The organism is Sphingomonas sp. 22176 (assembly GCF_052045505.1).
In the GTDB taxonomy this organism is placed as follows: Bacteria; Pseudomonadota; Alphaproteobacteria; order Sphingomonadales; family Sphingomonadaceae; genus Sphingomonas.
On sequence record NZ_JBQEPL010000005.1, the window covers coordinates 169,788 to 226,299 of the forward strand.

Genomic DNA, 56,512 nt, shown 5'->3' on the forward strand with positions numbered 1-56,512 from the left:
TTGGGCGCTGCCTATGCCGCGATCCTGCTGGTCGGCATGCTCCACCACGCTGCGGGGGCCTGAGCAATGAACGAGCATAGCCCCAAGCGCTTCACCGGCTCGTTGATCCAGCGCGCGATCGCGATGATGCCAGCGCTTCCGGCGGAGGCGGCGTCTGCCCGAGTGCAGGCGGCGGCCCCCGTACAGGATCGTCCGATCGTGCCGGTCGATCGCGCCCGGCTTGCCGCCGCCGGCATGCTGGTGCCCGGAGGCCCGATCACCCCGCTCGCCGAGGAGTTCCGCATGGTGAAGCGGCAGCTGCTGCTCACCGCGCGCGGCGTCGCCGGCGTCAATGCCGATCGCGCCCGGATGATCCTGGTCTGTTCGGCCCAGCCCGACGAGGGCAAGACCTTCTGCGCGATCAACCTCGCGCTTTCGATGTCGGCCGAGAAGGATGTCGAGATCCTGCTGGTCGACGCCGATTTCGCCAAGCCCGACGTCTCCAAGCGGCTCGGCATGGGCGAGGGGCCTGGGCTGCTCGACGCGCTGGCCGGCCAGATCGATGTCGAGGCCTGCATCGTCGATACCGATGTGCCGCAGCTAGCGATCCTGCCCGCCGGCACCCGCAGCGTCAGCGACACCGAGCTGCTGGCGAGCGACGGCGCGCGGGCGATGCTCGATCGACTGGCGGCCGCCAATCCGCGCCGCATCGTGATCTTCGATTCGCCGCCCGCCCTGGCTGCATCGCCCGCCTCGGTGCTGGCGCTGCATGTCGGCCAGACGATGATGGTGGTTCGCGCCGATCGCACCAGCGAGGAGGACCTGCGCGCCGCCGTCGCCGCGCTCGACGGGTGCGAGCATATCCAGCTCGTCCTCAATGCGGTGTCGTTCCAGCCTTCGGGCCGGCGCTTCGGCAGCTATTACGCGCAGGCCGGGCGGTGATCCGCGGCGCGATCGTGCTGGCCGTCTGCGCCGCCGCGATTGTGCCCGCGGCCGCCCAGCGCCGCGCCACCGTCACGCCCTATCTCGAGGTGAGCCAGGTCGCCACCGCCGAGCTCAACGGCGGCGAGACGCTGACCTATTCGCAGCTCGGCGCCGGGCTCGACGGCAGCATCCGCACCCGCCGCGTGCAGGTGCAGGTGAGCTACCAATATCAGCACCGTTTCACCGAAAAGGGCAGCCTGCAGTCGGGCGACAGTCATAACGGTCTCGCCCAGGCGCGGATCGCGGTCGCCCGCGGGCTGACGCTGGAGGCCGGCGCCGTCGCCACGCGGACCCGCACCGATGCACGCGGCGATGCACTGACCGGCAATACCGCCACTGCCCGCAACCTCAGCCAGCTCTATTCGGGCTATCTCGGCCCCAAGCTCGATACCCATGCCGGGCCGCTGTTCGTGCAGGGCGCCTATCGCTTCGGCTTCACCAAGGTGGATGACGGCGGCGCGACCGGCGTGGCATCGACGCTGCCGCAGGTCGATCGGTTCGATCAGTCTACGTCGCACGCGGTGAATGCCAGCATCGGCGCCAAGCCCGGCGCGGTGCTGCCGATCGGGCTGAGCGTCACCGGCGGGCTGGTGCGCGAGAATGCCAGCCAGCTCGACCAGCGCTTTGCCAGCAGTTCGGGGCGCGGCGACGCGATTGCGCCGATCAGCCGCACGGTCGCGCTGGTCGGCGGGGCGGGGTATGAGCAGATCACCGTGCGCCAGCGCGATCCGCTGCTTGGTGCCGGCGGCCAGCCGGTGGTGGATGGCGCCGGGCGCTATGTCACCGATCCTGCATCGCCCGTGCGGATCGCTTATGATTTCGAGGGCATGTTCTGGGACGGCGGCGTGCTCTGGCGGCCGAGCCAGCGGACCATGCTGGAGGTGCGGATCGGCCGACGCTACGGGGCGATGCGCTATACCGGCAGCTTCACCTTCCAGCGCAACAACGGCAGCGGCATCCAGGTCGCGGTCTACGATACCGTCGAGACCTATGGCCAGCAGGTCGGCGGAAGCCTTGCCGCGCTGCCGGTGGGTTTCGTCACCACCGCCGATCCGTTCGGCAATCAGGCCGGTGCCTGCATCTACGGGACCAGCGGCGCTACGGCAGGCGGGTGCATCGCCGGCGCCTTCTCCTCCGCGGCGACGGCGGCCTATCGCGGCCGCGGGATGACCGCCAATGCGGTGTGGAGCCGCGGCACCACTCGGCTCGGCGTCGGCGGCGGCTTCGCCCGACGCGACTTCCTCACCCCCGTCGCCGCGACCGCCGGTGGCGGCAGCTGGGACGAAAGCTTCTACGCCCAGGCCTTCGCCGCGCTCGCTGCCGGACGCGACAGGACGATCGGGCTCAACTTGCTCGCCAGCTATTATGACGGGGACACCCCCGGCAGCACCGCCGTGTTCGGTTGGGGCGCCAACACTGCCTATACCCGCCGCCTCGGGCGCCTCAGCGTCACGGCAACGGCGGGCCTCTACGGCTCGATGCGCGACGGGCCCGACCAGGCATCGGCACAGGCGCTGATCGGAGCGCGCTATGGTTTTTGAGAGACTGCACGCATGATGGACGATCATTACGGGCTGCGCGGCCGGCCGTTCCAGCTGACGCCCGATCCGCGCTTCTGGTTCGATACCGCGACCCATGGCAAGGCGATGGCCTATCTCGGCTATGGTCTCAGCCAGGGCGAGGGCTTCGTCGTCATCACCGGCGATCCGGGGGCGGGCAAGACCACCTTGCTCGGCCATCTGCTCGCCGAGCTCGACGGCGAACGGCTCAACGTGATCAAGATCGTCTCCACCCATCTGCGCGCCGACGACATGCTGCGGCTGGTGGCGCAGGGGCTCGGGCTGCCGGGGGACGACCTCTCCAAGGCGGCGCTGCTGCTGGCGATCGAGCGCGGGCTGCACGAGGTCGCCCGGGTCGGGCGCCGCACGCTGCTGGTGGTGGACGAGGCGCAGGCGCTGCCGGGCGAGAGCCTGGACGAGCTTCGCATGCTCTCCAACTTCCAGGCCGGCGGCTATCCGCTGCTCCAGATCTTCCTGCTCGGCCAGCCTGAGTTCCGCCTCGTGCTCCAGCAGCCCGCCTTCGAGCAGCTGCGCCAGCGGGTGATCGCCATGCACCATCTCGCGCCGATGGAGGTGGAGGAGGTCGAGGCCTATCTGATGCACCGGCTGATGCTGGTCGGCTGGAGCGGCCGTCCGCGCTTCACCGCCGATGCCCTGGCCGCGATGCACCGCTGGTCGGGTGGCATCCCCCGCCGGCTCAACCAGCTGGCGAGCCGGGTGCTGCTGTACGGCGCGGTCGAGCAGATCGAGAATTTCGGCGCGCCCGATGTCGCGGCGGTGATCGAAGATATCGAGCAAGAGGACGTGATCGAACCGGCGCCCGAGCCGGCACCGGAGCCCGCGCCGGTGCGCCCGGGTCGCGTCGCCGAACTGCGCGCGGTGCCGGAAGGCTCGGCCGAGACCCGCGCCCTCGAACGCCGCGTCGCCGAGCTGGAGGCGCAGGTCGCCTCGCAGTCCGACGCGCTGCGCCGCGTGCTCTCGCTGCTGGTCGACTGGGTGGAGAAGGACGAGGGCCGCAGCGGCATCGATCTCGACGCCCTGCGCGGCAGTGCTGCCTGAGCCATGGACGTGCGCAACGGGCTGTCGGTCGACGTCGAGGACTGGTTCCAGGTCGGTGCCTTCGAGACCACGATCGCGCGTGGCGACTGGGACCGGCTCGAGCGGCGCGTCGAGGCCAATACCGATCGCGTGCTGGCGCTGTTCGAAGCTGCGGGGGTGCAGGGTACCTTCTTCACGCTCGGCTGGGTGGCGGAGCGGCACCCGAAGCTGATCCGCCGCATCGCCGAGGCCGGGCACGAAGTCGCCAGCCATGGCTGGGACCATGCCCGCGTCTTCACGCTGACCCCCGACCAGTTCCGCGCCGACCTTTCCCGCGCCCGTGCCGTGCTGGAGGATGCCGCCGGCGTCGCGGTCAACGGCTATCGTGCGCCGAGCTTCTCGATCGACCGCCGCACCCCCTGGGCGCATGCGGTGCTGGCCGAGGCGGGCTATTGCTACTCGTCGAGCATCGCGCCGATCGCGCACGACCATTATGGCTGGCCGGACGCGCCACGAACGCCGTACCGGCCGCTGCCCGATGCGCGGCTGATCGAGCTGCCGATCACGATCGCGCGGGTGCTGGGGCGCGAGGTGACCGCGGGTGGCGGCTTCTTCCGGCTGCTGCCGCAGCGGGTGACCGACCGCGCCATCCGCGCCGCCAACGCGTGCGGCGAGGCGGCGATGTTCTACTTCCACCCGTGGGAGATCGATCCGCGCCAGCCGCGGGTTCGTGCTGCACCGCTCAAGTCGCGCCTGCGCCATTATGCCCGGCTGGGCGCGATGGAGGGCAAGCTCCGGACGCTGCTCGGGGCGCACGACTGGGGCCGGGTAGATGCGATCGCCGCACAGGCGGCGGAGCGGCTGGCGTGACCCTGTCCGTCCGCACCGCCGATCTGCACGATGGCACCGAGCGCAGGCGGCTGGCGGCCTGGGTGGATGCGCAGGCGGGCGGCACGCCGTTCCACCTCCCCGAATGGAGCATGGCCGTGGCGAAGGGCTGCCGCCAGCGCAGCCACTATCTGGTGGCGGAAGGGGCGGGTGGCCGGATTGCCGGCGTGCTGCCGCTCACCGCGATCGCCTCCCCGCTGTTCGGCCGGGCGCTGGTGTCCACCGGCTTCGGCGTGGGGGGCGGCATTCTTGCCGAGCCTGGTCCTGTGGTCATGGCGCTTGGCCAGGCGGCATGGCAACTCGCCGATCGTCTGCGGTGCCCCAGCGTCGATCTGCGCGGCGGGCCCTGTCCGGGGGAGGACTGGGTGCGCGACGACACGACCTATCTTGGCTTCGTCCGCAGGCTCGCGGCCGATGACGAGGCCGAACTGCTCGCGGTGCCGCGCAAGCAGCGCGCCGAACTGCGCAAGGCGCTCGCCGCGGAGCTGACGGTGGAGACGGGCGCGGATCGGGCCGCGCGGCGCGCCCATTACGCCGTCTATGCGGAAAGCGTCCGCAATCTCGGCACGCCGGTCTTCCCGGCGGCGCTGTTCGCGGCGGTGCTGGAAGCGTTTGGAGCGGAGGCGGATATCCTCACCATCCGACACGAGCGCCGCGCGGTGGCCAGCGTGCTCAGCCTCTATTGGCGCGGCACCGTCTATCCCTATTGGGGCGGCGGGACCGAGGCGGCGCGGGGGCTGCGCGCCAACGACCGGATGTATTTCGCGCTGATGGCGCATGCCCGCGCGCGCGGGTGCTCACGCTTCGATTTCGGACGCTCCAAGGTCGGCACCGGCGCCGCGGCGTTCAAGAAGAACTGGGGCTTCACGCCCGAGCCCTTGATCTATTTCTCCCGCCACGCCGAGGGCATGGCGCCGCGCAGCATCAACCCGCTCGACCCGAAGTACCGCCTGCAGATCGCCGCGTGGAAGCGGCTGCCACTCTGGGCGGCCAACCGCATCGGCCCGCTGCTGTCGCGCGGGCTCGGCTGATGGGCGACATCCTGTTCCTCGCGCATCGCATCCCCTTTCCGCCCGATCGCGGCGACAAGATCCGCGCCTATCACCTGCTGCGCCATCTCGCGCGGAACCACCGCGTCCACCTCGTCGCCTTCGCCGACGACCCTGAGGACCTGCGGCATCAGGACGGCCTGACGCCCTACACTGCAACGCGCACGATCGTCTGGCGGGACGCGCCGACCGTGTGGACAGGCGCACGCGCGCTGCTGCAGCACCGGCCGGTGTCGCTCGTCGCCTTCGCCGATCCCGCGGTGCGCCGCGCGGTGGATGCGTTGCTGGCGGCGGAGCCGATCGACACGATCTTCCTCTTCTCCAGCCAGATGGCGCAATATCTGCCGCCGCAGCCAAAGCAGCAAGTGATCATGGACTTTGTCGACATGGATTCGGCCAAGTTCGCCGCCTATGCCAAGGACGCGCGGGGGCCGATGGCCTTGGTGCACAAGCGCGAGGCGTCGCTGCTGCTTGCCCATGAGCGCCGCGTCGCCGGTGCGGCCGATGCCAGCCTGTTCGTCAGCGAGGCCGAAGCGGCGCTGTTCCGCACGCATACGAACGCCGACCGCGTGCACGCGATCGAGAACGGCATCGACACGGTCTTCTACGATCCCTCCGGCTGGTTCGAGACGATCGGCGGGAAGGGTCCGCTGCTCGTCTTCACCGGCCAGATGGATTACCGCCCGAACATCGAGGCGGTTACCTGGTTCGCCGACAAGGTGTTCCCCCGCATTCGGCGTGCGCACCCCGAGGCGCGTTTTGCGATCGTCGGCCGCGCGCCGACGCCCGCCGTGTACGCGCTCGCCGAGCGGCCGGGCGTCCTCGTCACCGGCACGGTGCCCGATGTGCGCGACTGGCTTGCCGCGGGGGCACTGGTGGTGGCGCCGCTGCAGCTGGCGCGCGGCATCCAGAACAAGGTGCTCGAAGGCATGGCGATGGCGCGGGCGGTAGTCGCCTCGCCGGCGGCCGCCGAGGGGATCGACCATGCCGGTACGCTCTGCGTCGCCGAGGGCGCGGATGCGTTCGGCGATGCGGTGCTGCGCCTCCTCGACGATCCTGATACCGCGACGGCCCTGGGTGCGTCCGCCCGCGCGCGGGTGATCGCCCGCTACAGCTGGGATGCGCGGCTGGCGCCGCTCGACGCGCTGCTCGCCGGATCGGCATGAGCGGGCGCACCGCCGGGGTGGCGCGGCGGCGTTCGGCTTGGTACCGCCCCGCCACGATGCGAAGGATGGACAGCAACAATCGGGTAGGGATCGGCAGCCGCGAGGGCCTGCGCTGATGTGCGGCATCGCCGGCCTCTTCTATCCCGGCCTTCCCAAGCCGATCGACCCCGCCCGCATCGTCGCGATGAGCGACGCGCAGGCGCATCGCGGTCCCGATGGCTCAGGCGTGTGGTGCGTGGCGGGGGTGGGGCTCGGCCATCGCCGGCTGGCGATCATCGACCTGGAAGGGGGCGTGCAGCCGATGGCGCTGCCCGACCAGAGCCTGGCCGTCACCTTCAACGGCGAGATCTATAATTTCCGCGAGGTCCGCGCCGAGCTGGAGGCGCTGGGCGCGCGCTTCATGACCGACAGCGACACCGAGGTGCTGCTCCACGGCTGGCGCGCCTGGGGGCCGGACCTGCTCGCCCGGCTGAACGGGATGTTCGCCTTCGCGCTCTACGACGCGGCCAGCCAGAGCCTGTTCCTCGCCCGCGACCGGTTCGGGGTGAAGCCGCTCCATTATGCCGAGCTGGCAGACGGCGCGATCGCCTTCGCCTCCGAGCTGAAGGGCCTGCTCGCGCATCCGCTGCTCCGCCGCGCTGCGGATTTCCGCGCGGTCGAGGATTATCTGGCGCTCGGCTATGTGCCGGATGACGCCAGCATCGTCGCGGGTGTGCAGAAGCTGCCCGCCGGGCATTTCCTGCTGCTCCAGCGCGGCCGCCCGGTGCCGCAGCCGGTGCGCTGGTGGGATATCGACTTCACCCGCCGCGCCACCGGCCGCCCCCGCGACCTCAAGGCCGAGCTGATCGAGCGGATGCGCACCGCCGTCCGCTCGCGGATGATCGCCGACGTGCCGCTGGGCGCGTTCTTGTCTGGCGGCGTCGACAGCTCGGCGGTGGTCGCGCTGATGGCCGAGCGCAGCAAGGCGGCGGTGAAGACGTGCACGATCGGCTTCGATGAGGCGGGCCTGGACGAAACCGCCCATGCGGCAAAGGTCTCGGCACGCTTCGCCACCAGCCACCGCACCCGCACTGTCGGTGCGGAAGATTACGGCCTGATCGACACGCTGGTCGCCGCCTTCGACGAGCCCTTCGCCGATGCCTCGGCGCTGCCGACCTACCGCGTCTGCCAGCTCGCCCGCGAGAGCGTGACCGTCGCCCTCTCCGGCGACGGGGCCGACGAGGCGCTGGCCGGATACCGCCGCCACCGCTTCTTCGCCGGCGAGGAGCGTGTCCGTGGCCTTCTGCCGCCGGACATGCGGGCGCGGGTGTTCGGGCGGCTGGGGGCGCTCTATCCCAAGGCCGATTGGGCACCGCGCCCGTTCCGCGCCAAGACGACCCTGCTCGCGCTCGCCGAGGACGGGGCCGAGGCCTATGCCAAGGCGGTCGGCGTCACCACGCCGGCCCTGCGCAACCAGCTCTACAGCGATACGGCACGGGCCGCGCTCGACGGCTATCGGGCCGAGATACGCTATGTCGAGACAATGCGGAACGCCCCTGCGCGCGACGCGCTCGACCGCGCCCAATATGCCGATATCCGCCACTGGCTGCCCGGCGACATCCTCACCAAGGTCGACCGCACCAGCATGGCGGTGGGGCTGGAGGCGCGCGAGCCGCTGCTCGATCACCGGCTGGTCGAGTTCGAGGCGAGCCTGCCGCCCTCGCTCCGCATCCGGGGCGGGCAGGGCAAGTGGCTGATGAAGAAGGCGCTGGAGCCTTGGCTGCCGCGCGAGATTCTCTACCGGCCCAAGATGGGCTTCGTCACCCCGATCAGCGCCTGGTTCCGGCACGCGCTGGCCGACGAGGCGGCGGCGCTAGCCCGCTCGCCGCTGCTGCTCCAGAGCGGCTGGTTCGAGCCGCGCACGATCACCCGGCTCGCCGAAGACCACCGCGCCGGCCGCGCCGAGCATGGCCGCACGCTATGGCAGCTGGTCATGCTGGAGCGCAGCCTCGCGCGGCTGTTCGGCTGAATTACTCGACCGCCGCCAGCGCCGCTTCCACCGCGCCGATATAGCTGCTGCCGAACAGCCGCAGATGCACGAGCAGCGGCCATAGCCGATAGATCGGCTGCCGCTCCTGCCATCCGGCCGCCAGCGCGAGCGCGTCGTAGAAGCGAGTGGGCGGCGCGTCGAACAGCGTGAGCATGGCGGCATCGACTTCGCGGTCGCCATGATAGCAGGCGGGATCGATCAGCGCGGTCACCCGGCCGCCGGAGGTCAGCACATTGCCGCCCCACAGGTCGCCGTGCAGCAGCGACGGCGCGGGGTGCATCGGCAGCAGGTTCGGGAGGCGATCCGCCAGCCGGTCCAGCCGGCGCGCGAGCGGCGCGGGGACGTGCGGCAGGTGGGTACGAAGCCGTCGCTCGGCCCAGAAGCTCGGCCAGTCATCGGTAGTACCGTTCGGGATGGCGACGCGGCCGAAGGCGTAATCGGCGGGCCAGCCATAGGCGCGGCCGGATGCCGCATGCAGGGTTTGCAGCACCGTGGCGAGACTGTCCCAGCTGGTGCCGAGATGCCCGTCATTCGGCATTTCCGCGATGAGCAGCAGGTCTTCGCCCACCGCGAGTACCGCCGGTGCCGGCGCACCTCTCGCGGCAATCGCGATCAGCATCTCGGCTTCTTCCGAAACCAGCGGCCCCTGCTTGGCGATCGCGCTACCGCCATTGGCGAGCCGCAACCGGTGGACCGCGGAAAGATCCCCGCCGGAGAGCGCCGCCGCACCCAGGACTGGCACTCCGAGCAGCGCGGCGGCACGATCGGCGAGGCTGGTCTGCATGCGGTGCTCCGATCAGGTGAGATAGCGGTGGACGATCGCGACCAGTTCCTCGGCCGCCTGTACCTTGGGATCGTCCGCGGCGGCGCCGGGTTCCAGCATGTGCTCGCGGATATGATCCTCGATCACTTCGGCGATGAAGCCGTCCAGCGCGCCGCGGCACGCGGTCGCCTGCTGCAGGACGCGCGCGCATTCGGTGTCCGCCTCGACCGCGCGCTCGATCGCCTCGACCTGCCCGCGCAATCTTTTCAGTCGGTTGAGCAGCTTCTGCTTCTCGCGCGCGACATGGCCCATTCTGCGTCGTTCCGTTCTACTTGCCTGATACCCCCCTAGGGTATACGGGCGCCCCCGTCGAGTCGGCGATCTCCGCCGGATTTCGGGGTGCACGTCCATGATCCACGCCTTCCCCAAGTCGGCCGCCGCCGCGGCCGCGCTGTTCTTCCTGCTGCCGGTTGCAGCCCAGGCGCAGGACACGGGCGACCCGCAGACCTTCGCGGTGCATGGCCAGGCGACGATGGTGGTGCAGGGCGTGGGCGGCTTCACCGATCCCTATCGCGGGCCCAACAGCCTGACGCCCAAGCAGGTGCGCGAGACGATCGACGTCACGCTCTATGCCGGGGTGCGGCCCTGGGAAGGCGGCGAGCTGTGGGTGAATCCGGAGATCGACCAGGGTTTCGGCCTGTCGAACACGCTCGGCGTGGCGGGCTTTCCCAGCGCCGAGGCGTACAAGGTCGGCAAGGACGAGCCCTATCTGCGGCTCCAGCGGCTGTTCTTCCGCCAGACGATCGGGTTGGGCGGGGAGACGAGCGCGGTGGCACCGGCGATGAACGTGCTGGGCGGCACCCAGACCGCCAATCGGCTGGTGCTGACGCTGGGCAAGTTCGGCGTCGGCGACGTGTTCGACACCAACCGCTACGCGCATGATCCGCGCGGCGACTTCCTCAACTGGTCGGCGGTCGATACCGGCAGCTTCGATTATGCCGCCGATGCCTGGGGCTATTCCACCGGCGTGGCTGCGGAGTGGTATCAAGGGGCGTGGACGCTGCGCGCCGGGCTGTTCAACCTCTCGAAGGTGCCCAATGGCGAGACGCTGGAGCGCGACTTCCGCCAGTATCAGGTCGATGTCGAGGTCGAGCATCGCCACATGCTCGGCGGCCAGCCCGGCGCGATCCGCGTGACTGCTTTCCGCAATCGCGGGCAGTTCGGGCGGTTCGACGACGCCCTGGCGCTCGGCGCGGCGCAGGGGCAGCCGGCGGACACCGCGCTGGTCCGCCAGCGCACCACGCGCATGGGTCTGGGGGTGAATGCGGAGCAGGCTGTAACGTCGACGCTGGGGCTGTTCGCCCGAGCGGGCTTCGCCGACGGATCGATCGAGCCCTATGACTTTACCGATATCGATCGCACCGCCCAACTCGGCGCGTCGCTGAACGGCGCCGGATGGGGGCGGGCGAACGACCGCGTCGGGCTGGTCGGCATCGTCAACGGCATCTCGCGCGAGCACCAGCGTTATCTCGATGCCGGAGGCGTGGGCGTGCTGGTCGGCGACGGCACGCTGCCCCACCCGGGCAGCGAGGCGGTCGCCGAGGCCTATTATGACTGGCAGCCGCGGAAGGGCTTCGACGTGACGCTCGATTATCAGTTCATCGCGAACCCGGGATATAATCGTGATCGGGGGCCGGCCAATATATTCGCCGTGCGGTTCCACGGCGGGTTCTGAGGCGGCGTCAGAATACCGGCTGGTTGGCGTCGTCGTCGCTCGTGGGCGTGTGGATGCCGCACTCGGTCTTGTCCCAGCCGCGCCAGCGCCCGGCGCGGGGGTCTTCGCCGGGCTTGACCCTGCTGGTGCAAGGTGCGCAGCCGATCGAGGGATAGCCCTGTGCGACCAGCGGGTGCACCGGCAGGTCGTGCGCGGCGAAATAGGTGTCGAGATCGGCCTTGGTCCAATCCGCCAGCGGATTGATCTTGAGCCGGTCGCCGTCGAGCTCGAACCGGGGCAGGGCGGCGCGGGTACTCGCCTGGAACGCCTTGCGCCCGGTGATCGTCGCGTCGATGCCGGCCAGGCCCGCCTCCAGCGGCAGCACCTTGCGGATTTCGCAGCAGCCGTCCGGATCGTAGGACCAGCGCAGCTCGGTGCCGTCGCGCTTGGCGAGCAGCTCGGGATCGGGCTGGAGGTTGCGGAAATCAGTGAGGCCTAGCCGCTCGACCAGCAGGTCGCGATAGGCGAGCGTCTCCGGGAAATGCTTGCCGGTATCGAGGAACAGCACCGGCACCGAACGGTCGACGCTGGCGACCAGATGCAGCAGCGCCGCCGATTCCGCACCGAAGGACGAGACGATCGCCGTCTCGCCGGTCAGCTTCTCGGCCAGCACCGTGCGCAGCATCTCCAGCGTCGGCACGCCGAGGAACCGGGTGTTGAGCCGCGTCGCATCCGCCTCGGTGAAGCGGGGCGTCACGTCGATCCGGTCGATCTGGCGCGCGGGTTCAGCCATGGCGCAGTTTCCAGACGGGCACGATCGTGTCGGCCGCCGGCTGGTAGCGGAAGTCGTAGCGGTTGAGCGCGGCTTCCAGCGTCGCCGCGTCGATCGGCGCATTGGGAGCGAAGCTGTCGAAGCCGCAGCGGCGCATCAGCGGGATCTGGTCGACCAGCACGTCGCCCTGCGCGCGCAGCTCGCCCTTGTACCCGGCCTCGCGCAGGATGCGGGCCGAGGAATAGCCGCGGCCGTCGCGGAAGCTGGGGAAGCTCACCTCGACCAGCGCGATGCGATCCAGATGCGGGAGGAGCGCCCGGGCATCCTCGCCGGCTTCGATCCGCACCGCAGTCGCGTTCGACTGGCCGAAGAAGCTGTCGAGGGTGACGGCCGGTTCGTCATGCGCCTCGTCGTCGCGGTAGCGCAGGAACTCAACCATAAATGGCCTCCTTGAACGGTGCCATGCCGATGCGGCGATAGGTGTCGACGAAGCGCTCGCCGGGTGTGCGCTCGCGGACATAGAGGTCGGTCGCGCGCTCGATCGCGTCGACTACGCCGTCCTCGCTGAAGCCGGGGCCGGTGATGTCGGCGAGGCTCACATCCTCTGCGCCCGAGCCGCCGAGCAGCAGCTGGTAATTCTCGGTACCTTTCCGGTCGACGCCGAGGATGCCGATATGGCCCGCATGGTGGTGGCCGCAGGCATTGATGCAGCCCGAGATCTTGAGCTTGAGCTCGCCCAGGTCGCGCTGGCGGGCGGGATCGGCGAAGCGTTCGCTGATCTTCTGCGCGAGCGGGATCGAGCGGGCATTGGCAAGGCTGCAATAATCCAGGCCCGGGCAAGCGATGATGTCGCTGATCAGGTCGAGATTGGCCTCGGCCAGCCCCGCCTCGCGCAGCGCGGTCCACATCGCGTAGAGATCGGCCTTGCGGACGTGCGGCAGCACGATGTTCTGGGCATGGGTGACGCGCAGCTCGTCGAAGCTGTAGCGTTCGGCGAGATCGGCCATCACGTCGATCTGGTCGGCCGAGGCGTCGCCCGGGATGCCGCCGATCGGCTTGAGGCTGATCGTGACCACGGCATAGCCCGGCGCCTGGTGGGCGTGGACATTCTGGTCGAGCCAGACGGTAAAATCGGGATCGCTGCGGTCGACCGTGTCGGGCGCGTCGGCCTCGAACGCCGGCGGCGCGAAATAGGCGGCGATGCGATCGAACTCGGCCTGGGGCGGATCGATGCCCAGTGCCTTTACCGCCTGGAACTCTTCCTCGACCTGACGAGCATATTCCTCGGCGCCCAGGGCATGGATGAGGATCTTGATCCGCGCCTTGTAGATATTGTCGCGCCGGCCGTGGCGATTGTAGACGCGCAGGCACGCTTCCAGATAGCTGACGAAGTCCGCGAAGGGCACGAACTCCTTGATGAGCGAGGCGATCATCGGCGTGCGGCCCATGCCGCCGCCGGCATAGATGCGCGCGCCGAGCGCGCCCGCGTCGTTCCGCACGATCTGTATGCCGATGTCGTGCAGCCGCATCGCCGCGCGATCGGTGTCGCTGGCGATCACCGCAATCTTGAACTTGCGCGGCAGGTAGCTGAATTCGGGGTGGAAGGTGCTCCACTGGCGGAGCAGCTCGGCCCAGGGGCGGGGATCGGTGATCTCGTCGGCGGCGGCACCGGCAAACTGGTCCGAGCTGATATTGCGGATGCAGTTACCGCTGGTCTGGATGGCATGCATCTCCACCGTCGCCAGCTCGGCGAGGATGTCGGGTGCGTCCTCCAGCTTGATCCAGTTGTACTGGAGGTTCTGGCGGGTGGTGAAATGGCCATAGCCGCGATCGTACTTGCGGGCGATGTGCGCCAGCAGGTGCATCTGCCGGCCGTTGAGCGTGCCATAGGGCACCGCGACGCGCAGCATATAGGCGTGCAGCTGCAGATAGAGCCCGTTCATCAGCCGCAGCGGCTTGAACTGGTCCTCGGTCATGTGCCCGGCAAGGCGGCGCTGGACCTGGTCGCGGAATTCCTCGACGCGCGCGGCGACGATCGAGGCGTCATATTCGTCGTACTTGTACATGGTTCAGATCACCCAGCTTCCGGCCTGCGGGTCGGCGGGCTTGAGGGTCAGGTCCGGGCGCACGGTGGGGCCGAGCGCGCGGATGCGGTCCTTGATGTGCGCGGGGCGGGGGCCTTCCGGCGTCGCCTGCGCGTCGATCACATAGGGTACGTTGACGCGGCGCGCGGCCTCTTCGGTCGCGGCGAGCACGTCGCCCTTGTCGCCCACGTCGACGGCCTCGGCGAGGTGGCGCGACCAGCTTTCGCCGGTCCACCAGACCACGTCGCCGGTCGAAAGATCGTTGCCCGTCAGCAGCTTCATGCCTGGTCTTCCCCCAGCGTTTCAGCGGTGCGCGCCCAGCGGGCGAGCTTGTCCTCGGCGTCCGCCAGCAGAGTCACTTCGCCGACGACGATGATCGCGGGGCTCTGGACCTCCTCGCGCTCGACCATCGGGCCCAGATCGGCAAGCAAGGTGCGGATCGCGCGATGGCCTTCGAGCGTGGCGCGCTCGAGCACTGCCACCGGCATGTCGGGTGCTACGCCATCGGCCATCAGCTTGTCGGCGATCGCCGAGGCGGTGGCGACGCCCATATAGATCACCAGCGTGCGGCCCTTGCCGGCGAGGCCCGACCAGTCCTGGTCGGTCAGCCCCTTGCACTGGCCGGCGACGAAGCTGACCGCGCTCGACCAGTCGCGATGGGTGAGCGGCAGCATCGCCTCGGCGGCGGCGCCGAGCGCAGCGGAGACGCCGGGGATCACTTCCACCGGCAGCCCGGCTTCGCGCACGGCCTCCACTTCTTCGCCGCCACGCCCGAAGATGAACGGGTCGCCGCCCTTGAGGCGGACGACGACCGCGCCGGTCTTCACATGCGCGACGATCAGTGCGTTGATCGATTCCTGCGGCAACGTGTGCTTCGAGCGGCGCTTGGCGACCGAGATGCGGTGCGCCTGGGGGGCGAGATCGAGCACGCGGTCGTCGACCAGCCCGTCATGGACCAGCACGTCGCACGCCTTCAGCGCCTCGACCGCGCGAACGGTGAGCAGGCCGGGGTCGCCAGGGCCCGCGCCGACGAGGATCACGCGGCCACGGGAATGGGGGTCGAGAAGCGTTGCCATGATGTCGCACATGGCCCGAGGGCCGCTGCGGGGCAATGGAGGAACGGTTTGGGGCGGCTAAGGGATTCTTTGCCGCCGGCGCCTCAGCCTTGGGCGCGCCAGTCGCCGGATTTGCCGCCGGTCTTGGTCAGCAGACGGATGTCGCCGAGCACCATGCCCTTATCGAGCGCCTTCGCCATGTCGTAGAGCGTGAGCAGCGTCACCGAGACGGCGGTGAGCGCTTCCATCTCCACCCCGGTCTTGCCCTCGGTTGCCGCGGTGGCGGTGGCGGTGACGCCGGTCTCGTCGAGGTCGAGGTCGATCGCCACGCGGGTGAGGGGCAGGGGGTGACAGAGCGGGATCAGCTCGGACGTCTTCTTCGCCGCCATGATCCCGGCGATGCGCGCGGTGGCGAGCACGTCGCCCTTCTTGACGCTGCCGGCGCGGATCGCCGCGGCCGCCACTGCCGACATGGTGATGCGGCCCTGCGCCACCGCCTCGCGCGCGGTGACCGCCTTGCCGCCGACATCGACCATGTGCGCCGCGCCGGTTTCGTCGAGATGGGTAAGCCCGCTCAACCGACCAGCGCCCGCGTCGCTGACTCGACATCGGCCTGCCGCATCAGCGACTCGCCGATCAGGAAGCAGCGGATGTCGTGCTCGGCCATCGCATCGAGATCGGCGCGGCTGTTGAGGCCGGACTCCGCGACGAAGGTGCAGTCCTTCGGGGCATGGCGGACGAGATCGTACGTATTCTGCACGTTGACCTCGAAGGTCTTGAGATTGCGGTTGTTCACCCCGATCAGCCGCGACTTGAGCTTTAGCGCGCGCTCCAGTTCCTCGGCGTCGTGGACCTCGACCAGCGCATCCATGCCCTGCTCGATCGCCGCTGCCTCGATCTCGGCCATCTGGCCGTCGTCCAGCGCCGAAACGATGATCAGGATTGCGTCGGCGCCGATCGCGCGCGATTCCTCGACCTGCCAGGGGTCGATCAGGAAGTCCTTGCGGATCACCGGCAGGTCGCAGGCGGCGCGCGCGGCGATCAGATAATCTTCGTGCCCCTGGAAATACTCAGCGTCGGTTAGCACCGAGAGGCACGCGGCGCCCCCCGCCGCATAAGCACGGGCATGGGCGGGCGGATCGAAATCGGCGCGGATCAGACCCTTGGAGGGGCTGGCCTTCTTGATCTCCGCGATCAGGCCATAGCCGCCGGCCGCAGCGCGCGCGTCGAGCGCTGCCTTGAAGCCGCGGGGCGCGGTGGGCGTCGGCCGGGCATGCCGCGCTGCCTTGCGGGCGGCGACTTCGGTGCGCTTGGTGGCGATGATCGTGTCGAGGATGGTGCTCATGCGAAGGCGATCCAGCAGTCGAGAAGGGCGTTGGCAAGCCCGTTGTCGAGCATCTCGGCGGCTTCCTCCACCCCGTCCCGTAGGTCATCGGCGCGGCCCGCGACCATCAGTGCGGCAGCCGCGTTGAGCAGCACGGCATCGCGATAGGCGCCGTGCTCGCCCTGGAGCAGGCGGCGTAGCGCAAGGGCGTTGTATTCGGGATCGCCGCCGCGAATCGCCGCAAGCGGGTGGCGCGGCAGGCCGGCATCCTCGGGGGTGATCCGGGTCGGCAGCCTGGCGCGGCCGACATTGACGACGACGCTCGCCGCCTCGGTCGACAGCTCGTCCAGCGCATCCTCGCCGGAAACGACCGCTGCCGCCTCGACCCCAAGCTGCTCGAGGGCCTCGGCATAGACCGGCGCGTAATCGGGCCGGGCGATACCGATCAGCTGGTACCGGACATGCGCCGGGTTGGCGAGCGGACCCATCAGGTTGAAGATCGTCCGCCGACCGATCCGCCGCCGGATCGGCGCGATGCGCCCCAGCGAGGGATGGTGGTGCTGGGCGAACAGGAAAGCGATGCCGATTTCGTTGAGGCTTTCCTCGGCCCGCGCTGCGGCACGATCGAGGTTGAGCCCCAGCGCCTCCAGCGTATCCGCCGCGCCCGCCTTGGACGAAGCGGCGCGGTTGCCGTGCTTCGCCACCGGCACCCCGGCCGCCGCGACGACAAGGCTCACCGCGGTCGATACGTTGAGAGTATGGTGCCCGTCGCCGCCGGTGCCGCACACGTCGATCGCGCCTTCGGGGGCGGTGATCGGAATCAGCCGGTTGCGCAGCGCGCGGGCGGCCTCGGCAATTTCGATGCTGGTTTCGCCGCGCAGCGAGAGCGCGATGAGGAAGGCCTCGATCTCCGCCTCGGGCGCGGTGCCGTCGAGAATGTCGGCGAAGGCCTGCGCGGCGGTTTCGCGGGCAAGCGGGGAGGACGGATCGGGAAGCAGGCTCAGGCTGGTCACGCCGCCTCTATTCCGGGGCGCGGCCAGCCTGTCGAGCAAATCCTGCTTGGACGCTTCAGTTGCTCTTCTTCGGCCGGGTGTAGGGCACGAATTCCCCAAGCGAGACGAAGCCGCGCGGGAAATAGGAGGTGCGGTCGATCAGCCGCACCGTGTCGATGCTGCACAGCTGCGATCCGAAGGCGTTGGTCACCAGGATCGAATTGTCGTCGAGCTGGTCGGCACCGCCGCGCGGGCGGTTGACGTAGAGCGTGTTGCCCAGCGTGTAGACGATCGCCGTGCCGTCGATGACTTGGCTCGCGCCCGTCATGCTCAGGCTGATGCAGTCGACCGGCTTGCCCGCGACTCGGCCGTCGAGCAGCTTGGCCAGCTTCTCCTCGGGCGTGGCGCGGTGGCGCTGGGCGTTGGCGACAGGCGCCGCGAACAACGCGGCACCGGCGAGCAGGGTGGCGAGGGTCATCTTCATGGCGCGACCCCTAGCACATCCGCGATGAACCGAGCCTGACGAAAGTTAGACCGTGGCGGTCGCTTCGATGCCCGCCAGCCGCAGGAAATTGGCCAGCATCGCATGGCCGTGTTCGGTGGCGATGCTTTCGGGGTGGAACTGCACGCTGTGGATCGGCAGCGAGGCGTGCCGGAAGCCCATCACCGATCCGTCCTCGGCGGTGGCGTTGACCACCAGGCTGTCCGGAATGTCGGTGACGATCAGCGAGTGATAGCGCGTCGCGGTGAAGGGCGAGGGCAGGTCGGTGAACAGCCCGGTGCCGTCATGGCGCACCGGCGAGGTCTTGCCGTGCATCAGCCCGCCGCGCACGACGCTGCCGCCGAAATGCTGGCCGATCGCCTGGTGCCCCAGGCACACGCCGAGCAGCGGCTTGCCGAGATCGGCACAAGCGGCGACCAGATCCAGGCTGATCCCCGCTTCGTTCGGCGTGCAGGGGCCGGGCGAAATCAGAAAACCCTGCGCATTGCTGGCGATCGCGTCGTTCGCGGTCAGCGCATCGTTGCGTACCACCTGCACCTCCACACCCAATTCCATCAGATAATGGACGAGGTTCCAGGTGAAGCTGTCATAGTTGTCGAGCACGAGGATCATGGGCGCAGACCTAGGCGCTCCCGCGCGCTTGCACAATCCGGCCTTGCGCGCGCCACACTGCGGCGGCACCGCTGGCGGGTCAGGGACGTTGTGTCACCTTCCAGGAGTATTCCCATGCTTGCCCGTTTGATGCTTGCCACCGCCCTGCTCGCCGCGCCGGCGTTCGCGCAGACCCAGGACCAGACGGCGCAGGACGGCCCGCCCAAGCGGGTGCGCAGTATCCTGCTCTATGGCCAGGAAAGCTGCCCGAAGCCGGCCAACCCGGACGAGATCGTCGTCTGCTCCAACGCCGGGGAATCGCCGTACCGCATCCCCAAGCGTTTCCGCGACCAGCCGAAGCAGGATGCGCCCTCGACCAGCTGGACCCGCCGCATGGAAGTGGTGGAGAACGTGAACAGCCGCGGCATGCCGAACAGCTGTTCGACCGTCGGCACCGGCGGACAGACCGGCTGCACCCGGCAGATGCTGCAGCAATGGTATCAGGACAAGCTGGACAAGGAGGCGAAGGCCTCGCGCGTCCCCTGAGCGAGAAAGGCGGGCCGGCCTATTGGCCGAAGCCCGCCTCGCTGGCCCGCGCGATCGCCTCGCGCGCGGCGGCGAACAGCGCGCCGGACTTGGCTTCGCATTCGCGCTGTTCAGAGACCGGGTCGGAATCGGCGACGATGCCGGCGCCGGCCTGCACGTGCATCACCCCGTCCTTCACCAGCGCGGTGCGCAGCACGATGCACGAGTCCATCGAACCATCCGGCGAGAAATAGCCGACGCCGCCCGCATAGGGCCCACGCGTCTCCGCCTCCAGCTCGGCGATGATCTCGCAGGCGCGCACCTTGGGCGCGCCGCTCACCGTACCCGCCGGGAAGCCGGCGAACAGCGCGTCGATCGCGTCCGCATCCTTGCGCAACTTGCCCACCACGTTCGACACGATGTGCATCACATGGCTGTAGAACTCGACCGTATAGCTGTCGGTCACCTTGACGGTGCCGGGCGCAGCAGCGCGGCCGACGTCGTTGCGGCCGAGATCGAGCAGCATCAGATGTTCGGCGCGCTCCTTGGGATCGGCGAGCAGCGAGGTACGGTGCGCCTCGTCCTCGGCAGCCGTTCGGCCGCGGGGCCGCGTGCCGGCGATCGGCCGGATGGTGATCTCGCCGTCGCGGGCGCGGACCAGGATCTCCGGGCTCGATCCGGTGAGCGCAAAGCCCGGGAGGTCGAGATGGTAGAGGAAGGGCGAGGGGTTGATCCGCCGCAGCGCGCGATACAGCTCGAACGGCGGCAGCGGGAAGGGCGCGGTGAAGCGCTGGGCGAGCACCACCTGGAAGATGTCGCCCGCCGCGATATATTCCTTCGCCGCGGCGACCATCTCGCCATAGCGGCCTTCCGGCAGCACCGGGGCCGGCTCGATCGCGAGCGGATCGGCACGGACGGGGGCGGGCAGGCGCGCGCTGGCAAGCTGCGCCGCAACCGCGTCGATCCGCTCCGCAGCGAGTTCGGGATCGGCGCCCGGCCAGACGGGGGCGACGAAAAAGAGCGTATCCGCCAGCCGATCGAAGACCAGCAGCACGGTCGGCCGCACGAAGATCATGTCCGGCACGCCGACCGGGCTCTGCGGCGGGCGGGGGAGCTTCTCCACCAGCCCGACGGTCTCGTAGCTGAAATAGCCGACCAGGCAGGCGAGCGCGCGCGGCAGCTCGGCCGGCACATCCATCCGGCAGTCGGCGACCAGTTCGCGCAGTGCCGCCAGCGGGTCGTCCGACAGCGGCTCGAACGCGGCGCGATCGGTGAGCCAGTGCGGGTTGAGCTCGGCGCGGGTGCCGGTCGCGCGGAACACCAGATCCGGCGCGAGCCCGATCAGGCTGTGCCGGCCGCGGACTGACCCGCCTTCGACCGATTCGAGCAGGAAGTCGCCCCGGCCGGGCTCGATCAGCTTGAGCGCGGCGGCAACCGGCGTTTCGGTATCGGCCACCTGCTGCCGCCAGACCAGCGCAGGGCGGCCGGCGGCGAGGGCTGCGTGGGCGGCGTCGATACCCTGGATCACAGCCCGGTTCACCGGCCGATTCACTGGCCGCCGCTGCGCTGCAGGTCGGCGCGCAGGCGGGCGATCGCCGCCTCGTTGCGGCGGACCTTGAGCGCGCTCACCAGCGAAGCGGCGAACTGGGTTTCATATTCCTGCGCACCCACCTGGCCCAGCGCCTGGGTGATCGACTGGAGCATCTGCGGGCCCTGCGGATCGCCTGCGATGCTGCCCGGCTGGATGGTGTCGACATAGACGACGTAATAGCCGGCGCGGTTCGGGGCCTCGACCAGACGCGCGGTCTTGGCCGGCATGTCGAACGCCATCTGGATGAAGTTCTCCTTGCCGCGCAGCTCGCTGCGCTTGAAGTCGAACGGCTTGGGCGAGGCACCCTTGCTCGCGCCTACTTCGGCCAGCGCCTGCGCCATCGGCACGCCCTTCTGCAGCTTGGGCAGCATCGCGGTGGCCGCGGCACGTGCCTTGGCCAGCGCCTGGTCGAGCAGATAGTCGGCCTTCACCTTCTCGGTGATCTGGGCGAGCGGACGCGGCGCGGCCGGCACGACCTTCTCCAGCGAGACGAGCGCGAAGCTGCCGTCCTTGCCCACGGGCACCACCTGCGGCTCGTCGCCGGCCTGTTCGAAGCCGAAGCCGGCCTTCATCACCGCGGTGACGGTGGCGTCGGGCTGATAGGCGGCGTTGTCCGGATCGGTGCCGTTGGCGATCAGCGCGGGGCTGCGCACCGCGGTCAGCTTGGCCTTGGCAACGGCTTCGTCGAAGGTCGCGCCGTCGCCGACGGCGTCCTCGATCGCCTGGCGCGAATCGGCGAGCAGCGCGGCAAGCTTGCGCTTGGCGACTTCCTCGGTGAGCCCGGTGCGGACCTGGTCGAGGCTGCGGGCGGCGATCTTCTCGACTTTGCTCACGCGGTAGACGAACCAGGCGCCGCCGAGCTGGACCGGGCCCTGCAGGGCGGTCGCCGGGGCGGCGAAGGCGGCGTCGGCGAAGGGCGCGGAGACCTGCTTGGCGAGGCCGGCCTTGTCGTTCGCCTCGATGGTGCGGGCTTCCAGGCCGGCCGCCTTGGCGGCTGCGGCCAAGTCACCGCCCTTGGCGGCTGCTGCAACCTTAGCGGCGACCGACTGGCTGATCGCCTGGACCAGCTCGACGCCGCGCTTTTCGCTGGCGGCGTATTTGGCGGCGTCCTTCTTGTAGGCGGCGGCGATTTCGGCCTCGGTCGGCGTGGTCTGCGCCTTCAGCGCGTCGGGCTGGGCGACGGCGTAGCGGACGATGCGGCGCTCGGGCACCTGGTAGCGGCTGCGGTTCTGCGCGTAATAGCCGGCGAGCGTGTTGGCGTCGGGCGCGGCGCCCGGATCCATCGCCAGCGACTGGACGAAACCGACGATGCCGGTGCGGCGCTCGAGCAGCGTCGCGACATAGGGGGTCACCACGCCGGCGGGGGCGGGGGCGCGCAGGGTGACCGGGCCGACCAGCCAGGCGGCGTAGCGCTGCGTGGTCATCCCCTCGCGGAGCTGCGCCGGGGTGAGGCGATTCTGCGCGAGCAGCTGCTCGAAGGTCTGCTGGCTGAACTTGCCGTCCATGCCCGCGAACTGCGGATTGTTGACGATATCCGTGTCGATCAGCTTCTTGCCGACCGCCATGCCGTTCTGATTTGCGAATGCCTCGATCGCGGCGGTGTTGACGGCGTCGTTCAGGGCGGCCTCGAACCCGCCCTGTGCCAGCACCTGCGCCATCGTTAGGTTCTGGCCCTGCGCCTGCGCGTTGCGGACATAGCGCTCCAGCCGATCGCGGACCTGCTGCTCGGTCACCTTCTCGCCCGCCACCGTCGCCAGCGCGCCGCTGCTGCCGGTGATCCCCTGGCGCATGCCCGTGACGTCACTCGCCGCAAAGGCGATCGCGAGCAGGCCCAGGAAGATGAAGACGATGATCAGGCCGTAGCGCGACTTGGTGAAGTTCCGGAAGGCGTTGAGCATGGAGAGCCGTTCGTTCGAGGAATTTGGGCCCGCTTTAGGGCCGGTGCCGCGCGCCTTCAAGCTTGTGCCGCGCGACGCAATCGGTATCGACTGTGCCGAAACATTCGGAGAGTGATGGATGCGCCGCAAGCTGGTCGCTGGAAACTGGAAGATGCACGGCATGCGTTCGCATCTGGGCGAGATCGAAGCGATCGCCGCCGCGGCACGGGCGCATCCTCAGGTCGACGCGTTGCTCTGCGTGCCCTACACCTTGATCGCGGCAGCGGCGGACATCGCCGCCGACTTCACGATCGGCGCGCAGGACGTGCACGAGAGTGATCAGGGTGCCCATACCGGCGACATCTCAGCACCGATGCTGGTAGAGGCGGGTGCCAAGGTGGTGATCGTCGGCCATTCCGAGCGCCGGGCCGACCATGCCGAGACCAGCCACCACACCTGGGCGAAGGCCGCTGCCGCGCGTCGGCACGGGCTGAACGTCATCCTCTGCTGCGGCGAGACGGAGGCCGAGCACGATGCCGGCCGCGCCGAGCGCATCGTCCAGTCGCAGATCGAGAAGTCGCTGCCCGACGGCGCCGCGCCCGACTGGCTGACCATCGCCTATGAGCCGCGCTGGGCGATCGGCACCGGCAAGACCCCGACGCTGGACGAGATCGGCACGATGCACGCGATCCTGCGCGCCAAGCTGCGCGGGATGATCGGCCCCTCTGCCAACGACATGCGGATCCTGTACGGAGGCTCGGTGAGCGGCGCCAATGCCGCGTCCATTCTTGCCGTGGACGATGTCGACGGCGCGTTGGTCGGCGGGGCCAGCCTCACTGCCGCCAAGTTCGTGCCGATCATCGAGGCGGCGGCGCAAATAGCGACGGGGGATTAACCTGTTGTCGGGGGTCTGGCGCTACAAGGCCTCCATGCTGCCGCGGATTCACCTCGTACGTTCGGGAAGGACCAAGCTCGACCGGGCGATCCTGACCGAACAATATCGGGTGCTGGGGAAGCAGATTCCCCTGATGTACATGCTCGTTTTCATGGACGCGGTGTTCCTCGGCTTCGCCTCCTACGGATCGGTGTCGACGCGGCTGAGCGTGGGAGCGCCGATCCTGCTTGGTCTCGCGGCGGCGGTGCGGAGCGTGCTTTGGGTCACGCGGCGGAAGGACGACGCGCCCAGTTTGCGCCGGATCCGCAGATACCTGATCGGCACGATTCTCGCGGCCGTGGTGCTCAGCCTCGCTTTTGGAGGTTGGGCGCTGGTTCTGTTCACCGACGCAGATATCTCCCGTCGCGCCAGCATTGCCCTCTATATCTTCATCGGTGCGGTAACCTGCTGCTACTGTCTGCAGACCTTTCCCGTCGGCGGATGGCTGGTGATGGGGTGCGGTGCTTCGCCCGTGATCGTCTGCCTGCTCTTTTCCGGCGATCGATACCTCGTTGCGCTTGGCATCAACATCATCTTGGTATCGGCCGTGATTCTCCGGATGATCGGGGCAAGCCATGCCGGCTTCGTCGAAGTGCTCGCCTCGCGTGCCGAAATGGCGACGGGCCAGCGCCGCGCGCGACTGGCCGAGCAGCGCGCCCACCAGCTTGCCTATCACGACCCGCTGACCGGCCTGCCGAACCGCCGCGCGTTCACCGAATATCTCCGCGGCGCCGAGCCGCACCGATTCGGGCTGATGCTCGTCGACCTCGATCGCTTCAAGTCGATCAACGATGTCCATGGCCACCCGATCGGCGACCAGCTGCTGCGCGCGGTCGCGGGTCGGCTGAGCTGGGTGGTGGGCGAAGGCGGTCGCAGCTATCGGCTGGGCGGCGACGAGTTCGCGATCACCCTGCCGTTCAACGACGACGACCTGGACCGGGTGCGTAGCGTGGCGCATGCTATCGTCCGCGAGGTGGCGCGGCCGTTCCTGATCGACGAGCGGATGCACCATATCGGCGCCAGCGTCGGCATCGCGCTCTATCCGGAGGATGCGCTCGATGCCGATACGTTGATGCGCCGCGCCGACGTCGCGCTCTACCAGGCCAAGGAGGCCGGTCGCGGCTGCTACTGCGCCTTTGCCAGCCAAATGGACGCCGAGATCCGCCGTCGCTCGACGATCGAGGCCGAGATGCGCGACGGGCTGACCCAGGGCCTGTTCTACCCGCGCTACCAGCCGATCATCGACCTGCGCACCGGCCAGGTGACCGGCTTCGAGCTCCTCGCCCGCTGGCGACGCGAGGATGCCGAGATCGGGCCCGACCAGTTCATTCCGATCGCCGAAGAGTGCGGGCTGCTCAACACGCTGATGCTCGACCTGCTCGACCGTGCCTGTTCGGAGACGCGTGACTGGCAAGTGCCGGCGGGCCTCGCGATCAACATCTCGCCGGGCCAGCTTCGCGACGACTGGCTGAGCCACAAGATCCTGTCGGTCCTCGCACGCACCGGCTTCCCGCCGCAGCGCCTGACCGTCGAGATCACCGAGAACGCGCTGATCGTCGATGCGGATAAGGCGCATCACGCGATCGAGTCGCTCAAGAATCAGGGCGTCCAGCTAGCGCTCGACGATTTCGGCACCGGCTATGCCTCGATCCAGCACCTGCGCATGCTGCCGTTCGACAAGATCAAGATCGACCGCTCCTTCGTTGATTCGCTGAGCGAAAGCGCCGAGAAGCTGCGGATCGTCCGCGCGATCCTCGGCCTCGCGAACACGCTGGAGCTGCCGGTGGTGGCCGAGGGGATCGAGACGCTGGAGACCGCCGAGCTGCTGCGCGCGCTAGGCTGCGCGCAGGGGCAGGGCTATCTGTTCGGCCGTCCGATGGACAAGGAAGAAGTCCAGCTCTGGCTCGCCGACGGCGTGATGCCGCCGGCGGCCGAAGCGCTTATCCGCCGTAACGGTCCTTGAGCACCTTCCACGTGGCGCGCAGGCTCACCGCCTCGGCGCCCTTGGGGCGGCCTGGCTTGGGGCTGCCGTTCCAGCAGAAGATGTCGAAATGGGCCCATTGGGCCTTGGCCGGCACGAATTCCTTGAGGAACAGCGCGGCGGTGATCGCGCCGCCGAAAGGGCCCTCGGCAGCGTTGACCATGTCCGCCACGTCCGACTTCAGCAGATCCTTGTACGGATCGTAGAGCGGCATCCGCCAGATCGGGTCGGCCTCTTCCTCGCCGGCTGCGATGATTTCCGCGGCCAGTGTATCGTCATTGGCGAACAGCGCCTGGAGGTCCGCACCCAACGCCACGCGCGCGGCGCCGGTGAGGGTCGCGAAGTCGAACACCAGCTCGGGGTTCTTTTCCTCCGCCTTGGTAAGCGCATCGCCCAGGATCAGGCGGCCTTCGGCATCGGTGTTGCTGTTCTCGACGGTGATGCCCTTGCGCGAGATCATCACGTCGCCCGGACGCGTCGCCTCGCCCGAGATCGAGTTCTCGACGGCGGGGACGAGCATGTGGAGCCGCACCGGCAGCTTGTTCTGCATCACCAGTTCGGCAAGCGCGAGCGCGTGTGCGGCGCCGCCCATGTCCTTCTTCATCAGCCGCATGCCGCTGGCCGGCTTGATGTCGAGCCCGCCGCTGTCGAAGCACACGCCCTTGCCGATGATCGCGATGCGCGGATGCTCGGGGTTGCCCCATTCGAGCTCGATCAGCCGCGGCTCGCGACCCTTGCCGGCGGCCTGGCCGACGGCGTGGAGCATGCCATAGCCCTGCTCCAGCGCGTCGCCCTTCACCACCGAAAAGGTGGCGCCATAGGCCTTGGCGAGCTCGGCGCCGGCATCTTCCAGATCGGCCGGGCTCATGTCGTTGGCGCCGGTGTTGATCCGGTCGCGCAGCTTGAAGGCGACGGCGGCCATGCGCACCGCCTCTTCCATCTTCACCGGATCGGCGGTGAGCAGCACGCGCGGGCCTTGCGCCTTGGGATCGGCCTTCTTGTAGCGATCGAACTTGTACTGGGCAGCCAGCCAGCCATAGATCGCCTTGCCGGGCTCCACGCCTTCGACGCGGTAGCTGCCCTCGGGCAGCGTTTCGGCTAGCTTGGCGAGGCACCAGGGCCCGAGCTTCTCGATATTGGCGACGACCGAGACGACCGACCAGTCCTCGGGCGCATCGCCGGGCAGGATCGCGCTCGAATGGGCCGAGCCGCTGAGCTTCTGCGCGGCGGCGGCGGCTCGGTGGCGTGGCGGCTGCGCGGCGAGCCAGGCGTCATAGCCCTTGGCGTCGATCAGGTGGATGGTGCGAGCGGCTTGGCCGCGATCGGGCTGAACGAGCGTGTTGAGATCCGTCATGCGCCTGATCTAGGACGCCGAGCGCCCCGCGCCTAGCCCGGACGCCCCTGGTTTTTTGGCCAGGGGGGCGCCGGATCACTTCGCTACAGGCAGCATCGTCTTCCACCGCGCGTCGAGCCGGGCCTGGGCATGGTCGCGTTTCACCTTCGACACCAGCGAAATGCCGCGGAGGGTGACGCTGTGCCCGCCGAGGAACTTGCCCGAGATGGTATAGCCGACATCGTACAGCGCCACGTCCTCGTGCGGATCGCCGTCGGCGAGATATTGGGTGACGATCACCACCGGCAGCCGCTCGTCGCCGCGGCTGTTGTCAGGCAGCCCTGCAGCCTCACGCGCCTTTACCAGTGCGTGCTCGAACCAGCCGCCCTCGACCCGCGGCTCGCCGGTGGTCGCCGCGGGCGAGACGCCGAGCGCGGTCGGGAAGAGGATGGTCTGGCTCTGCACCGATTGCTCGGGCGCGGCGGGCTTCAGCGCCAGCGTCTGCTTGCCGCCATCGGCCGCGACCAGCACCAGCTTGGCAATTTTGGCGGAGGTGCGCTGCTCGGTGGCCGCCTTCTCGGCCTTGGTCTCGCGGCGATCGTTCCAGTTGTTCCAGAGGGTAAGGCCGGAGATCAGCACCGCGGCGACCCCGAGTACCTCGCCCAGCGTGATCCACCGCCGCCGCACCTTGGCTGCTTCGGCGCGGTCCTTGGCGCGGCTTTCGGCTTCGTCGCTCATCGCGGCATCACCAGGAACTGCTCGAACTTGCCGTCGGCGCCGGGCTCGGCATAGGTCACCGCGACCAGCATGCGATCCTTGTAGCGGATCATGTAGTTGCGGTTGACGAAGCCGCCGCGCAGCCGCGCCTTGCCGATGGGGGTGAAGGACGTAGGCTCGCCGAGCGGAGCCAGGCTGGTGCGGTAATCGCCAAGTGCCGTGGCATCGAAATAATAGTTGGCGTCGTCGGTCATCAGGCTGCGATCGGGGGTGCCGGCGCGGAGCTGGTCGAACAGCTTCCGCGCAAGGGCGTCGCGCTGCTGGTCGAGCGTCAGCGCCGCCGGCGATTGGGTGACGGGCAGCAGCAGATCGAGGATGCCCTGGGCGATCACGTCCTGTGCGCCGCCGAAATCGGCGCTGACCAGCGAGACGACGGCGAACTTCTCCTCCGGGACCACGACGTTGCTCGACAGAAAGCCGACCGCCTCGCCGCCGTGCGACACCTGCTTCTTGCCGCCATGCTCGCCCAGCGACACGCCGAGACCGTAATGAGTGGGGGCACCATCGGCGAGCTTCACCTCGGTTTCCTGCACCGCCCAGTCGGTGGGCGTCAGCACCTTGCGATCGATGCGGGCGATGTCCCACTTGGCGAGATCGGCGGCGCTCATCGCCAGCTCGCCGGCCGCCCACAGCCAGCCGTCCGCCGCCGGCTTGGCCGGGCGCACGGGCCCCAGCGCATAGCGATGCGTGCCCTGCGGGAAGCCCTTGCCGACTGCCTTGTCCTGGTCGATCGCCTGCATGGCCAGGGGCTTGAAGATCTTCGACTGGAGAAAGTCGAGCAGCTTCTTGCCCGAGGCCTTCTCGATGATCATGCCCGCCACGACATAGCCGGTGTTCGAATATTGCCACGCGGTGCCGGGGGTGAAGTCGAGCGGCTTCTTCGCCCAGCGATCAACGATCTGCTGCGGCGTCACCGCGGTTTCCATCGCCTTGAAGCTATAGTCCTGCGGCCAGTAATCCTGCAGGCCGGCGGTGTGGCTGAGCAGCTGGCGAATGGTAATCTTGTCGGCGTCGGTAACGTCCGGCACCCATTTCGACACCTTGTCGTCGAGGCTGAGCTTGCCCTCGTCTGCCAGCAGCAGGATCGCCGCGGCGGTGAACTGCTTGGAGATCGACGCGATCTGGTACTTCGCGTTCGCGTCCGGCCCCTTGGCGATGCCGGGGCCCTGGTCGCCATAGGCCTTGGTGAAGACGATCTTGCCGTCGCGCACGATCGCGATCGAGGCGGAAGGGACTCCGCTGCTCTTCAGCGCATCCGCGACGATCGTATCGACCTTGGCGGTCTGCTCGGGCGTGAGCTGCTGGGCGGCGGCGGGGGTGACGATCAGCAGGGTGGCGGCAACAGCGGTACGGAACATCGGGCCTCCGGGAGATTGTCCCGGAGGCTTAGCGCTGCCGGCGCACCCTGCCAACGACGATCAGCCCATCGGTACGCCGTAAAGATCGTGTTCGTCGGCGTCCTCGATCAGCACGGGTACGATATCGCCCTGTTCGAGATGCCCGGCGTCGCGCAGGAAGACTTCGCCGTCGATCTCGGGCGCATCGGCCTGGCTGCGGCCGGTCGCGCCGCCGTCCTCGTCGACCGCGTCGATGATCACGTCGAGCTTGTGGCCGATCTTGGCCTGGAGCTTGGCGGCGCTGATCGCGGCGGTCCTTTCCATGATCCGGGCGTAGCGCTCTTCCTTGACTTCCTCCGGCACCGCGCCGGGCAGGTCATTGGCCGAGGCGCCTTCGACCGGCTCGAAGCGGAACGCGCCAACGCGGTCGAGCTGGGCTTCGTCGAGCCAGTCGAGCAGATACTGAAAGTCTTCCTCGGTCTCGCCGGGGAAGCCGACGACGAAGGTCGAGCGGATCGTGATGTCCGGGGCGATTTCGCGCCAGGCGCGCAGCCGCTCGAGCACCTTGGCCTCGTTGGCCGGGCGCTTCATCGCGCGCAGAACATTGGGGGCTGCATGCTGGAACGGGATGTCGAGGTAGGGGAGCACCAGCCCCTCCGCCATCAGCGGGATCACCTGATCGACATGGGGGTAGGGGTAGACATAGTGCAGCCGCACCCAGGGCGCGATCTGGCCGAGCTCGCGGGCGAGATCGGTCATGTGCGGCACCACCTCGCGGCCCTTCCAGGCGCGCGGCTCCTTGCGGATGTCGATGCCATAGGCCGAGGTATCCTGGCTGATGACCAGCAGTTCCTTGGTGCCGGCCGCGACCAGCTTCTCCGCCTCGCGCAGGATCGCGTCGGGGCGGCGGCTGACGAGGTCGCCGCGCAGTGACGGGATGATGCAGAAGCTGCAGCGGTGGTTGCAGCCTTCCGAGATCTTCAGATAGCTGTAGTGGCGCGGGGTGAGCTTGAGCCCGCTGTCCGGCACCAGGTTGACGAAGGGCGAGGGCGGCATCGGCGCCGCGGTGTGCACCGCGCCGACCACTTCCTCATATTGATGCGCGCCGGTGACCGCGAGCACGTTAGGGAAGCGGGCGCGGATGACCTCGGCTTCCTTGCCCATGCAGCCGGTTACGATCACGCGGCCGTTCTCGGCGATAGCCTCGCCGATCGCCTCGAGCGATTCTTCCTTGGCGCTGTCGAGAAAGCCGCAGGTGTTCACCAGCACGACGTCCGCGCCGGCATAGTCGGGCGACAGCGCATAGCCGTCCGAACGGAGCTTTGTAAGGATACGCTCGGAGTCGACCAGATTCTTGGGACAGCCGAGCGACACCATGCCCACCTTGGGGGCTTCGGGGAGTCGCGTTGCCATGATTGGACGCGCACATAGGCCTTTTCGTGGAAATTGCCAGCCATGGGGCGTTTACGGATGGCCGATCCGGCCCGCCATGGTACGGGCAGGCCAGCAAACACCGGGAGATTTCGTCATGACCGCGACCACCGCACAGCCTGTCCAGCTGCCGACCCGCTCCGGGCTCGTCATCGACGTGCGCACCGTCCGTCCCGACGACGAGGCGCTGCTCAAGGACTTTTTCGATCACGTCTCGAACGAGGATCGCCGCTTCCGCTTCTTCACCGCGAGCCCGCAGCTCCAGCCGCATCAGGCCAAGGCGCTGATCGAGGTCGACCACCAGAAGACCGAGAGCTATCTGGCGTTTACCGCCGAGGGCGAACTGGTCGGCTCGGGCATGCTCGCCTGCGACGACACGCTGGAGACCGCCGAAGTCGCGATCTCGGTCCGCGCGGACCGCAAGGGGCAGGGGGTGGGCTGGAGCCTGCTCAACTACATCACCGCCGAAGCCAAGGCGCGCGGCGTCAAGCGGCTCCAGTCGATCGAGAGCCGCGAGAACCATCTGGCGATCGAGCTGGAGCGCGAGATGGGCTTCGTCGCGCGCGAGGTCGAGGGCGATCCCAGCGTGGTGCTGCTCGAAACGGTATTCTGATCGAGGGTGCCCCGGCCGGAGCCGGGGCACCCCTCCGGATCACCGGAACGGTGGTTCGTTGAACGCGCGCAGCTTGCGGCTGTGGAGCTTGGCGCCCTCGCGGCGCAGTTCCTCGCAGGCCTCGATGCCGATCTTGAGATGCTCGGCAATCGCGCGTTCGTAGAAGCGGTTGGCCTGGCCGGGCAGCTTGAGCTCGCCGTGGAGCGGCTTGTCCGAGACGCAGAGCAGCGTCCCATAGGGCACGCGGAAGCGATAACCCTGTGCCGCCAGCGTCGCCGACTCCATGTCCACGCCCACCGCACGGCTCAGCGAGAAGCGCAGCGCCGACTGCGAATAGCGCAGCTCCCAGTTGCGATCGTCGGTGGTCACGATCGTGCCGGTACGCAGCCGCTGCTTGAGTTCGTCCCCGGACTGGCCCGAGACGGTCTCCGCCGCCCGCGCCAGCGCCTGCTGGACTTCGGCGATGGCGGGGATGGGGATCTCCGGCGGCAGCACGTCGTCCATGATATGGTCGTCGCGCAGATAGGCGTGGGCGAGCACATAGTCGCCGATCCGCTGGCTGGGGCGCAGGCCGCCGCAATGTCCGATCATCAGCCACGCCTCGGGGCGGATCACCGCGAGGTGATCGGTGATCGTCTTCGCGTTGGACGGCCCGACGCCGATATTGACCAGCGTGATCCCGGTGCCGCCCTCGGCCATCAGGTGGTAGGCGGGCATCTGGTGCCGCCGCCAGGCGCCGTCGCTGACCAGCCGGTCGGCGTCCGCCGCATCCTCGATCACGATCCCGCCCGCGCCCGACACACCGGTGAAGCGGCTGCCGGGCCCCAGCTGCGCGCAGGCCCAGCGGACGAACTCGTCGACATAGCGGTGATAGTTGGTGAACAGAATGTACTGCTGGAAATGCTCGACCGGCGTGCCGGTATAGTGCTTGAGCCGCGCCAGCGAGAAGTCGGTGCGCAGCGCATCGAACAGCGCCAGCGGTCGCGTCTCGTCCTGGCTGATCCAGATCCCGTCGGCGATCTCGTCGCCGATGTGCGACAGCTCGGTCGCCGGGAAATGGCGGCCCAGTTCGGTCGCCGAGACATCGTCCAGGCTCAGGATCGTGTTGGGATCGAGCACATAGGGGAAGGGGATTTCCTGCCGCCCGGTGACCGCATGCACCTCGACGTCATAATCCTCGATCAGGAAGGTGAGCTGCTCGGTGAGATATTCGGCGAACATCGCCGGGCGCGTGACCGAGATGCGGTAGTCGCCCGCCTCGACCAGCCGCCCGAACGAGCGCCGGGGGATAGGCTTGTTGACGCCGCCGCGATAGGTGACGCGGAGCTCCGGATAGGCGAAGCTGCCGTCGGTCCGCGTCTCGGGATCGGGCGTGGTGCCATCGGTGATGTAGCGGTTGAGCGCCTGCTGCAGTCGTTCGACCGAGGCGCGATAGAGCCGATCGAGGTCGGCGACGATATCGGAGGCTTGAGTCATCTTCCATCGCTAAGCGCGGAAGATGACGCTGGCAAGTCGGCGGTGAAACGAGCCCCTCAACTGATGCCGAGATCGCCCGGGCCGAACGCCTGGGGGAGCAGATCGGACAGGCGGTAGCTCGCCACCGCATCGCCCTCGGCCGCGCCGCAATGGACGGGCAGGTCGCGCTTGCCGAGCTGGGCCGCCTCGTTGATCACCTGTCGGCAGCGACCGCAGGGGCTGACCGGGGCGGTGCCGGTGGGCACGCCGTCCGGTCCGATCGGCCCGCCGATCACGGCGATCTCGGCCACGTCGCGCAGCCGCCCCTGGGCCGAGACCGTCGCCAGCGCCACCGTCTCCGCGCAGAGCGACAGGCCGTAGCTAGCATTCTCGAAATTGGCGCCGGTCACCACCGTGCCGTCGGTCAGCAGCACCGCGGCACCCACGCCGAAGTTGGAATAGGGCGCGTGTGCGTGGCGCGCAGCGGTGCGGGCGGCTGCGATCAGCGCGCGTGTGTCCGTGGTCATGAAACTCATCCCTTGATGTGGAGCACGCAGATCAGCGTGAACAGCCGCCGCGCGGTATCGAAATCGACGTCGATCTTGCCCTCCAACGCAGTGCGGAGCAGCTCGGCGCTGTCGTTGTGGATGCCGCGCCGGGCCATGTCGACCGTCTCGATCTGCGCGGGCGTCGCGGCGCGGATCGCCTGGTAATAGCTGTCGCAGATCGCGAAATAGTCGCGGATCGGGCGGCGGAAGCGGGCGAGGCCGAGTACGATCGTCTCCAGCGGCGTATCGTCCGCGCGGCGAATCGCCAGCGCCAGCCGGCCTTCCTCGACGCTGAGGTGCAGCTTGTACGGCCCGGTATAGCCATCGGCATGCGCGCGCTGGGGGGCGAAGTGGTTGTCCTCGAGCAGATCGTAGATCGCGATCCGCCGTTCCTGCTCGATATCCGCCGAGCGCCACAGGATGGTGCGCTCGTCGAGGGTCACGTCGATGATCCGCGGATCGGCCATAGGTCCCAGCTTTGGAAGCATTCCCCGTTTTCCACAAGCCATGCCGGTTGCCGTCGCCTCCGCATTGGCCGATGAGGGAGGGATGGCACAGCCGATCCCTTTCCCCACCCAGGAGCCCCAAGAGGGCCTCAGCCTCCCCCAGAATGTCGAGGCAGAAGCAGCGCTGCTCGGCGCGATGATGATCGACAACCGAGTCGCGGAAGACGTCCTCCAGAAACTCCGGCCCGAGCATTTCTTCGAGCCGCTGCACGGCCGCATCTATGAGCAGGTCGCCCATCTCGTCGGCGACAACCGCCTCGCCACCCCGGTGACGCTGCGCCCGCTGTTCGCCAACGATCCGGCGATGAAGGAGCTGGGCGGCCCGGCCTATCTCGCCCAGCTGACCGGCAACCCCGCCAGCCTGATCGGCGCGCGCTCCTTCGCCGACCAGATCTACGATCTCGCCCAGCTCCGCGCGCTGGTGGACGTGGGCCGCGGCATGGTCGAGGGCGCGCTCGACACCAGCCAGGACATCAACCCCTCCAAGCAGATCGAGCAGGCCGAACTCCGGCTCTACCAGGTCGCCGAGCAGGGCGATTCGGAAGCGGGCGTGAAGTCCTTCACCCGCGCCGCGACGCTCGCCGTGAAGCAGGCCGAGAAGGCGATGAACTCGGGCGGCGGCATCTCGGGCATCACCACGGGGCTGAGCGACCTCAACGCCTCGACCGGCGGTTTCAACCGATCGGATCTGCTGATCCTCGCCGGCCGACCGGGCATGGGCAAGACCTCGCTCGCCACCAACATCGCGTTCAACGCCGCCAAGCGCTACATGGACGATCTCGACGCCGGCATTGCCGAGGAGAAGTCGATCGGCGCGCCGGTGGCGTTCTTCAGCCTCGAAATGTCGGCCGACCAGCTGGCGATGCGTATCCTGTCCGAACAGGCGGAAGTCGTCTCGGAAAAGCTGCGTACCGGCCAGCTGAGCAATGCCGAGTTCCAGAAGTTCGCGCGCGCCGCGGGCGATCTGGAGCGGCTGCCGCTCTATATCGACGACACGCCGGGCCTCACCATCGCAGCGCTGCGCACCCGCGCGCGGCGGCTCAAGCGCCAGCACAAGATCGGCATGGTGATCGTCGACTATCTCCAGCTGCTCACCGGCTCGGCCAAGGCCTCGGGCGACGGGCGCGTGCAGGAAATCTCGGAAATTTCGCGCGGCCTCAAGACGCTGGCCAAGGAACTTCACGTCCCGGTGCTGGCGCTCTCCCAGCTGAGCCGCGCGGTGGAAAGCCGCGAGGACAAGCGCCCGCAGCTTTCCGACCTTCGCGAATCCGGCTCGATCGAGCAGGACGCCGATATCGTGCTGTTCGTGTATCGCGACGAATATTACCACGACTTCAAGGCGCCCACGAAGGTCCCGGACGGCACCGAGACCGCCGAGGAGCGCATGGCCTATGAGGAATGGCAGGCCAAGCAGCTGGAAGTGGCCAACAAGGCGACGGTGATCATCGCCAAGCAGCGCCATGGCGCCACGGGCTCGGTGCATATGCGCTTCGACCGGCAGTTCACCAAGTTCAGCGATCTGGCGCCGGAGGGGTATTGAGGGTAGTCAGCAGTTCGTCGTAGCTGTTCTTGAAGGGGGCGGGTGTGAACAATGTGGAGCTGGCCGAACATCGGCTGTTGGTCAGCATGTTCATCGATTCACATCGCCCGGACCGTCGGTCTATGTCGCGGCAGGACTTCCAAACGGACTACAGTACCACCGTCGACACGCGCCTGTTCAACAGCATCGTTACGGACCTGCGACGGCAAGGGCTCGTTAAAACGAGCCCGAACGCTGGCTCATTTTTCGTGCGCCTTCACAGTGACGCTTACAAGAGCGCGCTAAGTAGGATCCTGCTCGCGCTAAACGCCGACGCTTTTGAGGTTGATTGGGATACCAAACGGATATTCACGGACGCTGACGAACTGGACCAAGACAGGTTGATACCGTGCCCGACACTTTGGGTTCTTATTACATCCGAAAAGCGTGCAACGGCTGCGTCCGATCCGATTGCCACCTCGTCGCAGGTGGCTGGTAGAGACATCAACCACTTCTACGCGCCAGTCGCGGGCCCCGGGGTTAGCAACAATCAACCAGTGGAAAGCAACGAAAGCTGGTGGACGCGCTGGGGCACAATCTTCGGAGGATTGGGTGCGTTGCTCGCGGCTGTTGCGATTTTGGCTACTTGGTACTTCTGGCGCTATCCGCACCCGTGAACTAAGCGATGACGGGCATCGGTGCAGGTTTGATCTCCTCAAACACTCGTCCCCACAACCCGCCCGATCCCCGCGGTCAGCGTCATTGCCAGCGCGCCCCAGAACACCACCCGCACCACCGGCTTGAGCGGCTTGGCCCCGCCGGTGATCGCGCCCAGCGCGCCGAGTAGGGCGAGGAACAGGATCGATCCCGCCGCTTCGCCCGCCGCCATCCAGCCCATCGGCAGCAGCGCGGCGAGCAGCAGCGGCAGCGCCGCGCCCGCGGTGAAGGTCGCCGCGGAGGTGAACGCGGCGACCACCGGCCGCGCGGTGGTCATCTCGGTGATGTGGAGCTCGTCGCGGGCATGCGCCTCCAACGCGTTATGCGCCATCATCTGCTCGGCCACGGCCTTGGCGGTGGCGGCATCGACGCCGCGGGCGATGTAGATCTCGGTCAGCTCGCGCAGCTCGGCCTCGGGGACGGTCGCGAGTTCCAGCCGCTCGCGGGCGAGGTCGGCGCGTTCGGTATCGGATTGCGAGCTGACCGAAACATATTCGCCCGCCGCCATCGACATCGCGCCCGCCACCAGCCCCGCCACGCCCGCGACGAGCAGCGCCGGCCGCTCGGCCCCCGAGGCGGCAACGCCCAGGATCAGGCTGGCGGTGGAGACGATGCCGTCATTCGCCCCGAGCACGGCGGCGCGCAGCCAGCCGATCCGGGCGACGAGATGCTGTTCGCGGTGCGGGCGCATGGACTTCCTCCGGTGATGCTTGCGGGAGGATGGAGCGGCGCTGCCGGCGCGGCAATGGGGGAGTTACCTTGGGAGACACTGGGGTAGGGGAAAGTCCTCCCCCTCCACAGTCATCCCGGCGAAAGCCGGGACCCATTGGGGTTTCCCGTTCGGCTCTTGCTGCGACCGCGTGGGGTCTGGATCCCGGCTTTCGCCGGGATGACGGAGGGACAGGAGGCTGTATTGCTAATCAATATCACCGCTTGAGCATCAGGAACGCCGTCACGCCGGCCGCTGCCGCCAGCCCCGCGCATACCAGCGCCGCGACATGGAACCCGCCGACCAATGCCGCGCCGGTCTGCGACAGCACCGCGCCGGCCAGCGCGGTCGCGACCAGCCCGCCGGTCCGCGCGATCGCGCTGTTGAAGCCCGAGGCGGTGCCAGTGAAGCGGTCGTCGACCGAGGCAAGCACCGCGGTGGTCAGCGGCGCCACCGCGCCGGCCATGCCCAGCGACAGCACCAGCATCCCCGGCAGGATGCTCGTCCAGTAGCTTGCCTGCGGGTCCGCGCCCGAGAGCAGCCAGAAGCCCAGGCCGGTCACGATCGGCCCGATCGACAGCGGCCAGCGCCCGCCGATCCGCGCCGCCAGCCGTCCGGCGAAGCGCGAGGATACGCCGATCACGATCGAGAAGGGGAGGAGCGCCAGCCCCGCCTGCGCGGGCGGATAGCCGCCGCCGACGATCAGCAGATAAGGCAGCAGCAGGATCAGCGCGCCCAGCGCGCCGTAGAGCAGCAGGGTCAGCACGGTCAGCCCGACGAACGGCACCGATCCGAACAGCGCCAGCGGCATCATCGCCCGCTCGCCCAGCCGGTACTGGCGCAGCACGAACCCGCCGAGCAGCGCCACGCCGCCGACCAGGCCGATCGTCGCTGGGGTGGAGACGGCATGGCTGCTCGACCACAGGGTTAGCGCCCAGGTGAGGCTGCCCAGCCCGGCGGTGGCGAGTGCCGCGCCCAGCCAGTCGAGCCCGCCCTTGCCGCGCGGGCTCTCGGGGACGAAGCGCCCGGCAATGGCGATCGCCGCGGCCGCGAAGGGCAGGTTCAGATAGAAGATCGCGCGCCAGCCGACCGCGTCGACCAGCCAGCCGCCGAGCGGCGGTCCCACGGCGGAAGCAATGGCGCCGGCCGAGGCCCAGGTGCCGATCGCCCGGCCGCGCGCCTCGCCATGGAAACTGCTGCCGAGCAGGCCGAGGCTGTTGGGCATCAGGATCGCCGCGCCGATGCCCTGCAGCGCGCGCGAGGCGAGCAGCAGCTCGGTGCCCTTCGACAGCGCGCAGCCGAGCGAGGCCAGGGCGAAGATCGCCACGCCCAGGATCAGCATCCGGCGTCGGCCAAAATAGTCGCCCGTTGCGCCCCCGAACAGCAGCAGCGCCGAGAGCGGCAGGAGATAGGCGTTGATGATCCAGGGGAGCGTCGCCGGATCGGCGGCGAGCGTGCTGCCGATCGTCGGCAGCGCGACGTTGGTGACCGAACCGTCGAGAAAAGCGAGGCTGGAGGCGCACATGCACGCCGCGATGATCCAGCCGCCATGGCGGGGGGCGGTCGGGGCGGTCTCGCTCATCGGCGGGTCTGGTGCTGCATCGGGCAGGCTGTAGCCGGGGCGGGGGGCGAGGACCAGCCGGTCGGCGGGGTAGGAGGCAGGCCGTATCCTCCCCCGCCAGGGGGAGGATACGCCTGCGCCCCGCCTCGCTCCTCAGAACCGCGTGCGGACCGTCAGGCCATAGGTGCGCGGCTCGGCCAGGAACGAGCCGAACATCGCGTTGCCCGCCGCGAAGCTCGGCGCCCCGAACGCCTGGACCTGCGAGCGGCTGCCCGCGCCCTGGAAGGGCAGGTTGAACGCGACCTGCTGGTAGTTGGTGTCGAGCAGGTTCTGCGCCCACAGCTCCACCGCCCATTTCTCGTCCGGCCCGCGGATGCCGATGCGGGCGTTCATCGTGACGAAGCCGTCCTGCAGCTTCTCGACGAACAGGTCCGATCCGGTGTTGTAGTCGCTGGTCATGCGGCCATCGACATAGAACAGCGCGGTCATGCCGTTGCTGCCGAGCGGCGGCGTCCAGGTGACCGCGCTGGTCACCGTGTTGCGCGGCGCGTTGGACATCTGGCTGCCCGCCAGCAGGAACAGCGCCGCATTGAGCGGCTCGCCCGCCTTGGAGCCGACCAGGTCGTGCTGATACTTGGCGTCCGCCAGCGTGTAGCCGAGGTTCACCGTGAAGTTGGAGGTCGGGTAGAAGCCGAGCTCCAGTTCCACGCCCTGCGTCACCACGCCCTTGCCGACGCTGCCGGTGCAGGCGCCGGTGGCCGAGCTGTTGTCGCGATCGGCGCCGTTCAGCGGCGTGCTGCAACCGCCGATATTCTGGACGATGTAGCTGGTGCCGTTGAAGGTGTTGAGCTGGAAGTTGGTGAATTCCGAGCGGTACAGCGCCAGGTTCGCGGTGATGTGGCGAGCGCTGTACTTGGCGCCGATTTCGAAGGCATTCACGGTCTCGGGATCGAAGCGCAGGTTGGTTACGGCCGACGGGCGCGGGGTGGCGAACACCGTCGCCGACAGGTCCGAGCGATCGAGATTGTACCCGCCCGCCTTGTAGCCGCGCGCATAGGAGGCATAGAACAGCGTGCTCTCCGCCGGTTTCCACGAGAGCACCGCGGTGCCGGTGACCTGGCCTTCCTTGAACTTGTCGGCAAAGGGCGCCCCGGTCAGCGCCGAGGTGGAGTTGCCGGTGCAGGTCAGCGTGACGATGCCGCCGGCCAGCGACTGGAGCGTCGCGTTGGTGCTGGCGAGCAAAGGTGCCATCGCCGCCTGCTGCGCGGGACAGACGGTGTTGTTGTTGGCGAACGAGGCCTTCAGCGACTTGCTCTCATGCGTGTAGCGCCCGCCGAGCGTGAAGCTCAGCGTCTTGGTCAGCTTGTAGATATTGTGGGTGAAGAAGGCCCAGTTCTCGCTGGTCTGATCATAGAGATCGAGCGTCGAGCCGAGATCGTTGAGCGTGCTCAGCCGATCGATGCCGCCGATGATCTGCGGGCCCACCGCGGGGGTGAGCACCGCGCGGCCGGCGGTGCTGAGGCAGCCGGGGCGGGTGGGGTCGCGCAGCGCGGCGGCTGCGTTGATCGTCGCCACCATGCGGCAGGCGGCGAAGGCGCCGTACTGGGTGCCGAAGCGGAGATTGTCCGCCACGCGCAGCTTTTCGTGCGCGTAATAGCCGCCGACCAGCCAGTCGAGCTTGTTGTCGAGGATCGTGCCCGAGAAGCGGCTTTCGTGGCTGAAGGTGTGGAACTGGCGATAGGCATTGCCGTCGTTCGGGCGGTACGCGATGTCGACATTGCCGTAATCGATGTCGCCCGCGCCTGCCGACTTGTACTCGCGGTACGCGGTGAGCGAGGTCAGCTGGGTCGATCCGAGGTTCCAGCGGACGCGCGCCGAGACGCCGTAATCGGTGGTGAGGTTGGCATAGGCGCGCCCGGGCGTCAGCGCGATCTGGCGGTTATAGGGATTGCCCTCGCTCGGCAGCACCCCGCCCAGGCTGCGCAGGATGGCGGTGATGCGGTTGCCCGCCGGGTTGATCGAAAAGTCGCCGGGCTTGCCGGGCGTCGGGTCCAGCTTCTCGCGCGTGTCCATATAGACGGCGCCGCAGCATTTCTCGTTGCGATGGGTATAGTCGGCGATCAGGCGGATGCCGAGATCGGGGTTGACCGTGAACAGCAGCTGGCCGCGGACAAAATAGCGGTTGCGGTCGTTATAGTCGGTATTGTTGACGACGTCGTGCAGATAGCCGTCGCGCTTCGAATAGACGCCGTCGAGGCGGAAGGCGACCACGTCCTTCACCAGCGGGCCGGTGAGCGCGCCGGACAGGCGAACGGCGTTGAAATTGCCATAGGTCGCCTCGGCGAACCCGCCGAACTTGAACTCAGGGACCTTGGTGTAGATGCTGATCGCACCCGCCGAGGAGTTGCGGCCGGAGAGCGTGCCCTGCGGCCCGCGCAGCACTTCGATCCGCTCGATCTCGCCCATGTCGTTGAGGCCGGAGCCGGTGCGGCTGCGATAAATGCCGTCGATAAACACCGCGACCGAGCTTTCGAGGCCGGGATTGTCACCCACGGTGCCGATGCCGCGGACCCGGGCCGAGGCATTGGCTTCCGAGCCGGTGGAGGAGACCAGTAGCGAAGGCGCGATCTGCGTCATCTGGCGGATATCGGTCGCGCCTGAATTCTGGAGCGCCGCCTGCCCGAAGGCGGAAACCGCGATCGGCACGTTGGACAGCCGCTCGGAACGGCGCGTGGCGGTGACGACGATGTCCGCCGAATTGGGCGATTCGTTCTCCGCCGTGGGCGGCGTGTTGGCGGCGGACCCGCGCAGATCCTGCGCTGCCGCCGGTGCGGCAAGGGCGCAGACGCCAGCGGACAGCAACAATGCCCATTTCGACATATCGGCTCCTCTCTTTTTCCAAGCTTTTGCTTTGGTTTGGCTGCCTGGTTTGCCGAAAGAGCCATAAATTTCGGTGAACGTCGCCTCGGGGTTTCGACGGAGTCTTGCCGCCCGGCTAAGCTGTTATGCGGTGCATCAGCGGAGGCGGCTGGACTCCAGCGCATCGCTTGCCTTCAAGGCGAACAGCGCCGTCACGGTGCTGCTACCGTGATCGACCAGTGCCGGCAGGCCCGTGGCCGTACGGGCGAAGCGCAGCAGCGGCCGAGCCTGCCAGCCCTCGCGGCCGGGCATCAGGATGGCGCGCGCTTCGCCCGGCAATGCGTGCTGGAACTCGCTCCGCGTCGCCCGCAGCGCGAGCACGGCCAGCGCGGTGGCGAGCGGATCGCTACCGTCGCGTCCCCAGCCGCGGCCGGGGCGGCGGCTTTCGTGCAGGAATCCGGTACCGCGTGCGACGGCGGGATGGTTGGGCATCACCGCGCCCAGCAGCCGCAATGCCAGCCAGGTGCCGTGATAGGGATCGATCCCCGCGGCGGAGCACCAGCTGCCGTCCGGCTGCTGGCGGTCCGCCACCCAGCGGGCGCCGGCGACGATCATGCCGAGGAACCGCCGCGCGTCCCAACGGGCGAGCGCATAGACGAGGCTGGCGACCGTCTCCACCGCGTCGGCTGCGGCATTGTTCGGCAGGATCCAGGTGGGCAGCACCCCGTCCGCCTCGGCATAGGCGAGCAATATGGCGAGCGGCGGGGCACAATGCGCGGCGATCAGGTCGCGCCTGCTCAGCCGCGCGAACAGCAGCAGGATCTGCGCGAGTTCGCCGACGTCGCCGGAGAGATCATAATAGCGGTCCGGCCCACTCTTTCGCGCCTGGTCGGCCGCCCGGCGACGCGCGATCTGCCGCAGCGTGGCTTGGATGACCGGATGCCGCGGTTCGACATCGGTGTCGAGCAGCGCATCGGCGATCAGGATCTGGACAAACAGGTCGCGCGTCCCGACCGCGTCCAAGCTCGGCGCCTGCGGGTTGCCCGAAGGCAGCGTTTCTTCGCCCTCCGCGCCGGCACGCTCCAACACGGCCAAGGCCCGTGCGACGATGATAGTGTGCGCGTCGGGCGCCTCCGGGGGCGACGGTGCAGGGGGCGGTGCGGGGCGATGGGGCTGCTGCGTCGGCCGTGCAGCGTCGGTCGGCGCGGTGGCCAGGCCCTGCGCGACATCTTCCAAGGCATCGTGTCCGACCGTCGGCATGTGCACCCATCCTCGACCAGAGTGTCTCCGGCGCTTCGCACGCTCGATACGCACGCCAGCCGAAAACATCGGCGGGCGGTGATAGCGCGGAGGGTTTGCATGTTTCCGCTATGTTCGCCCCTTCATCGCCGAGCGCCGGCGGTAGGCAAAGGGGAAGCTGGTCCGGAACGGAGGGGTAGCGGGCATGCATTCGCACAACAGCATCGCCCGATGCCCGCACGGGCGTTGGGTCATCGCAACGCTATTTCGAAGCCCGTCAGGCGCTTGGCGGCGCTGCCGTCGGGTGGGTCGCGAAGGACCGTTGCGGAGCAGACTTTCCCTTCCAACCTCAGCGCTGCATCAGCCGCCCTGTACCGGCGGCCGCTGCCCGCCCGCGAGCGTCCGCGCCTTGTCCTGCGCGGTCAGCACCAGCTCGGCGGCGAGCAGCGCCTGGGCCTGATTCTGCGCGACCTCGGTGCGCTGGACCACATCGGTGACGAACTGGGGGCCGAAGGGCAGCGGCACGGCGTTGCAGTCGATGTAGCGGGTGCCCTTGCGGTCGGCGAGGAACAGGTGGTTTCCGCCGGGCCGACCCTGGATGTCGACGTACTTGCGCAGCTCGATATAGCCTTCGGTGCCGAGGATGAAGACGCGCCCGTCGCCCCAGGTCGGCAAGCCGTCGGGGGTGTACCAGTCGACGCGGACATAGCCGGTGCCGCCATTGCCGGTCATCATCATGTCACCGAAATCCTGGAACTTCGGGTGGTTCGGCGTGGCGAAGTTGCCAACCTGCGAAGCGACGACCTGCGCCTCGGTGGAGCCGGTGTAGAAGACGAACTGGTCGGCCTGGTGGCTGCCGATATCGGTGAGGATGCCGCCATAATTGGCGACGTCCCAGAACCATTCGGGGCGGCTCGGCGCGCTCACCCGGTGCGGGGCGATGTTGATGGTCTGGACGACGCGGCCGATCGCCCCTGCATGGACGAGCTCGCCCGCCTTAACCGCCGCGCGCACTTCGAGCCGCTCCGAATACATGATCGCGAACTTGCGCTTCGTCTCGGCGATCGTCCGGCGCACCTCGGCGAGCTGCGCGAGGCTGGTGATGCCGGGCTTGTCCGAGAGGAAGTCCTTGCCTGCCCGCATCACCCGGACGCCGAGCGGCGCGCGGAGATTGGGGATCGAGGCGCTGGCGACGACCTGCACGCTCTTGTCGTCGAGGATTTCGGCCTCGCTGCGCGCCACCTTCACGTCGCCATAGCGAGCGCGGAAGGGCACGAGTTGCTGGGGATCGCTCGCATGCACCGCCACCAGCGTGCCGCCGCCGCGGATCAGCGCATCGGTGATCGCATAGATGTGCGAATGGTCGAGCCCGATGACGGCGAAGCGGATGCGGTCCTTGGCGCTCGGGTCCGGCCCGGTCGGCGCGGCATTGGCGGAGACGCCGTTGCCCTGCGCAGTCGATTGGGCGCGGGCCGTGCCGGCGAGGCCGGCGCCGATAAGGCCGGCGCTGGCGAGGAGCAGGCGGCGATCGATCATGTCCATGATGCTATCCCTTTGGGAGAAGGTCAGAAGGTGACGAGGTCGGTCGGCCAGGCGAGCGCCTTGCCCTGATCGATCGCCTGCTCGCCGAGCAGCGAGGCGACGCTGGCGTGATAGGCCTGGGCGAGTAGTCCCGGCACTTCCTTGCCGCTGCGCACCGCTTCGCCAAAGCCCTCGAACTGGAGCATCGTCTCGTCATATTCGCCCCAGCCGAGCGAATCGCCGGGGGTGGTGACGGGGAGTTCGGGGAACCAGGTAGCGCCGCCGATCGGCACGGTGTTCTTGCGGCCGGCCTGTACGTCGGCGCGCATGCGAGCGAGCGCGGGAACGGCGCCCGGCTGGACCTCCTGGTAGATCCGGCCGAGCTCGGGCTCGATCGTGCCCTTGCTGCCCTGGATCTGCTCCTCGCAGCCATAGCGCGCATTGTTGAGCATGGAGGTGTAGATCACCTTCCGGCCATCGGAGTAATCGTAGATCAGCGCGACCTGGTCGTAGACGTCGCGGCCGTCCTTCCAGAAGCAGATGCTGCCGGAGCCCATTACGCGGGTGGGCAGCCCGCCCATGAACCAGTTGGCGACCTGGAGCTGGTGCGTCGCCAGCTCGGTCATCAGCCCGGCCGAGCGATCGCGATAGAGCCGCCAGTTGATCTCGCGCTCGGTGCCGCCGGGCGGGATCTGGCGGCGCCAGCTGCGGTTGCGGTGCCAGCTGGCGCGGATCTGTGTGATCGGCCCGATCTCGCCGGCCTGGGCGCGCTTGAGCGCATTGAGATAGGTCGGGTTGAACAGCCGCTGGTGGCCGATTTGGAGGATCTTGCCGCGTGCACGGGCGCGGGTGACCATCGCGCTGCAATCGGCGATTGTTCGCGCCATCGCCTTTTCGCAGAACACCGGATAGCCGGCATCGAGCGCGTCCATCGTGTGGCGGGCGTGGAGATCGAGCGGGGTGGCGATCACCACCGCGTCGATTTGGCGGGCCTCCAGCATCTTGCGGTGATCGGTGAAGATCGGCGTGTTCGCTGGCACATAGGCGCGTGCCTTGGTCATGTGCGGCTCGAAATTGCCGCACAGCGCGGCGACGGTGCAGTTGCGCGTCTTGTTGAGGTTCTGGATCAGCGTGCGGCCGCGATCGCCGGTGCCGATCACGCCGATGCGGACGCGCTGGCCTTTGGCGATGTCCTCGGCGGCGCGGGCAGCCCAGGGCGCGGCGGCGCTCATCCCGACGCCGGCGGAGGCGAGCAGCACGCGATCGAGGAAGGTACGGCGGGAAAGCGCGAAATCATCGTCGGTCATGCGGTAGGTTCCAGTGCTCGCTCGGCGCCGACGGGCGCGGCATGGGGAAAGAGGAAGCGGTGATCGGGGGCGGCCGCACGCAGCCGCTCGCGGGCGGCGGGGTCGGTGACGAGCAGCGCGGTGCTCAGCGCTTCCGCCTCGGCGCCGGTCGCGGCGACCGCGACGGCGGTGGCGGGGGTGGTGACGATCGCGCCGTTGGTCGGGCGGACTATTGCGGCGCGGCCCGGCTTGGTGGCCCCGGCACCGATGGTGGACGAGATCGACAGCGACGCGTCCTGCAGCTCGAGTTCTACGAGCCATGCACCCTCGTCCTCAGGGTGCGGCACGGCAAGCGGCCAGCCGCCGCCGAGCGGGTGCTGGCCGAGCACGGCGATCGAGCTTTCGCCAGCGGAGAGCAGGGCGGAGGCCACCCCCATCGCGCGGAGAGCAGTGACGGCGTGGTCGAGCGCATAGCCCTTGCCGAAACCGCCGAAATCGAGGGTCAGCGGGCGGGTGCTGGAGACATGGCGACTGGCGCGGTCGATCGTGAGTGCCGACCAGTGGCCGAGGCTGGGGTCGAACATCCCGCCGGTCTCGCGCGACAGGGTGTCCACCTGTAGCAGCGCGCCGAACAGCAGCCGGTCCTCCACCACCGCGCTCGCGCCGGTGGAAAGCGCGTCGTTGAGCGCCGTGGCGGGGGAGGGGCGGTGGATCGTCAGCGCGTCCTCCACCGACAGGATCGCGGCCTTGGCGGCGGCGAGCGCGGCGGAGTCGTCGCAGCCGAACAGGTGCAGCTCGACCCGCGTACCCATGGCGGCGAACCGCGCCACGCTCGCCTCCATGTCCGTCATCTCAGCCGCGCACCTCCCAGCCGGGCTCATACTCGACCGCCCAGAGCTTCAGCGCGGCGGCTTCCTTGGGCTTGCCGGTCGCGGGATCGACGGTCAGCGCCCCGCCGGTGCGATAGGCCATGTTGCCGAGGTGGCAGAGCGTGGTGCTGATATGCCCCTCCTGGATCGGCGAGTGCAGCGCCGTCTCGGTGCCGCGGACCACGCCGAGGAAGTTCGCGGCATGGTAGATGTCGAGCGCACCTTCGCCGACGGTACCGGTCGTCTCCGACTCCGCTGCCGCCTTCACTTCGCGGGTTTTCTTGCCGGCCAGGTCGTACAGCTCGAAGCCGTTGCGATCGACCACCGCCGAGCCCTTGGTGCCGAGCAGCAGCGTGCCCCGGCCGCGACCATAGCGGAGCATGCCGTTGCAGCTCTCGCCGTCCCAACGGATCGTGCGCCCGCCGTCGAAGCCGAGGTTCAGCGCGAGCGAATCGTACATCTCCCAGTCGTCGCCCTGGTAGAAGCGGCGGGCGCCGCGTGCGGTGACGGTGGTGGGATAAGTGACGCCCATCAGCCAGCGGGCGATGTCGAGCTCATGCATCGCGTTGTTGCAGATCTCGCCGGTGCCGTACTTCCAGAACCAGTGCCAGTTATAGTGGACGAGGTTGGAGCGGTACGGCCCGCGCGGGCGCGGCCCCTGCCACATATTCCAGTCGAGATTGGCAGGCGGCGGCACGATCTGGCCCTTGCCGATCGACTTGCGGTTGTTGGCGTACCAGGTCTGCGCCTCGTAGACGTCGCCCAGTTCGCCGGCGCGGATCAGGTCGAGCAGCTGGCGCGTCTCCAGCGCCGATCGCTGCTGGTTGCCGACCTGAAGCACGCGGCCGGTGCGCTTCTGCGCGGCGATCAGCGCTTCGCCTTCGGCCGGGGCGATGCCGATCGGCTTTTCGATATAGACGTTGCGGCCCGCATTCATCGCATCGATCGCGACCTTGGCGTGCCAATGGTCGGGCGTCGCGACGGTGATCACGTCCACCGCCTTGGTATCGAGCAGCTTACGATAATCGCCGGTGGTCTCCACCGTGTTACCGTGCCGCTTCGCGAACTCGCCGGCCCGCTTGGCGAGCACGGCGGAGTCGACGTCGGCGAAATGGGTCACCTGGACATTGGGCTGCTTGGCGAAGGCGCTCATATGCGCCTGGCCGCGGCCGTTGACGCCGACGATGCCGACGCGGATGCGATCGTTCGCCCCCAGGATGCGCGCATAGCTGCTGGCGCTGATCGCCAGTGCGCCGGTCGCGGCGGCGCCCTTCATCATCGTTCGACGGTCGAACATGGCAGTGCTTCCCCTCTGTTCTTTATAGTCGTGATTACAATGGCGCGGCGCGGACTCCTCAGAAACGGCGCAGTTTGATCGAGCGGAAATCGACCCGGTCGCCATGGTCCTGCAGCAGGATCGCGCCCTCGGCGGTCGTCCCGAACCCGGCGATCTTGGCGAACTTGCTCTCGGCGATGGTCGCCTTGAGCGCATCCGAGCCGCGCTCATACTCGACGACCTTGAAGCCGTTCAGCCAATGCTCGACATGAGTCCCGCGCACGAGGATCGTCGCGCGGTTCCATTCGCCCGGCGGGTTGCCGCGCTTGCCGGGGCTCGACGGATCGGAAAGGTTGCGCGCCGGGATCAGGTCGTAGAGCGAGGCCAGCGTGCGGTTGCCGTCCCGGCCCATCTTCGCATCGGGATGCCGGGCATCGTCGAGCAGCTGATATTCGAAGCCGATATTGGACACGCCGCCATTCTGCAGCGGCGGTAGGAGGTACTTGATGCCGCTATTGGCGCCCTCGCTCAGCCGGAAATCGACCGAAAGCTCGAAGTTGCGATAATTGGCCGCGGTGGCGATGTCGCCGCCGCCGCCATTCTTCTCGACCGTCAGGATGCCGTCGGCGATGCTCCAACCCTTGGTCGGGAAGGCGCCGCCCTTGGCCGAGCGCCAGCCCTTGGCCGTCCGGCCGTCCCACAACAGAGTCCAGCCGGCGCGGCGCTCGGCGGCGGTCAGCTGGTTCGGCTGCCAGCCCTGCTGCTCCACCTTGGTCTCGGGCAGCGCATAGCGGGCCGGGGAGTCGGTGATAATGCGCAGGCTCTTGAAGCGCACCTCGGGGCCCTTGGCCGCGACAGAGTCGGGCAGGGCATGGACCTGGAAGGCGAGGAAGCCGCGCGCATCTGTATCGTCGATGATATCCGCGGCAGGCACGCCGTTAAGGAAGGTGCGGATGCGGTTGCCGATCGCCTCGACGCGGTAGTGGTTCCAGTCGCCGGGCTTGAAGGCCTTGCGCGCCGCCTCGTTGCGGCCGAGCGTGAACAGCCATTGGCGGCGCTGCTCGTCATAGATGCCGGCGCTCCAGGCGCGGGGCGAGGGGTCGATCTCCGCCTGATAGCCGAACACCACGCCGTTCCGGTAGTCGGGTCGGCTCTGGCCACGGATCATCATGCCCGAGTTGAGCGCGGGATCGGTCTTGGCGTCGAACTCGACGATGAAGTCGCCATAGAGCTGGTCCGAGACCAGCCAGCTATTGCCCTTGCCGATCACCGCGCGGCCGACCAGCTCGTCGCCCACCACTTCGTAGGTCGCGTTGCCGCCGGTGCGATGCCAGCCGGAAAGGTCTCCTTTGGGCATGAGGTTGCGCCAGGGAGCGTCGGCGGGGGCGGTGGTGGCGGGCGGTGCCGCGGCGAGGGGAAGTGTGCTTGCCGGCAGGACGGCAAAGGCCAACAGTGCGAGTGTGCGAACCACAGTCTCTCCCCTCATCCATGAAGTGGCCTCGTCCGCTTCCTAAAGGCTTGCGGCGAAAAGCTCTTGATGCGCTAGGCGTAAAACGTGGTCGGGCCACTTGCAAGCACCTTGTCTGGCACGACAATGGTCTGACAACGCTATCTGGCAAATTGGTCAGGCACAGTTGCCAGACATGATGCCGCCTGTTACGCATTATTGCAGGTCGTACATCCGAAGACGGGGGCGACACCACCCGCGCATCAAAAGACGTAGACACAGGTGCGCGCGAAAATGGGAGAGGGGAAATGGGCACCTATCGTGGCCACAAACGCGCCTTGTTCGCATCGTGCAGTGCGCTCGCCGCGCTGATCGCAACTTCCGCCGCCGCACAGACCGCACCGGAGCAACCTGCCTCTGCGCCGGAGAGCGATGCGCAGAACAACGAAATCGTCGTCACCGGCTTCCGCGCCTCGCTCAACAGCGCGCTGAACCTGAAGCGTTCGGAGACCGCCGCGGTCGACAGTATCGTTGCGGAAGATATCGGCAAGTTTCCGGACTCGAACCTCGCCGAGTCGATGCAGCGCATCCCGGGCGTGGCACTCTCGCGCGGTGACGGCGGCGAGGGGCGCAACATCTCGGTTCGCGGCCTCGGCGCGCAGTTCACCCGCGTGCGGATCAACGGCATGGAAGGCGTGTCGCAGGTCAGCGGCAGCGACATTCGCGGCGGCGTCGCCACCGGCCGTTCTTTCGACTTCGTGACCTTCCCGACCGAGATCTTCTCGGCGCTCACCGTGCGCAAGACGACTTCGGCCGATGTCGAGGAGGGCTCGCTGGGTGCGACGGTCGATCTGCGCGCGCCCAAGCCGTTCGACCAGAAGAAGGACTTCGTCTTTTCCGCCACGGCGCGTGGGATCTACAACGACATCCGCAAGGACGTCGATCCGCGCCTCTCCGCGCTGGTCTCCAAGAAGTTCGGCGACAGCTTCGGCGTGCTCGGCAGCATCGCCTACTCGAAGCGCCATATCGACGAATATGCCTATTCGGCAGCGGACGTGGTGCCGACGACCGTTTACGGCCTTGCCCAGCCGGCGGGCACGGCCAATGCGGGCGTGATCTTCCCCTTCTGCACCCCCGTAGGCTATATCTACAAGGGCGCGCCGGTAAACAGTCCGGTGCCCGGCTATACCCAGCCGAGCGGCGCCGCGATCGGCGCGGACGCCAACAATTGCAGCACCAACAACCCGCGCACCGGCACCCAGGCGGCGTATGACTATATCATGAGCCGTACCGGCGTGAACGGGAAGCCCGGCGGCGGCGTCTACCTGCCGCGCCTGCCGCGCCCGGTGAAGGGCAGCCAGAACCAGGAGCGCCTCGCCGGCTCGCTGACCTTCCAGTTCAAGCCCGACGACAATACCGACATCTCGCTCGACGGGCTCTATTCGCGCTTCAAGGTCAAACGGCTCGACACGATGTTCGACGCGCGTTCGTTCGGCCGCGCCATCTCCAACAACGGCCAGCCGCTCACTTCGGTGCGCGAGATCGAGGTCGACGGCAACGGCTCGCTGATCCACGGCCTGTTCGACGGGGTCGACCTCCGCTCGGAAATGCAGGACGAGCGCTTCACCTCCGAATACAAGCAGGCGAACCTCAACTTCGACCACCGCTTCTCGGACGCTTTCCGGCTGTTCGGCCTGGCCGGCATCAACCAGTCGACGCTCGACGTGAACCGCCTGCAGGTGGCGATCGACTCCAACGATACACGGAACTGGTCGATCGACTTCCGCGACAATCCGAACATCCCGAAGATCGGCTACGGTATCGACACCACCAATCCGGCGGTGTTCCAGTACGGCCCGCCACTCGCCAATGGCGACCAGCGCGGCCAGCTGTCCAACTTCATCCGCCGCAACACGATCACCAGCAAGACCTTCGAGCTCAATGCCGACTGGAAGGTGACGCCCGGCTTCTCGATCCAGGCGGGCGGCCAGTATCGCACCAACAAATACACCGCGCGCGAACGCCAGCTCGCCACCAACACCCCGCTGGCGCTGCCGGCGGGCGCCTCGATCGCCAATTTCAGCTTCGTCACCACCGGCATCGGCAAGAATCTCGGCGGCAATCTGCAGGACTTCGTCTCGATCGATCCGGACAAGTTCCGCCAGGTCACCGGGCTCGACAACTATGTCTATTGCAGCATCGAATGCGCCAAGGGCACCTATGGCGGCGTCGACGAGAAATACGCCTCGGGCTATCTTATGGCCAAGTTCGACACGGCGAACATCCTGCCCTTCGCGCTGCGCGGCGATGCGGGCGTGCGCTATGTCCGCACCAGCCTTGATACCTATGGCCCGATCACCACCGCCTCGCCGGCGGGATCGCTCTACCCGTCGCGCTTCGTCATCTCCAATGTCAGCCGCTCCTATGAGGACTGGCTGCCGTCGATGAACCTCGCGCTCGACATCACGCCCAGCCTGATCGCACGCGTTTCGGCGGCGCGGGTCATGTCGCGGCCCTCCTACGGCCAGCTGATCCCGGCGGGCTCGGCCAATCTGGCGATCCAGACCGCGTCGTTCAGCAACCCGTTCCTCGATCCGATCCGCGCCAATACCTTTGACGCGGCGCTGGAATGGTACTTCCGGCCCGGATCGCTGCTATCGGTCGCCTATTTCCACAAGAACATCGAGACCTATATCCAGACGACCAGCCAGAGCCTGCCCTTCCAGGAGATCGGCCTGCCGCTCTCGCTGCTCAACGGCACCCAGCTGCGCCCGACGGACCAGTTCACCGTCCAGCGCAGCAACAACACCCCGGGCGGCCCGCTGCGCGGCTTCGAAGTGAACGTGCAGCTGCCCTTCACCTTCCTGCCGGGCGTGCTCAAGAATTTCGGCGCGCTGGGCAATTTCACGCGGGTGCGGTCGAACATCAACTACATCATCTCGCCCACGCTCTCGCGCACCGCGCCGCTGGTCGGCCTGTCGCCCGAGACGGCGAGCGGTACGCTCTACTATGAAGACAGCAAGTTCAGCATCCGCTCGACGGTCAACTACCGCTCGTCCTTCCTCACTGCGGTGCCGAGCGGATCGGTCGATGCGGACTCGACGGCCAATTCCCGTTCGATCTTCGTCGATGCCTCGGCCTCGTACAATCTCAGCGAGCATATCAAGCTGATCGCCGAGGTGCAGAACATCACCAACGAGACCAACCGGCTGACGGTGGACACGGTCCGTCAGGATCCGCTCTACACCGCCTATTTCGGGCGGACCTACGCACTCGCGGTGAACTTCGTATTCTAACTCCTTGGGGGACAGGCGGCTTGCCTGTCCCGCCCTGTCCGCGAGGACTATTGCTCTCCTCTCGCAGCGCGGTATGCGGATCCTGGGGCCTATTCTGGGATCAGGTGCATGAAGCGTCGGAATTTGTTGCGCGACTCCGGTGGGCGTTTCGCCTGGACGACCGCCGGGCTGGTGGTCGGCCTGGCGTTTTTCCTGATCAGCGGTGCGCTCGCCTATCGCAACGTGGTGGCGCTTGGGGAAAGCGACGCTGCGATCCGCCACAGCCACACCGTGCTGATCGCGCTCGACGAGCTGCTCTCCACGGTGCAGGATGCCGAGACCGGCCAACGCGGCTTTCTGCTGACCGGCGGGCAGAGCTATCTCGAGCCCTATGCCAAGGCGACCGAAACGCTCGACGCCCGGCTGGACCACCTCCAGAATCTGGTCAGCGACAACGCGGTCCAGCAGAACAACATTGTCCAGCTGCGCCGCGAGGTCGGCGTCAAGCTGGCGGAGTTGCGCGAGACAATCGATCTTCGCCGCACCCAGGGGCTTTCCGAAGCGCTCGCCGTCGTCGAGACCGGCGTCGGCAAGAACAGCATGGACGCGATCCGCGCCCAGCTTGCCGTCATGGCCGTCGAGGAAGGACGCCTGCGCCAGGAGCGGCTCGAGGACATGGCAGCGGCGTCGCGGGCGGCGATCGCCAGCGGGCTCATCTCCAGCCTGATCGGGGCCGCGCTGACTCTGATGATCTTCGTGCTGGTGCGTCGCAACCTGCGCGCCCGCGCCCGGGAGGAGTGGCTGCAGAACGGCCTGCTCGGCATTTCGGCCGCCGTGCGGGGGGACCGAACGGTGGAGGAGATCTCCGAGGCGGTGCTCGGCTACCTGGCGGACAAGCTCGGGTTCCAGGCCGGCGCGCTGTTCAAGGGCGAGGCGGGGGTGTTCCGCCGCGTCGCCACGCTGGGCGTGCCCGGCGACGCCGATGTGCCGGAGGCGTTCGGCTTGCGCGAGGGGCTGCTCGGCCGCGTCGCCGCCGAGGGCAAGCCGATCCTGCTCGACGATGTGCCCGACCATTATCTGGAGATCGGCTCGGCCTTCGGCAGCGACAAGCCGCGCCACCTGATGATCGTGCCCGCCAAGGCCGACGACATGGTCAATGCCGTGATCGAACTCGGTTTCTTCTACCCGACCGACCCGATGATGCTGGAGCTGCTGGAGCGCGCCTCGCCCGCGATCGGCGTCGCGCTGCGCTCCGCACGCTTCCGCGCCCAGCTGCAGGACGCGTTGGAGGAAACCCAGCGGCAGGCCGCGGAGCTGCAGACCCAGAGCGAGGAGCTCCAGGTCAACAACGAGGAGCTGGAAGAGCAGGGCCGGGCACTGCGCGAATCCCAGGCGATGCTGGAGCAGCAGCAGGTCGAGCTGGAACAGACCAACAGCCAGCTGGAGGAACAGACCCAGGCGCTCGAGAACCAGCGCGACGAGCTCGAACGCGGCAGCGCCGCGCTGCTCGTCAAGACGCGCGAACTGGAGCAGGCCAGCCAGTACAAGAGCGACTTCCTGGCGAACATGAGCCACGAGCTGCGCACGCCGCTCAACTCGCTGCTGATCCTCGCCAAGCTGCTCGGCGACAATGGTCCCGCCACACTCACCGCCGAGCAGGTGAAGTTCGCCCGCACGATCGAATCCTCGGGCAACGATCTGCTCACGCTGATCAATGATATTCTCGACCTGTCGAAGATCGAGGCCGGCCATGTCGATATCCGCCCCGAGCCGGTGAGCCTGGCACGGCTCGGCACCGATCTGCGCCAGGTGTTCCAGCCGGTGGCAGAGCAGCGCGGGATCGCGCTGGAGATCCTGTTCGACGAAACCGCGCCGAAGGGCATCGAGTCCGACCGGATGCGGCTGGAGCAGATCCTCAAGAACCTGCTGTCGAACGCGCTCAAGTTCACCGAGAAGGGCTCGGTGCGATTGCAGGTACGCGCGGAGGGCGAGCGGATCGCCTTTGCGGTGCGCGACACCGGCATCGGCATCTCGCCCGAACAGCAGAAGATGATCTTCGAGGCCTTCCACCAGGCCGACGGGACGATCAACCGGCGCTATGGCGGCACCGGGCTCGGCCTGTCGATCTCGCGCGAACTGGCGCGGCTGCTCGGCGGCGGCATCACGCTGGAGAGCCGGGCAGGCGAGGGCAGCACCTTCACGCTGACGCTGCCGGTCCATTACGATGCGGACGGGGTGGCGCCGCGCACGCTTCCCCTCGCGCCGGTCGCCCCGGCAAAGTCCATTGCCGCGCCCGCGCCGGTGACGCCCCCGAGCCCGCCGCGTCGCGCCCCTGCGGCGGCCGACTGGGTGCTGGAGGACGATCGCGACGCGCTGGTCGTTGGCGGCCGCCATCTGCTGGTGATCGAGGATGACCCCGTCTTCGCGTCGATCGTCTGCGACCTGTCGCGCGAGCTTGGCTTCCAGTGTCTGGTCGCCAGCACCGCCGACGAGGCGCTGCACCTCGCCCGGACCTACCGTCCGAGCGCGGTGGTGCTCGATCTGGGGCTGCCCGACCAGTCCGGGCTGATCGTGCTCGACCAGCTCAAGCAGGAAGACGCGACCCGGCACATCCCGATCCACGTCATCTCCGCCGCCGACCAGAGCCAGACGGCGCTCTCGCTCGGCGCGGTCGGCTATCACATCAAGCCGATCAAGCGCGAGCTACTGGCCGAAGTGCTGCAGAACCTGCAGGAGCGCACCGCCAGCCGCGTCCGCCGCGTGCTGATCGTCGAGGACGATTCCGTCCAGCGCGACGCGGTCGCCCGGCTGCTTCAGACCGACGATGTCGAGACGGTCGGCGTCGCCACTGCCGCCGAGTGCCTGGAGATGCTGCGCAGCCAGACCTTCGACTGCATGGTGCTCGACCTGTCGCTGCCCGATGCCTCGGGCTATTCGCTGCTCGAGACGCTGAGCGCGGAGGACGGTTCGCACAGCTTCCCGCCGGTCATCGTCTATACCGGCCACGATCTCAGCGCCGACGACGAGCAGAAGCTGCGGCGCTATTCCAGCTCGATCATCATTAAGGGCGCCAAGTCGCCCGAGCGGCTGCTCGACGAGGTTTCGCTGTTCCTCCACCAGGTAGTCTCCGAGCTGCCGAGCGAGCAGCAGGAGATGATCCAGGCCGCCCGCCGCCGTGATGCGGTGCTGGAGGGCAGGCGGGTGCTGATCGTCGAGGATGACGTCCGCAACGTCTATTCGCTGACCAGTGTGCTGGAGCCGCGCGGCGTGCTCGTCCGCATCGCCCGCAACGGCCAGGAGGCGCTCGACGCCCTCGCGGAGGCGGCGGGCGATCCCGAAAAGGGAGTCGATCTCGCGCTGATGGACGTGATGATGCCGGTGATGGACGGCCTCACCGCCACCCGCGCCATCCGCCAGGATCCGCGCTGGGCCAAGCTGCCGATCATCATGCTCACCGCAAAGGCGATGCCCGACGACCAGGAACGCTGCATCGAGGCGGGCGCCAGCGATTACATGGCGAAGCCGATCGACGTCGATAAACTCTTGTCGCTCGTCCGCGTTTGGATGCCGCGATGAATGAAGAAACTCCGGAACCCGATATCGACGATATCGAGATCGAGCTGCTGCTCGAGGCGCTGTACCGGCGCTACCATTACGACTTCCGGCACTATGCCCGCGCCTCGATCAAGCGGCGGCTGATCCAGGCGCGCGGGCGGCTGGGGGTGAGTAGCTTCTCCGCGCTGCAGGAGCGGCTGCTGCGCGATCCGGACATGCTGGCCAAGCTGCTCAACTATCTCACCGTCCAGGTGAGCGAGATGTTCCGCGACCCCAGCTATTTCCGGGCGCTGCGCGAGAAGGTGATCCCGCATTTGCGCACCTATCCCTCGCTCAAGGTGTGGATCGCCGGCTGCAGCAACGGCGAGGAAGTCTATTCGCTCGCGATGCTGTTCCGCGAGGAGGGGCTGGAGCAGCGCACGATCTTCTACGCCACCGACATCAATCCCAAGGCGCTGAAGGCGGCGGAGGCGGGGGTCTATCCGCTCGACCAGATCCGCAAGTTCACCGAGAACCACCAGAAGTCCGGCGCGCGCACCTCGCTCTCCGACTATTATGTGGCGGATTATGACCGGGCGATCTTCGACAGCAGCCTGCGCGCCAATGTCGTCTTCTCCGATCACAGCCTGGCGACAGACTCGGTGTTCGCCGAGATGCACCTGATTTCTTGCCGCAACGTGCTGATCTATTTCGATCGCGCGCTGCAGGAACGCGCCGTCGGGCTGTTCGAGGAATCGCTGGTCCGCCGCGGCTTCCTCGGTCTCGGCCGCAAGGAGAGCCTGCGCTTCTCCGATCATGCCGCCGGCTTCGCCGACTTTGTCCGCGAGGAAAAGATCTACCAGCGGCGCGAACGATGAGCGGCATGGTCGTCATCGGCGCGTCGGCGGGGGGCGTCCAGGCGCTGCTCACGCTGCTGCCGGCCCTTCCGGCAGACTTCCCGCGCCCGGTGCTGATCGTCGTCCATGTGCCGCCCGATCACGACCATGGTCTGGCGGCGCTGTTCCAGTCGCGCTGCGCGATGCAGGTGTGCGAGGCTGAGGACAAGCAGGTCCCCGAACGCGGCACGATCTATTTCGCGCCTGCCAACTACCATCTGCTCGTCGAGCCCGACGGCAGCATGGCGCTGTCTGCCGACGAGCCGGTCAACCACAGCCGCCCCTCGATCGACCTGCTGCTGGAAAGCGCCGCGGATGCGCTCCGCAGCCGGCTGATCGCGGTGCTGCTCACCGGCGCCAACCAAGACGGTGCCGAGGGCCTGCGCGCCGTCGCCCGCACCGGCGGG

At 68.1% G+C, this 56,512-nt stretch carries 49 protein-coding genes (2 of these 49 only partly in view); 19 read left to right on the top strand and 30 right to left on the bottom strand.

The window, feature by feature from the left end; genetic code table 11:
- From ACTJKY_RS16770 to ACTJKY_RS16805, 8 genes are all read left to right on the top strand, one after another.
- A protein-coding gene (locus ACTJKY_RS16770; protein WP_440847245.1) for an XrtA system polysaccharide chain length determinant crosses the window boundary here: on the top strand, window positions 1-63 show its 3' portion. The gene continues 1,458 nt to the left of window position 1, outside the view; 63 of the gene's 1,521 nt are visible here — the last part of the coding sequence; the start codon falls outside the window, past its left edge; it ends in the stop codon at window positions 61-63.
- Window positions 64-66: 3 nt separating this feature from the next.
- Window positions 67-921, top strand: a complete 855-nt coding sequence (locus tag ACTJKY_RS16775; protein WP_440847246.1) for an AAA family ATPase — start codon at window positions 67-69, stop codon at window positions 919-921.
- On the top strand, window positions 918-2,504 hold the full coding sequence (locus ACTJKY_RS16780; RefSeq protein ID WP_440847247.1) for a hypothetical protein: 1,587 nt from the start codon (window positions 918-920) through the stop codon (window positions 2,502-2,504). The genes ACTJKY_RS16775 and ACTJKY_RS16780 overlap by 4 nt, the downstream gene beginning before the upstream one ends.
- A 12-nt stretch (window positions 2,505-2,516) precedes the next feature.
- Window positions 2,517-3,581, top strand: a complete 1,065-nt coding sequence (locus tag ACTJKY_RS16785; protein ID WP_440847248.1) for an AAA family ATPase — start codon at window positions 2,517-2,519, stop codon at window positions 3,579-3,581.
- A 3-nt stretch (window positions 3,582-3,584) separates the two neighbouring features.
- Window positions 3,585-4,430, top strand: coding sequence for an XrtA system polysaccharide deacetylase (locus ACTJKY_RS16790; RefSeq protein WP_440847249.1), 846 nt, complete (start codon window positions 3,585-3,587; stop codon window positions 4,428-4,430).
- Complete coding sequence (locus ACTJKY_RS16795) at window positions 4,427-5,479, top strand: FemAB family XrtA/PEP-CTERM system-associated protein (protein WP_440847250.1); 1,053 nt, start codon at window positions 4,427-4,429, stop codon at window positions 5,477-5,479. The genes ACTJKY_RS16790 and ACTJKY_RS16795 overlap by 4 nt, the downstream gene beginning before the upstream one ends.
- Entirely contained in the window at window positions 5,479-6,663 is a 1,185-nt protein-coding gene (locus ACTJKY_RS16800; RefSeq protein ID WP_440847251.1) for a TIGR03087 family PEP-CTERM/XrtA system glycosyltransferase, read from the top strand. Before ACTJKY_RS16795 ends, ACTJKY_RS16800 begins: the two co-directional genes overlap by 1 nt.
- A 115-nt stretch (window positions 6,664-6,778) precedes the next feature.
- On the top strand, window positions 6,779-8,671 hold the full coding sequence (locus ACTJKY_RS16805; protein WP_440847252.1) for an XrtA/PEP-CTERM system amidotransferase: 1,893 nt from the start codon (window positions 6,779-6,781) through the stop codon (window positions 8,669-8,671).
- Between the two features lies 1 nt (window position 8,672).
- Here ACTJKY_RS16805 and ACTJKY_RS16810 read toward each other — a convergent pair whose 3' ends face one another.
- Together ACTJKY_RS16810 and ACTJKY_RS16815 are read right to left on the bottom strand one after the other, a co-directional pair.
- Entirely contained in the window at window positions 8,673-9,476 is an 804-nt protein-coding gene (locus ACTJKY_RS16810) for a fructosamine kinase family protein (RefSeq protein ID WP_440847253.1), read from the bottom strand.
- A gap of 12 nt (window positions 9,477-9,488) precedes the next feature.
- Entirely contained in the window at window positions 9,489-9,767 is a 279-nt protein-coding gene (locus ACTJKY_RS16815; RefSeq protein ID WP_121077683.1) for a metal/formaldehyde-sensitive transcriptional repressor, read from the bottom strand.
- A gap of 97 nt (window positions 9,768-9,864) precedes the next feature.
- Here ACTJKY_RS16815 and ACTJKY_RS16820 point away from each other — a divergent pair, with 97 nt between their 5' ends.
- Entirely contained in the window at window positions 9,865-11,190 is a 1,326-nt protein-coding gene (locus tag ACTJKY_RS16820) for a carbohydrate porin (RefSeq protein WP_440847254.1), read from the top strand.
- Between the two features lie 7 nt (window positions 11,191-11,197).
- Here the strand turns inward: ACTJKY_RS16820 and ACTJKY_RS16825 are convergent, their stop codons facing one another.
- The 10 genes from ACTJKY_RS16825 to ACTJKY_RS16870 form a co-directional block, all read right to left on the bottom strand.
- Entirely contained in the window at window positions 11,198-11,962 is a 765-nt protein-coding gene (locus tag ACTJKY_RS16825) for a phosphoadenylyl-sulfate reductase (RefSeq protein ID WP_440847255.1), read from the bottom strand.
- Complete coding sequence (locus ACTJKY_RS16830; protein ID WP_440847256.1) at window positions 11,955-12,380, bottom strand: DUF934 domain-containing protein; 426 nt, start codon at window positions 12,378-12,380, stop codon at window positions 11,955-11,957. The genes ACTJKY_RS16825 and ACTJKY_RS16830 overlap by 8 nt, the downstream gene beginning before the upstream one ends.
- Window positions 12,373-14,007 (bottom strand): nitrite/sulfite reductase, encoded by a 1,635-nt coding sequence (locus tag ACTJKY_RS16835; protein ID WP_440847257.1) that lies wholly within the window; start codon window positions 14,005-14,007, stop codon window positions 12,373-12,375. The genes ACTJKY_RS16830 and ACTJKY_RS16835 overlap by 8 nt, the downstream gene beginning before the upstream one ends.
- A 3-nt stretch (window positions 14,008-14,010) precedes the next feature.
- Window positions 14,011-14,307, bottom strand: a complete 297-nt coding sequence (locus ACTJKY_RS16840; RefSeq protein ID WP_440847258.1) for a DUF2849 domain-containing protein — start codon at window positions 14,305-14,307, stop codon at window positions 14,011-14,013.
- On the bottom strand, window positions 14,304-15,101 hold the full coding sequence (gene cobA / locus ACTJKY_RS16845) for a uroporphyrinogen-III C-methyltransferase (protein WP_440847259.1): 798 nt from the start codon (window positions 15,099-15,101) through the stop codon (window positions 14,304-14,306). The genes ACTJKY_RS16840 and cobA overlap by 4 nt, the downstream gene beginning before the upstream one ends.
- An 83-nt stretch (window positions 15,102-15,184) precedes the next feature.
- Entirely contained in the window at window positions 15,185-15,658 is a 474-nt protein-coding gene (gene moaC, locus ACTJKY_RS16850) for a cyclic pyranopterin monophosphate synthase MoaC (RefSeq protein ID WP_440847260.1), read from the bottom strand.
- Complete coding sequence (gene trpC, locus ACTJKY_RS16855; RefSeq protein ID WP_440847261.1) at window positions 15,655-16,425, bottom strand: indole-3-glycerol phosphate synthase TrpC; 771 nt, start codon at window positions 16,423-16,425, stop codon at window positions 15,655-15,657. Before trpC ends, moaC begins: the two co-directional genes overlap by 4 nt.
- The gene (trpD, locus tag ACTJKY_RS16860) at window positions 16,422-17,417 is read right to left on the bottom strand and encodes an anthranilate phosphoribosyltransferase (protein WP_440847262.1); all 996 of its coding nucleotides are present in this window, start codon (window positions 17,415-17,417) and stop codon (window positions 16,422-16,424) included. Before trpD ends, trpC begins: the two co-directional genes overlap by 4 nt.
- A 55-nt stretch (window positions 17,418-17,472) precedes the next feature.
- Window positions 17,473-17,880 carry a hypothetical protein gene (locus tag ACTJKY_RS16865; RefSeq protein WP_440847263.1) on the bottom strand — a complete coding sequence of 136 codons (408 nt, stop codon included), beginning with the start codon at window positions 17,878-17,880 and terminating at the stop codon, window positions 17,473-17,475.
- Between the two features lie 45 nt (window positions 17,881-17,925).
- Complete coding sequence (locus tag ACTJKY_RS16870; RefSeq protein WP_440847264.1) at window positions 17,926-18,510, bottom strand: anthranilate synthase component II; 585 nt, start codon at window positions 18,508-18,510, stop codon at window positions 17,926-17,928.
- Between the two features lie 114 nt (window positions 18,511-18,624).
- On the opposite strand from ACTJKY_RS16870, the gene ACTJKY_RS16875 reads away from it, so the two are divergent.
- Entirely contained in the window at window positions 18,625-19,035 is a 411-nt protein-coding gene (locus ACTJKY_RS16875) for a hypothetical protein (RefSeq protein WP_440847265.1), read from the top strand.
- Window positions 19,036-19,054: 19 nt separating this feature from the next.
- Here the strand turns inward: ACTJKY_RS16875 and ACTJKY_RS16880 are convergent, their stop codons facing one another.
- Both ACTJKY_RS16880 and ACTJKY_RS16885 read right to left on the bottom strand, forming a co-directional pair.
- Window positions 19,055-20,542, bottom strand: coding sequence for an anthranilate synthase component I family protein (locus tag ACTJKY_RS16880; protein ID WP_440847302.1), 1,488 nt, complete (start codon window positions 20,540-20,542; stop codon window positions 19,055-19,057).
- Window positions 20,543-20,562: 20 nt separating this feature from the next.
- Entirely contained in the window at window positions 20,563-22,503 is a 1,941-nt protein-coding gene (locus ACTJKY_RS16885; RefSeq protein ID WP_440847266.1) for a SurA N-terminal domain-containing protein, read from the bottom strand.
- Between the two features lie 118 nt (window positions 22,504-22,621).
- Between ACTJKY_RS16885 and tpiA the strand changes: the two genes are divergently transcribed.
- Entirely contained in the window at window positions 22,622-23,377 is a 756-nt protein-coding gene (gene tpiA / locus ACTJKY_RS16890; protein WP_440847267.1) for a triose-phosphate isomerase, read from the top strand.
- 4 nt (window positions 23,378-23,381) lie between these two features.
- Window positions 23,382-25,379, top strand: a complete 1,998-nt coding sequence (locus ACTJKY_RS16895) for a putative bifunctional diguanylate cyclase/phosphodiesterase (RefSeq protein WP_440847268.1) — start codon at window positions 23,382-23,384, stop codon at window positions 25,377-25,379.
- On the opposite strand, the gene ACTJKY_RS16900 is transcribed toward ACTJKY_RS16895, so the two are convergent.
- The 4 genes from ACTJKY_RS16900 to rimO form a co-directional block, all read right to left on the bottom strand.
- Complete coding sequence (locus ACTJKY_RS16900) at window positions 25,357-26,751, bottom strand: leucyl aminopeptidase family protein (RefSeq protein WP_440847269.1); 1,395 nt, start codon at window positions 26,749-26,751, stop codon at window positions 25,357-25,359. The two genes, ACTJKY_RS16895 and ACTJKY_RS16900, sit on opposite strands and share 23 nt — an antisense overlap.
- A gap of 75 nt (window positions 26,752-26,826) precedes the next feature.
- On the bottom strand, window positions 26,827-27,468 hold the full coding sequence (locus tag ACTJKY_RS16905; RefSeq protein WP_440847270.1) for a hypothetical protein: 642 nt from the start codon (window positions 27,466-27,468) through the stop codon (window positions 26,827-26,829).
- Window positions 27,465-28,865 carry a serine hydrolase domain-containing protein gene (locus tag ACTJKY_RS16910; protein WP_440847271.1) on the bottom strand — a complete coding sequence of 467 codons (1,401 nt, stop codon included), beginning with the start codon at window positions 28,863-28,865 and terminating at the stop codon, window positions 27,465-27,467. The genes ACTJKY_RS16905 and ACTJKY_RS16910 overlap by 4 nt, the downstream gene beginning before the upstream one ends.
- A gap of 60 nt (window positions 28,866-28,925) precedes the next feature.
- Window positions 28,926-30,257: a 30S ribosomal protein S12 methylthiotransferase RimO gene (gene rimO / locus ACTJKY_RS16915; RefSeq protein WP_440847272.1), complete on the bottom strand. Its 1,332-nt coding sequence runs from the start codon at window positions 30,255-30,257 to the stop codon at window positions 28,926-28,928.
- Between the two features lie 115 nt (window positions 30,258-30,372).
- Between rimO and ACTJKY_RS16920 the strand changes: the two genes are divergently transcribed.
- On the top strand, window positions 30,373-30,888 hold the full coding sequence (locus ACTJKY_RS16920) for an N-acetyltransferase family protein (protein WP_440847273.1): 516 nt from the start codon (window positions 30,373-30,375) through the stop codon (window positions 30,886-30,888).
- Window positions 30,889-30,927: 39 nt separating this feature from the next.
- On the opposite strand, the gene ACTJKY_RS16925 is transcribed toward ACTJKY_RS16920, so the two are convergent.
- The 3 genes from ACTJKY_RS16925 to ACTJKY_RS16935 are packed head-to-tail and all read right to left on the bottom strand — an operon-like array spanning window position 30,928 to window position 33,358.
- A complete protein-coding gene (locus ACTJKY_RS16925) occupies window positions 30,928-32,364 on the bottom strand; it encodes an AMP nucleosidase (protein WP_440847274.1) in 1,437 nt (478 codons plus the stop codon).
- 56 nt (window positions 32,365-32,420) lie between these two features.
- Window positions 32,421-32,870: a cytidine deaminase gene (locus ACTJKY_RS16930; protein ID WP_440847275.1), complete on the bottom strand. Its 450-nt coding sequence runs from the start codon at window positions 32,868-32,870 to the stop codon at window positions 32,421-32,423.
- A gap of 5 nt (window positions 32,871-32,875) precedes the next feature.
- Window positions 32,876-33,358: a UPF0262 family protein gene (locus ACTJKY_RS16935; protein WP_440847276.1), complete on the bottom strand. Its 483-nt coding sequence runs from the start codon at window positions 33,356-33,358 to the stop codon at window positions 32,876-32,878.
- An 82-nt stretch (window positions 33,359-33,440) separates the two neighbouring features.
- Between ACTJKY_RS16935 and ACTJKY_RS16940 the strand changes: the two genes are divergently transcribed.
- Together ACTJKY_RS16940 and ACTJKY_RS16945 are read left to right on the top strand one after the other, a co-directional pair.
- On the top strand, window positions 33,441-34,937 hold the full coding sequence (locus ACTJKY_RS16940; protein ID WP_141985144.1) for a replicative DNA helicase: 1,497 nt from the start codon (window positions 33,441-33,443) through the stop codon (window positions 34,935-34,937).
- Between the two features lie 44 nt (window positions 34,938-34,981).
- A complete protein-coding gene (locus tag ACTJKY_RS16945; RefSeq protein WP_440847277.1) occupies window positions 34,982-35,593 on the top strand; it encodes a hypothetical protein in 612 nt (203 codons plus the stop codon).
- Window positions 35,594-35,631: 38 nt separating this feature from the next.
- On the opposite strand, the gene ACTJKY_RS16950 is transcribed toward ACTJKY_RS16945, so the two are convergent.
- From ACTJKY_RS16950 to ACTJKY_RS16990, 9 genes are all read right to left on the bottom strand, one after another.
- Window positions 35,632-36,324, bottom strand: coding sequence for a VIT1/CCC1 transporter family protein (locus tag ACTJKY_RS16950; RefSeq protein ID WP_440847278.1), 693 nt, complete (start codon window positions 36,322-36,324; stop codon window positions 35,632-35,634).
- A 235-nt stretch (window positions 36,325-36,559) separates the two neighbouring features.
- On the bottom strand, window positions 36,560-37,924 hold the full coding sequence (locus ACTJKY_RS16955) for an MFS transporter (protein ID WP_440847279.1): 1,365 nt from the start codon (window positions 37,922-37,924) through the stop codon (window positions 36,560-36,562).
- Between the two features lie 132 nt (window positions 37,925-38,056).
- Window positions 38,057-40,783: a TonB-dependent receptor gene (locus ACTJKY_RS16960; RefSeq protein WP_440847280.1), complete on the bottom strand. Its 2,727-nt coding sequence runs from the start codon at window positions 40,781-40,783 to the stop codon at window positions 38,057-38,059.
- A gap of 135 nt (window positions 40,784-40,918) precedes the next feature.
- Window positions 40,919-42,022 (bottom strand): hypothetical protein, encoded by a 1,104-nt coding sequence (locus ACTJKY_RS16965; protein ID WP_440847281.1) that lies wholly within the window; start codon window positions 42,020-42,022, stop codon window positions 40,919-40,921.
- A gap of 339 nt (window positions 42,023-42,361) precedes the next feature.
- Complete coding sequence (locus tag ACTJKY_RS16970) at window positions 42,362-43,543, bottom strand: Gfo/Idh/MocA family protein (protein WP_440847282.1); 1,182 nt, start codon at window positions 43,541-43,543, stop codon at window positions 42,362-42,364.
- Between the two features lie 23 nt (window positions 43,544-43,566).
- Window positions 43,567-44,829, bottom strand: a complete 1,263-nt coding sequence (locus ACTJKY_RS16975; protein ID WP_440847283.1) for a Gfo/Idh/MocA family protein — start codon at window positions 44,827-44,829, stop codon at window positions 43,567-43,569.
- Window positions 44,826-45,659 (bottom strand): FAD:protein FMN transferase, encoded by an 834-nt coding sequence (locus tag ACTJKY_RS16980; RefSeq protein WP_440847284.1) that lies wholly within the window; start codon window positions 45,657-45,659, stop codon window positions 44,826-44,828. The genes ACTJKY_RS16975 and ACTJKY_RS16980 overlap by 4 nt, the downstream gene beginning before the upstream one ends.
- Before the next feature lies 1 nt (window position 45,660).
- On the bottom strand, window positions 45,661-46,974 hold the full coding sequence (locus ACTJKY_RS16985; RefSeq protein WP_440847285.1) for a Gfo/Idh/MocA family protein: 1,314 nt from the start codon (window positions 46,972-46,974) through the stop codon (window positions 45,661-45,663).
- Between the two features lie 58 nt (window positions 46,975-47,032).
- Window positions 47,033-48,424 (bottom strand): 3-keto-disaccharide hydrolase, encoded by a 1,392-nt coding sequence (locus ACTJKY_RS16990; protein ID WP_440847286.1) that lies wholly within the window; start codon window positions 48,422-48,424, stop codon window positions 47,033-47,035.
- Window positions 48,425-48,708: 284 nt separating this feature from the next.
- Here ACTJKY_RS16990 and ACTJKY_RS16995 point away from each other — a divergent pair, with 284 nt between their 5' ends.
- The 4 genes from ACTJKY_RS16995 to ACTJKY_RS17010 all read left to right on the top strand — a co-directional run.
- Window positions 48,709-51,696: a TonB-dependent receptor gene (locus tag ACTJKY_RS16995; RefSeq protein ID WP_440847287.1), complete on the top strand. Its 2,988-nt coding sequence runs from the start codon at window positions 48,709-48,711 to the stop codon at window positions 51,694-51,696.
- A gap of 108 nt (window positions 51,697-51,804) precedes the next feature.
- Entirely contained in the window at window positions 51,805-55,251 is a 3,447-nt protein-coding gene (locus ACTJKY_RS17000; protein WP_440847288.1) for a response regulator, read from the top strand.
- Entirely contained in the window at window positions 55,248-56,087 is an 840-nt protein-coding gene (locus ACTJKY_RS17005) for a CheR family methyltransferase (protein WP_440847289.1), read from the top strand. Before ACTJKY_RS17000 ends, ACTJKY_RS17005 begins: the two co-directional genes overlap by 4 nt.
- Window positions 56,084-56,512, top strand: the 5' portion of a protein-coding gene (locus tag ACTJKY_RS17010; protein WP_440847290.1) for a chemotaxis protein CheB. The gene runs 129 nt beyond the window's last position; 429 of the gene's 558 nt are visible here — the first part of the coding sequence; its start codon is at window positions 56,084-56,086; its stop codon lies off the right edge, out of view. Before ACTJKY_RS17005 ends, ACTJKY_RS17010 begins: the two co-directional genes overlap by 4 nt.

What these genes read in the sequence shown, in the direction of transcription:
- cobA (WP_440847259.1), bottom strand. Translation starts at nt 15,101, where the DNA reads ATGGCAACGCTTCTCGACCCCCATTCCCGTGGCCGCGTGATCCTCGTC.
- ACTJKY_RS16980 (WP_440847284.1), bottom strand. Translation starts at nt 45,659, where the DNA reads ATGACGGACATGGAGGCGAGCGTGGCGCGGTTCGCCGCCATGGGTACG.
- ACTJKY_RS16900 (WP_440847269.1), bottom strand. Translation starts at nt 26,751, where the DNA reads ATGACGGATCTCAACACGCTCGTTCAGCCCGATCGCGGCCAAGCCGCT.
- ACTJKY_RS16790 (WP_440847249.1), top strand. Translation starts at nt 3,585, where the DNA reads ATGGACGTGCGCAACGGGCTGTCGGTCGACGTCGAGGACTGGTTCCAG.
- ACTJKY_RS17005 (WP_440847289.1), top strand. Translation starts at nt 55,248, where the DNA reads ATGAATGAAGAAACTCCGGAACCCGATATCGACGATATCGAGATCGAG.
- tpiA (WP_440847267.1), top strand. Translation starts at nt 22,622, where the DNA reads ATGCGCCGCAAGCTGGTCGCTGGAAACTGGAAGATGCACGGCATGCGT.
- ACTJKY_RS16885 (WP_440847266.1), bottom strand. Translation starts at nt 22,503, where the DNA reads ATGCTCAACGCCTTCCGGAACTTCACCAAGTCGCGCTACGGCCTGATC.
- ACTJKY_RS16865 (WP_440847263.1), bottom strand. Translation starts at nt 17,880, where the DNA reads ATGAAGATGACCCTCGCCACCCTGCTCGCCGGTGCCGCGTTGTTCGCG.
- ACTJKY_RS16975 (WP_440847283.1), bottom strand. Translation starts at nt 44,829, where the DNA reads ATGACCGACGATGATTTCGCGCTTTCCCGCCGTACCTTCCTCGATCGC.
- ACTJKY_RS16835 (WP_440847257.1), bottom strand. Translation starts at nt 14,007, where the DNA reads ATGTACAAGTACGACGAATATGACGCCTCGATCGTCGCCGCGCGCGTC.
- ACTJKY_RS16970 (WP_440847282.1), bottom strand. Translation starts at nt 43,543, where the DNA reads ATGGACATGATCGATCGCCGCCTGCTCCTCGCCAGCGCCGGCCTTATC.
- ACTJKY_RS16985 (WP_440847285.1), bottom strand. Translation starts at nt 46,974, where the DNA reads ATGTTCGACCGTCGAACGATGATGAAGGGCGCCGCCGCGACCGGCGCA.
- ACTJKY_RS16840 (WP_440847258.1), bottom strand. Translation starts at nt 14,307, where the DNA reads ATGAAGCTGCTGACGGGCAACGATCTTTCGACCGGCGACGTGGTCTGG.
- rimO (WP_440847272.1), bottom strand. Translation starts at nt 30,257, where the DNA reads ATGGCAACGCGACTCCCCGAAGCCCCCAAGGTGGGCATGGTGTCGCTC.
- ACTJKY_RS16785 (WP_440847248.1), top strand. Translation starts at nt 2,517, where the DNA reads ATGATGGACGATCATTACGGGCTGCGCGGCCGGCCGTTCCAGCTGACG.
- ACTJKY_RS16910 (WP_440847271.1), bottom strand. Translation starts at nt 28,865, where the DNA reads ATGTTCCGTACCGCTGTTGCCGCCACCCTGCTGATCGTCACCCCCGCC.
- trpC (WP_440847261.1), bottom strand. Translation starts at nt 16,425, where the DNA reads ATGAGCACCATCCTCGACACGATCATCGCCACCAAGCGCACCGAAGTC.
- ACTJKY_RS16905 (WP_440847270.1), bottom strand. Translation starts at nt 27,468, where the DNA reads ATGAGCGACGAAGCCGAAAGCCGCGCCAAGGACCGCGCCGAAGCAGCC.
- ACTJKY_RS16955 (WP_440847279.1), bottom strand. Translation starts at nt 37,924, where the DNA reads ATGAGCGAGACCGCCCCGACCGCCCCCCGCCATGGCGGCTGGATCATC.
- ACTJKY_RS16925 (WP_440847274.1), bottom strand. Translation starts at nt 32,364, where the DNA reads ATGACTCAAGCCTCCGATATCGTCGCCGACCTCGATCGGCTCTATCGC.
- ACTJKY_RS16815 (WP_121077683.1), bottom strand. Translation starts at nt 9,767, where the DNA reads ATGGGCCATGTCGCGCGCGAGAAGCAGAAGCTGCTCAACCGACTGAAA.
- ACTJKY_RS16930 (WP_440847275.1), bottom strand. Translation starts at nt 32,870, where the DNA reads ATGACCACGGACACACGCGCGCTGATCGCAGCCGCCCGCACCGCTGCG.
- ACTJKY_RS17000 (WP_440847288.1), top strand. Translation starts at nt 51,805, where the DNA reads ATGAAGCGTCGGAATTTGTTGCGCGACTCCGGTGGGCGTTTCGCCTGG.
- ACTJKY_RS16960 (WP_440847280.1), bottom strand. Translation starts at nt 40,783, where the DNA reads ATGTCGAAATGGGCATTGTTGCTGTCCGCTGGCGTCTGCGCCCTTGCC.
- ACTJKY_RS16830 (WP_440847256.1), bottom strand. Translation starts at nt 12,380, where the DNA reads ATGGTTGAGTTCCTGCGCTACCGCGACGACGAGGCGCATGACGAACCG.
- ACTJKY_RS16950 (WP_440847278.1), bottom strand. Translation starts at nt 36,324, where the DNA reads ATGCGCCCGCACCGCGAACAGCATCTCGTCGCCCGGATCGGCTGGCTG.
- ACTJKY_RS16920 (WP_440847273.1), top strand. Translation starts at nt 30,373, where the DNA reads ATGACCGCGACCACCGCACAGCCTGTCCAGCTGCCGACCCGCTCCGGG.
- ACTJKY_RS16805 (WP_440847252.1), top strand. Translation starts at nt 6,779, where the DNA reads ATGTGCGGCATCGCCGGCCTCTTCTATCCCGGCCTTCCCAAGCCGATC.
- ACTJKY_RS16820 (WP_440847254.1), top strand. Translation starts at nt 9,865, where the DNA reads ATGATCCACGCCTTCCCCAAGTCGGCCGCCGCCGCGGCCGCGCTGTTC.
- ACTJKY_RS16825 (WP_440847255.1), bottom strand. Translation starts at nt 11,962, where the DNA reads ATGGCTGAACCCGCGCGCCAGATCGACCGGATCGACGTGACGCCCCGC.
- ACTJKY_RS16875 (WP_440847265.1), top strand. Translation starts at nt 18,625, where the DNA reads ATGCTTGCCCGTTTGATGCTTGCCACCGCCCTGCTCGCCGCGCCGGCG.
- ACTJKY_RS16810 (WP_440847253.1), bottom strand. Translation starts at nt 9,476, where the DNA reads ATGCAGACCAGCCTCGCCGATCGTGCCGCCGCGCTGCTCGGAGTGCCA.
- ACTJKY_RS16775 (WP_440847246.1), top strand. Translation starts at nt 67, where the DNA reads ATGAACGAGCATAGCCCCAAGCGCTTCACCGGCTCGTTGATCCAGCGC.
- ACTJKY_RS16935 (WP_440847276.1), bottom strand. Translation starts at nt 33,358, where the DNA reads ATGGCCGATCCGCGGATCATCGACGTGACCCTCGACGAGCGCACCATC.
- ACTJKY_RS16870 (WP_440847264.1), bottom strand. Translation starts at nt 18,510, where the DNA reads ATGATCCTCGTGCTCGACAACTATGACAGCTTCACCTGGAACCTCGTC.
- ACTJKY_RS16965 (WP_440847281.1), bottom strand. Translation starts at nt 42,022, where the DNA reads ATGCCGACGGTCGGACACGATGCCTTGGAAGATGTCGCGCAGGGCCTG.
- ACTJKY_RS16995 (WP_440847287.1), top strand. Translation starts at nt 48,709, where the DNA reads ATGGGCACCTATCGTGGCCACAAACGCGCCTTGTTCGCATCGTGCAGT.
- ACTJKY_RS16940 (WP_141985144.1), top strand. Translation starts at nt 33,441, where the DNA reads ATGGCACAGCCGATCCCTTTCCCCACCCAGGAGCCCCAAGAGGGCCTC.
- ACTJKY_RS16800 (WP_440847251.1), top strand. Translation starts at nt 5,479, where the DNA reads ATGGGCGACATCCTGTTCCTCGCGCATCGCATCCCCTTTCCGCCCGAT.